The following is a 57,671-nucleotide window of genomic DNA, read 5'->3' on the forward strand; positions in this document are numbered from 1 at the left end:
ATCTAAGATTGAAGCTCTAAATTACAATATAAATTTTGAAGAAAGTGATACAACTGAAAAAGAGTCGTTTAATATTAAACATTTGATAGAAATTGAAAAAGGTTTTATTTTTGAAAAATATGCTACAATTCAAAAAGTAATTTCAAAAAAAATCGCCTATATTAATCTAGCAAAACAATTCTTTTCTAATACAAAAAATTCAAGATCGTTTCTACTCAATATCTATATTGAATATTTTAACTGCTTGTTAATGCTTGAAAAGATTATTGAAAATTATTCATTTGAAAAATATGAAATTTTAAAACAAAAATTAAATATTATTAAAGCAGAGATAAGCCCTAAAACTATCGAAAGCTATCCTGAAACAGAAAAATTGATATATTTTGTTAGCATACTTTCTTTATTTAACGAATGCAGTGAAGATTCTTTTCAAACTTTATTAGAGTACGTCAAAGAGTATTCTAACAATAAATCTAATGATTTGCTGAAAATAATCGCTAAAGTCACTTTATCAAATAATTTATTAGTTTCGGAATCAATTGAAAATAATGATTTCTCATGTAACAATTTAAAAAGAATTAATAAATACATTTCTGATGGAGTTTTTTCATTGATCGAAACTGAAGAAGATAAATTACAAAGGGAATTAAATGAAGAACGAAAGTATTGGACCGGACGTATAATGGAAGATGAGGGTGAAAATATCGAATTTAAAGCGACATTCAAAACGCCTGTACCTGACGAGCAAAAACAAAAACAAATAAGTTCTCTTGAAAATGAATTGCTGAAAAGCAACAACCCCGAAACGATAAAATCAAAAATTGCTGAAATTAAGGGTCTTAATATAGAAAAAACAATAATTCACAGTTCTTTAAAAACTATCGCCGCTTTTGCTAATACTATTGGTGGTCATCTTTTAATTGGTGTTTCAGATGATAAGACAGTTTTTGGTTTAGAACAAGATTACTCTTCTTTCAAAGCAAAAAAGGAACAAAATCGTGACGGCTTCGGAAAATTTTTTGACGCAAAATTAAAGGAATATTTTGGGGAAAGCTTTTCGTCAATATTACTAAAAAAGAAATTTTTAAAATTTAACGAAGGTGATATTTTGATTATAGAAGTCAAACCAAGTTCTGAAGAGGTTTTTTTACTTAAGGATGATAATGGTAAGGCATCAGAAGCACTATATATAAGAAACTTATCTTCTTCAGAAAAACTGAATGGTAAAGAGCTTGCGAAATTTGTAAGAGAAAAATTTAGAAATCAAATTAGTAATATAGAAGTACAATAAAAATTGGTAAAAAAGGCAGCAGCCATCTACTACCTTTTTTAAACGGATTTTTTTCTTGAAGATTAGTTCTCCCTAAACATCCCAAACAAATCTTCCGCCCCGCCGTCAAACTTCGTCCCATTTACAAAAAAGGAAGGCGTTCCGTTGACACCGCTGCGGATGCCGCTTTCGAAATCGGCTTCTACTTTATCTGAAAGCGTATCTTTCTGAATGTCGTTACTGAACTGTTCGATGTCGAGTCTGATTTTCTCTGCCATCCTGAACAACGCTTCGTTGCTTAAGCCACGTTGATTTTCAAAGATGATATCGTGCATTTCCCAGAATTTGCCCTGTAAAGCTGCTGCTTCGGTAGCGACTGCACAAGCGAAAGCCATGGGGTGCGATTCTGATAACGGAAAGTTGCGGTAAACAAACTTGATCTGATCAGGAAACGCTTCCTGGATCTTTTTGATCACCGGATAGGCCGCGCCACAGTGCGGGCATTGGTAATCGCCATATTCTACTAAGGTAATGGGTGCGTCGGCTTTGCCTTCGAAATGGTCTGTGTCGTTTATGGGGATGGTGAGCTGGCTCATGTTAGTTGGTTTTTGGGTTTAGTTTTTCTAGGGCTTCTAGAATTCCGTCGGCACCAGGATTCAGGGCTGTTGGCGATTTGTAGCTCCAGGCGATGTTTCCTTCTTTGTCGATGACGAAAAGTGCGCGGTCGCATTCGCCTTCTTCTTCGTTGTAGACACCGTAGGCTTTCGAGACTTCGCCTTTCGGTTCAAAATCGGCCAATAGGGGAAAATGCAATCCGCGGTCTTTGGAGAAAGCGAGGTGGCACCATTTGCTATCGACAGAGATGCCTAAGATGGTGGCGTCGTATTTTGAGAAATACTTTAGCATGTTGTTGTATAATCCCATCTGGTCAGAACATACCGGACTCCAATCGGCGGGATAAAAGGCTAATATGACGTTTTTGCCCTGAAGTTCGGCCAGTGAAAAACGCTGGTCTGGAGTGGCATATAATTTAAATTCGGGGGCTTTGTCTCCTGGTTGTAACATGTGTAATTTTTTTTATTGTTGTGATCTTTTAAAATTAGTGATTTTTTTTGAATTGATTGGCAGAGTTCAAAAGTGGCTGTATGGATAAGGTTAAAAATTGCATCTTAGTGGTAATAAGTGCAATGATGGATAAATAAAAAATCCGGACTTTTGGCCCGGATCTTTTGTGGTTGGTGGTTGTTTTTTTACATGTTCGTGTATTCGTATTTAATGTGGTTGACAAACAAGCCGCTGACAATGGTTTCGATTGGATAGCCGCTGTCGGAAAACGTATTGGTGCATTGTGATACGACAGCACCGTTTAGTATTACCGTATCCATTTGCTTGTGCCCGCCGATGAAATAAAACACCTGATCGAGGAATATTCCCAGCAGGTGGTAATTTGCCCCGGCGTTGTACATCGCGCCTTTTTTTTCGGCTACGAAGTTGAATAAGCCTTGCCCGTAACGATTAAGGTCGTTGTCCTGGTCGAACCCAAATTTAATGCTGCTGAACGTGTAAAGGTCGGTGTTGGCGTCATAGGTTACATTTCCACCCTGAAAATTAATCATGTACATTTTAAGGCGTTTGAATTCATCATATGTATAAGAATAAAAACTATCGTCGTCGCCTATTACAGATATCGTGCTGATTTGGTCATCGGGGTTGTAGGCAAACAGGTAGCTGCGGTTCTTTTCGCCTGTAACGGTGATCTTATCGATGCGTTTTTTGCTGTCGTAAGTAAAAGTATAAGTGTTGGCTACCACATTGTTTGTGTAAGTTGTGGCTTTGGTGAGCATTGGAATGCCGGTGGCTACGTCATCGGGCTTGTTGTCATCGTCATTGGAGCAGGAAATGGCAAAAAGGCCAATCGTAAATAATAAAATAAGTTTTTTCATTGTTGTTGATTTTGAGTTTTAAAGGTTTGGATTTGAATCCGATGCAAAAGTCAGCCAAACCTAAAAAAGCACAAACTACAAATAGACGAATGCGGAATTAAATAGACAGACAGCAGTCCATAAAAAAAGCCCTCAAAATAGAGAGCTTTAAAATTCAGCTAAGGTTGGTTTACTTTACTGTGATTTTTTTAGTTGCAGATTGTTTTCCGTCTTTAATCGTTACGATGTACACGCCGCTTTTTAAAAGTGTTTTTGGTGCGACCGTAATTTTGTTGCTGACTGCAATTTGTTTTTCATGATAAACCTCCTGCCCCAGCATGTTTGTAATTTGAACAGTGACATCTGAAGCATTTTGTGGAAGCGCAATCTCAAATTTGTTTTCGGTAACCGGATTCGGATAAATGCGGATGTCTTTTGAAAATTCATTTTCCGACATTGCAAGTGCCGTTGCTGCAAAAATAATGTCAAAACGGTTTTCGATGCTGCTTGCCGGAATGGTGGAATTTATTGTGAATACAACCGTTTTTTCCTGTCCGTTTGTCAACTCGGTCGTCGTTCCTGTATAATTGTCTTTTAAGTAAGGAACGGCGTTGTTGATTCCGCTTACAGCAATTTTGAATGTATAATTCGTATTTCTATACTGCGTGATCGAAATCGGCAATACATCTGCAGCCGTCGGCCAGAACCTGCTTTCGTAGCTGTAGATTTTGCTGTTTGCCATACGGCCCATATTTTCATCCTGGTTTACTGGTTTCGGTGCATCGAAAGTATCGATATCATTGCTGTAATTGTCGCCAAAACGAATCATAAGTCCATCGGCAGCGGCAGCATTTGCTGCAAGTGCGCTGCTTTCATATAAAGTAATGCGCATTTCCCCTTCAACTAAAGCAGATTGTTTGTAAACCGTGGTCGTTGCAGTTGATAAGTGTTTGTAATTTTCCTTAAATGTCAGCGATGGCATTCCCGCAGTTGCCGTTTTAATGAAACATGCCTGTCCCGGCTGCAAATACCTATCGGCAGAAGAACCTAAAACATTGTTGGTATTGTTTCCCAGATTTACCGTAACGTATGCGCCGCGCGTGTTGCTCGTTGCATCCCACATATAGTAGAAATTGCGTTCCAGAAGCGAACTGTCATTCAGCAACAAGCCCATATCTACCGGTGCCTGGTACGGATTTCCGATAAGACTGAAACCTCCTGCAACCGGATTTAAATCAGTTACAGCAACATTTCCCGTACGGATTGTTCCTGTCGTACGTAAGGTTGTAATGGTTGAAGGCGCACTGTTTACAGTTTGGTTTACCGTTCTGTCACCTCTTACGAGCATTCGGTAAGCCACGCCGGCAGTCATATTTAAATTTGTACTCGTTGCTGCTACCCAAGCGCTTCCGCCTGCGGTATTATTATTCAGATAAGTATATAATGACGGATTGTTGCTTCCCGAAATATCGAAGCCGTTTCCAGCACCACCAACACCTGTAATATCTGTTCCAATTCCGACCGGATCGATTGCCGGGCCGTTTTCCTGCCAGTTGCTGTGGATCGTTCCGCCATCTGTAGGAGATGAAAGAAAACGGAAAGCGCGGCGTGACGGAATGTATCGTTCCACAGTCATTGTTCCGCTAACCGAACCTGTAACCGGGGCGATCATCGCAGTCGTCGTTGCATTGCTTTTGAGTGTCAGTAAATTTCCTGTTGTAAAATTCCCTGTTTTTACATCAAGGATTCCGGTCAGGTTGTTTTCACCGAGCATGATTACGCCCGAAGCATTATTAATGGTAAGATTCTTAATAGTATTGAATGCAAAAACATTTGCCGGTATTTGCTGTTGGCTTGCGCCGATGAAATGCACTGTTCCGTCAACGGTGGTAAATGTACCCGAACTGCTGATTGTTCCTGCGATTTCGATTACTCCGAAATTGGTAATCAAAATATTTGCACCTGAAGCAATATTGATATTCCTGCAAATTCCTGTTCCCGATGCCAAAACCGGGTAACGTCCTGATCCTGTCACCGGAATATTCGCATCAATCACGGCATTCGGGATTTGGTTGCAGCTCCAGTTCCCTGTTGTATTCCAATCGGTGCTCAAAGAGCCAGTCCAGTTGTTGCTGTTGCTCACAGTTATTGTCGCTGTTGCCGATGTAGCTACAGTACAGCTTCCGCTGGTGGCCACTGCACGGTAATATGTTGTGGCAGCCAATGCTGGAGTGTTGTATGTATTTGTGGTTGCGCCGCTTCCACCGGCAACGTTTACCCAGCCGGAAGTTCCGTTTGGTGATTGCTGCCATTGGATGGTTCCGACAGTTCCGCTTACAGATACCGTTGAATTGCTGTTGTAGCAAACATTTTGGTTTGCCGAAATCGTTCCGGCATTCGGCAACAAACTGATGCCTATCATCACCGCATCAGAATAAACCGCAGAACAAATGCCATTGGTTGCCGCTGCACGGAAATATTTTGCCGTGGTTAAAGCGGCGGTGGTGTAAGAAGCCGTTGTTGCTCCACTTCCTGATGAAACATTGGTCCAGCCAGTCGTTCCGTTTGGAGATTCCTGCCATTGGATCGTTCCGACAGTTCCGCTAACAGCAACCATCGCAGTCGTATTGTAACAGATGGTTTGGTTGGCTGAAATTGTTCCTGCATTCGAAAGCGGCGTCACCGCAATGAGGATGCTGTTTGAATTAACAGATGAACATTCGCCGCTTGTCACTGCTGTACGGAAATACGTGTTCGTTGTCAAATTTGCCGTTGTATATGAAGCTGTTGCAGCGCCGCTTCCGCCAATGACATTTACCCAATTTGAAGTTCCATCAACAGATTGCTGCCACTGGACCGTTCCTGTTTGCCCAGAAAGTGTCAATCCGGTTGATGTTCCAGAACAAATCGTTTTTGCAACTGAAGCGGTTCCTCCAACCGATAATGGATTTACCGTTACGGCAACGGCATTGGTCGTGATTGCAGCGCACGTTAAATTGTTGGCTTTTGTAACCGCATAATAATATTTCACGCCCGCTATATTTGTTGGAGGCGAATAATAGGCGTTTGTCGCGCCTGAGATCAGCGTTCCGGTTGTATTGTTATTTACGGTATTGGAATACCATTGGTACGCTACATTCAAGCCTCCGGAAGAAGTTCCAATCACGGCCGTTGTATTGATACATGCCGCTAAAGGCTGAGGTTGCAAGATAATCGCAGTATTTAAGTAAGCTGGATCACTGGTTACAGATCCGGCAGTATTCGTAACTACAACAGTATAAATTCCAAAATTTACTGCAGTGACAACAGGAATATAATAAGTTGATGATGTTGCACCGGGAATATTCACGCCATTTTTCTTCCATTGGTAAGTCAGCCCTGAACCTGTCGCTGTAACCGAGAAAGTCGCATTATCTAAAAATTGTCCGGGACAAACCGTTAGAGAAGCAGGATGTGAGGTGATTACCGGGCTCGGAATTAAAAATGCCGATGCATTGTAAGCGATAAATGCCGGATCGCTGTCACCGCCGGGCATCAGTTTGAATTTGGTTACCGAAGCGGCATTTGCTGCAGTAATCCCAAAATCCGAAAGCTTAAAAGCAATCATCCTGATGTCACGCGTTCCCGGCGTTCCGTTGCCAATAGGCATTGCATCTGCGTAAGCGGCATTTGTTGGCAATGTAAAAAGATCCAGTTTTGAAGTCCCGATGGCGTCGATCGCACTTAAATTGGCCTGAACCGGATTTCCGACGATATTTCCGCTTGCATCGGTAAACGCATAAATATCGACAACGGTTGTTGGAGAAGCGATTTGTGTCACTAAAATATCGGGTTTTGCATCTGAAATGGCAGCGGTCACGATATTGCTGACGGCAAAATCAAGGATCATGCTGCTGCTGATGTTGGTCACGCCTGTTCCAAGGTCGAGTCCTTTGGTTCCGTCCGTTAGCACATCCCTTACTTTTAAAGTCGAAACCACTGGCGAAAGATAATTTGAAGCATTTGCATCACCGTCGATTTTAGTTCCCAAAGCCAGGTAATTTGCATTGCCTACGGTATTTCCAGTAATGGCGTTGATCGGCAGCGCCCTATAATCTCCGAAATTGGTTGGCTGTAATAGATTTGCAAGCGTAATTGCAAGGTCGTTAACACCAGTGGTATAAACCACGCCACCATTTGAAAACGCAAGCATGTTGTGGTGCGTATCGGGTTGCTCAGAAGCTATTGCCGATGTTGCTGTAGATGACCAGAAACCATTGAAATCGGAAATGAGGCGGCTCACGGCAGCTGTCGCCGGAGTTGCGGCAGACGTAATGTAGGTTGCATTTCCGCCAGTTCCTGTACCAGAAGCATTGGTTACTTTAACTGCTCCGGATGCGCCCATACCAACAATAGCGGTAATCTGCGTGCTGGAGTTGACTGTGAAGCCTGCTGCATTTGTCCCGCCGAAAGTTACGGCAGTTGCATTTGTAAAATTGGTTCCGGTAATTATGACCGGCGTTCGCATTGTCATGGATGCAGGCGAAAAAGAAGCCACTGTTGGCGCTTGTGCATACAGTCCAATCGGTAAGAAAAAAGCAAATAGTAAGAGGTGCAAAAGCAGTCGTTTTGCATGCCTTAAGAAAGGTAAAATTGCCATCATAAATTTGGGGTTTAGGAAATATAAAGATTGCTGTAACTATTACAGTTCTTGAGAAATAGTATGGATTTTATAGCGTTAAAAAATGTGTACCTTTGCCAAACCGACTGAATTTTGGGAAATTTCAGACGAAATGTAAAAGATTGATTATCAGGTTTTTTTGTTTCGGCAAATTAAACTCAATTATTTTTTTTGAAAGTATCAACAACTGTTAATTTGACGATGAAACACTGATAAAATCGATGAAATACATATTTAATACTGATAATACTACAAAAATGAATGGTTATTGTAGGTAAAAACTTAAAGAACTGAGAATGATTTTTTTACAGATTTTCATTTAAATTTTCTTTTGTAAGAATTATAACGCTAAAAAACTATATGAAGCTCGTATTTGCATCCAACAACAAGAACAAAATCACAGAAATCCAGTCGATGCTGCCACCGAAAATCCAAATTTTAAGCCTGGAAGAGATCGGGTGTTTTGAAGATATAGCCGAAAAAGCAGATACGATTGAAGGAAATGCCATCTTAAAGGCAAATTATGTGACTGAGAATTATGGCTATGATTGCTTTGCAGATGATTCGGGATTGGAAGTCAATGCGCTAAATGGCGAACCCGGAGTTTATTCGGCGCGTTATGCAGGCCCGCAGCGAAATTCCGATGATAATATGACTAAATTGCTATCCGAACTTTCGGGTAAAACCGACAGGAGTGCGAATTTCAAAACGGTGATCGCCCTAAATTTAAACGGAAATCAACAGCTTTTCACCGGAATCATCAACGGAAACATTACGTCGGAAAAAACCGGAAATCAAGGATTTGGATACGATCCAATTTTCCGCCCCGACGGGTATCAAAAAACTTTCGCCGAATTTTCACTTGAAGAAAAAGCAAAAATCAGCCACCGCGGCATTGCCGTCAAACAACTGATTGACTTCCTGAACGATAGTGAAAAATAATTTTTTCCATCAGCCAAAATCATCGATCAGCTGCCCAATTATCAATTGTCAATTATTCACTATCCATTACAATTCCATAACTTTCTGATTATCAATTCTAATTAAAAAATTAAATCTCCAAAACGCATTAGTATTTACAAGATATAAGGTGTACCTTTGCGCCCTATTTTAAATACATATATGAATAAATTTGAACAATTAGGATTGAGTGAGTCGCTACTGAGGGCGATTTTAGATCTAGGATTTGAGAATCCGACCGAAGTACAGGAGAAAGCGATTCCCCTATTATTGGAAAAAGACACAGACATGGTTGCGCTCGCCCAGACGGGGACAGGGAAAACAGCAGCGTTTGGTTTTCCGCTAATCCAGAAGATTGACGCCAACAACAGAAATACTCAGGCGTTAATTTTATCACCTACACGCGAACTTTGTTTGCAGATTACGAATGAAATCAAAAACTACTCTAAATACGAAAAAGGTATTAATGTAGTTGCGGTTTACGGCGGCGCCAGCATTACCGATCAGGCGCGCGACATCAAAAGAGGCGCACAGATCATTGTGGCGACTCCGGGAAGAATGCAGGATATGATCAATAGAGGTTTGGTGAACATTTCACAGATCAACTATTGCATCCTTGATGAGGCAGACGAAATGCTGAACATGGGTTTTTACGAAGACATTGTAAACATCCTTTCTACATCTCCGGACGAAAAAAGCACTTGGTTGTTCTCGGCTACGATGCCGCAGGAAGTGGCGCGAATTGCAAAACAATTCATGCACGATCCATTGGAAATTACTGTTGGTGCTAAAAATTCAGGTTCAGCAACCGTTTCTCACGAATTTTACCTCGTGAACGCACGCGACCGTTACGAAGCTTTGAAAAGATTGGCAGATGCGAATCCGGACATTTTCTCTGTAGTGTTTTGTCGTACGAAAAGAGACACGCAACAAGTGGCTGAAAAACTCATCGAAGACGGATATAGCGCAGCAGCGTTGCACGGCGATTTGTCGCAGGCACAGCGTGATTCAGTAATGAAATCATTCCGTGGAAGACAAATCCAGATGTTGGTTGCCACCGATGTTGCCGCACGTGGAATCGACGTAGACAACATTACACACGTTGTAAACTACCAGTTGCCAGACGAAATCGAAACCTACAACCACCGTTCAGGAAGAACCGGACGTGCAGGAAAATTGGGAACTTCGATCGTAATCGTAACGAAAAGTGAGATCAGGAAAATTTCTGCAATCGAAAGAATCATCAAACAGAAATTCGAAGAAAAAACAATCCCAAGCGGAATCGAAATCTGCGAAATCCAGTTGTTGCACCTGGCCAATAAAATTAAAGATACTGAAGTCGATCACGAGATCGATACGTATCTTCCGGCGATAACCAGCGTTCTCGAAGACCTTTCAAAAGAAGAACTGATCAAGAAAATGGTTTCTGTAGAATTCAACCGTTTCATCAATTATTACAAAAAGACACGTGATTTGTCTTCGCAATCAGCCGGTTCAGACCGCCGCGAATCTTCAGATCGTGAGCCACGAGAAAGCAACGGAAGCGCCGTGCGTTACTTCGTCAACATCGGTTCACGTGACAATTTCGACTGGATGTCTTTGAAAGATTTCTTAAAAGAAACGCTTGATTTAGGCCGCGATGATGTTTATAAAGTCGATGTGAAAGAAGGTTTCTCTTTCTTCAACACCGATCCTGAACATACCGATAAAGTAATGGACGTTCTAAACAACATCCAACTCGAAGGCAGAAGAATCAACGTCGAAATTTCTAAAAATGACGGTGGCGGAAGACGCGACCACAATGGAAGAAGTTCAGGCGGAAGCTTTGGTGGCGGAAGAAGTTCGGCTCCAAGAAGAGAAGGAAATTTTGCCCCGAGAAAAGAAGGCGGATTCAGAAGCGACCGTTCATCAGCTCCCAGAGAAGGTGGATTTGCGCCAAGAACTGGTTCTCCACGTCGTGAAGGCGGATTTTCATCCGATCGTCCGGCAAGAAGAGCAGACGCTCCTAGAACGGAAGGTTTCGCTGAAAGAGCACCAAGACGTTCAGAAAGTTTCGGCGATTCTAAACCAAAACGCCCAAGAAAGAGCTAAACGAAAGTCTTTTAGTTAATTTTCTTATAATTTACTGGAGACTGCAAAATATCTTAACGTGTTTTATTACTTTTAGACCTTTAAAACACCCCATGAGATATTTTGTAGTCTTCTTTTTTTTGTTCCTTACCACAACTTTAATGGCGCAGGACGTTACCTCGCAAAAGGTTTCGGGAGTCATTGTCAACGACAACGGACTTGCGGCAATCTCAAATGTGAATGTCATCAACCTGAATAAAGTACGCGGAACGATTTCCGATGCGAAAGGTTTTTTTGAAATTGAGGTTTCGGTGAATGATACACTGCATTTTTCCCTTATCGGATTCCAATCGATCAAAGTGCGTGTAACCAATGACTGGATCAAAAATAAAACGACCAAAATCCAGCTGACCGAAAAAGCGATCGCGCTAGAGGAAGTCAACATTATGCCCTACAATCTTACCGGATATCTCGAAATCGACTCTAAACTGATTCCGACACGCGAGAATTTCCGTTACAGCATTTCCGGCCTGACCGAAGGTTATGAAGCAGGTGAATATTCGCCAAATGCATTCGGGCGCGTTTTAGGATCGATCTTCAATCCTGCCGACATGCTCTATAATTTCTTCGGAAAGAAGCCTAAAGAACTCAAAAGGCTGAAGGAAATGAAGAAAGATGAAACCGTGCGAAATTTGCTTGAATCCAAATACGACCGCGAAACGATTGCCGTACTTTTAGGCATCAATAAAAATGAGATTGCAGAGATTTTACAGCGTTGCAACTACTCCGATTCATTTATACAGACTGCAAATGACCTTCAGATCATGGACGCGATCAGCGGCTGTTATGAGGAATATAAGATTTTGAAGAAAAAGTAGTTTTAATTGATCGACTCGAAATATCTCGCTTCAATCCGCTTAATGTCTTTAATCGAATTTTTTGCCCACTCGATTCTTTTTTCTAAAATTTGTTCTTCGGATAATTGCCAATGAAGATCGGATTTGTGCAACCGGCCCATTAAATTCTGAATGATGATTGCTGCCGAAACTGAAATATTCAGGCTTTCGGTAAAACCAACCATCGGGATTTTCAGAAAACCATCGGCTTGCTCTAAAACTTCTGGTGACAATCCGTTTCTCTCCGTTCCGAAAAATAAGGCAGAAGGTTGCGAAATATCAAAATCATCCAATAAACAATCATTTTCATGCGGCGTGGTCGCGATGATTTTATAGCCTTTGCTTTTAAGGTTTGAAATACAATCTGAAATACTTTCAAAACGGTTGACGTCGACCCACTTTTGCGCGCCCATTGCAATTTCCTTATCGATGCTTTTTCCGTATTTTTCCTCGATCACATTAAGTTCCTGAATCCCGAAAACTTCACAGCTTCGCATGACAGCGCTGGTGTTGTGCAGCTGGAAAATGTCTTCAATCGCAACCGTAAAATGATTGGTTCGCTTGGCAAGCACATCGGCAAAACGGATTTTGCGGTTGTCTGTTAAAAATCCTTCGAGGTAATTTAAGTAATCGAGATCGGCCATCGTAAAAATATTTCAGCAAAAATAACAAAACCAAACGAATCATTTTTTAGATAAAATTTATAAATCTGCGTAAATTCGCGTCATCCGGATCATCCGCGTTCAAAATTTACTGTTATGAAAAAGAAACTTATCGTATTGACAGGTGCCGGAATTTCCGCCGAAAGCGGCATCAAAACCTTCCGCGACAGCGACGGACTCTGGGAAGGCCACAATGTAATGGATGTTGCTACGCCCGAAGGCTGGAACAAAAACAAAGAATTGGTACTCGATTTCTACAACCAGCGCCGCCGCCAATTGCATGAAGTCAAACCCAATCGCGGACATGAGATTTTAGCCGAACTCGAAAATGATTTCGACGTTCATATTATTACTCAAAATGTAGACAACCTGCACGAAAAAGCCGGAAGTTCAAATGTTTTGCATCTGCACGGCGAATTGTTAAAAGTGCGCAGCACCAAAAATCAAGATTGCATTTTAAACTGGGCAGAAGACCTGAACATTGGTGATTTGGATGAAAACGGAAATCAATTGCGGCCACATATTGTTTGGTTTGGCGAAGAAGTCCCGAATTTGGAAGAAGCAATCCAATTGGCGCAGCAAGCCGATATTTTTGCCGTCATCGGAACATCATTGCAAGTATATCCTGCGGCCGGTTTGATGGATTTTACGAATCATCATGTGCCGGTTTTTTACATCGATCCGAAGCCTGCGGCGGTTCCAAACATTGGCAAACGACTCGAAATAATCGCCGAACCGGCGTCGGTCGGAATGGAAATTTTACAAAAAAAATTAAACCAAATTTTATAATTTTCTAATTCGAAAATCTGTAAACTTTAACAATTCACCAGCCAAATCCTTTCATTTTCAAAACCGAAAAGTTATATTTGCGCTTATCGCATAAACACACAACAAATGCACCAATTAACTGAACTCAATGCGGTTTCTCCAATCGATGGCAGATACCGCAGCAAGACCATTTCCCTTTCCAAATATTTTTCTGAAGAAGCGCTGATCAAATACCGCGTGCTGGTTGAAATTGAATATTTCATCGCACTTTGCGAAACGCCATTGCCGCAACTTACAAATATCGATCACAAGCTTTTTGAAAGTTTGCGCGACATTTACAGGAATTTTTCTGCTGAAGACGCGCAAGCGATCAAAGACATCGAAAAAACGACCAATCACGATGTAAAAGCGGTCGAATATTTTATCAAAACTGCTTTTGATAATTTGGAATTGGCCGAATATAAAGAGTTTATCCATTTTGGACTGACATCGCAGGACATTAACAATACTGCAATTCCGCTGTCGACTAAAGAAGCATTTCAAGAAGTTTATTTAAAATTGCTGATCGAACTCGTTGCCAAATTAAAAGATTTAAGCATTGAATGGAAGGACATTCCGATGCTCGCACGCACACACGGACAACCAGCTTCTCCTACCCGACTCGGCAAAGAAGTCGGTGTTTTTGTAGAGCGTTTAGAAGAACAGATGCGACTGCTTTTCAACATTCCGTTTGCCGCGAAATTCGGTGGGGCAACCGGGAATTACAATGCACATCATGTCGCTTATCCGCAAATTGACTGGCGTAAATTTGGAAATAATTTTGTAGAAGGAAATCTTGGTTTGCATCATTCTTTTCCGACCACACAAATTGAACATTACGATCATTTTGCCGCTTTTTTCGACGCTTTGAAACGAATCAACACAATTGTAATCGATTTGGACAGGGACATTTGGACGTATGTTTCTATGGAATATTTCAAACAGAAAATCAAAGCTGGGGAAATCGGATCTTCTGCGATGCCGCATAAAGTGAACCCGATCGATTTTGAAAATTCGGAAGGAAATCTCGGAATTGCGAATGCGGTTTTCGAACATTTATCAGCCAAATTGCCGTTGTCGAGATTGCAGCGCGATTTGACTGATAGCACGGTTCTAAGGAATATCGGCGTACCAATCGGACATACCCTGATCGGATTTGAAGCAACATTGAAAGGCTTGAATAAATTGCTTTTAAACGCTGACAAATTTGCTGAAGACCTCGAAAAAAACTGGGCGGTTGTTGCCGAAGCGATCCAAACGATTTTGCGACGTGAAGCCTATCCAAATCCGTATGAAGCGCTCAAAGGCTTGACAAGAACCAATACAACTATTGATAAAAATGCCATCCACAACTTCATCCACACATTAGAAGTTTCCGACGAAATTAAAGCAGAACTGCTTCGAATTACACCTGCAAATTATCTGGGAATCTAAAAAATTCTATTTCAATAAATGACAAAAGGCCGCCAAATTGAGCGGTCTTTTTTTATCTGAAAACATTAAAAAAATGTAAAAACTTGTCGCTCCATTTTTAAAAACCGACTTTTTTGAATATCTTACAACAATACACAAAATTCAGAAAAATAAAAGCCTATGCTCGCCGAAACCGTTACTGCAACCGCCGAAACCGCCACACATTTGTATCCGCTGATCAGCGATCTGGGTTTGATCCTGATGACTGCGGCTGTCGCTGTACTGATCTTTAAAAAAATCAAGCAGCCGTTGGTTTTGGGTTATCTTATTGCAGGTTTTTTGGCGGGAAACCATTTCGATTTTTTTCCTTCGGTAACAGATATTAAAAGCGTGGAAGTCTGGGCAGAGATTGGCGTGATCTTTTTACTGTTCAGCCTCGGCCTCGAATTCAGTTTTAAAAAGCTTGTAAAAGTCGGTGGAACGGCTTCAATAACAGCAGTCACTCAGATTGTCGCAATGCTTTTCATTGGCTATACCGTCGGTCATTTGATGGGCTGGAAACAAATGGATTGCATTTTCCTTGGCGTTATTTTATCAATTTCTTCCACTACGATCATTCTGAAAACATTTGATGAACTCGGTGTCAAGGCTCAGAAATTTGCCGGAAACGTCATTGGTTCGCTTATCGTTCAGGATATCGTTGCGATTTTAATGATGGTTTTGCTTTCAACAATTGCCGTGAGTTCGCAATTTTCTGGAAGTGAACTTATAAAATCCGTTTTAAAACTGGTATTTTTCCTTACGATTTGGTTTGTCGGCGGAATTTTCTTCATTCCGACATTACTCAAAAGAGCTAAGAGCTTACTGACCGATGAAATGCTGTTGATCGTTTCGATCGCGCTGTGTCTGATGATGGTGATTTTAGCCGCAAATGTTGGTTTTTCACCTGCTCTTGGCGCATTCATCATGGGTTCTATCATCGCTGAAACCACCCAGGCCGAACATATCGAGCATTTGGTAAAACCTGTAAAAGACTTATTCGGTGCCGTGTTTTTTGTATCGGTCGGCATGCTGATTAATCCGGGAACGCTGGCGCAATACTATATTCCGGTTATTATTTTGACCGTAGTCGTGATCTTTGGGCAATCGGTCAGTTCGATGATCGGAGCCTTGCTTTCGGGCCAACCGCTGAAACAATCGGTGCAAACGGGAATGAGCCTGTCGCAGATTGGGGAATTTTCGTTTATCATCGCGACTTTGGGAATGACGCTCGACGTTACCAGCAGTTTTTTATATCCGATTGTCGTGGCCGTTTCGGCCGTTACCACATTCACCACACCATTTATGGTAAAATTATCGATTCCGGTTTCTGAATTTTTATCAAAGAAATTACCGCGAAAATGGGTCAAAAGAATCGAGCGTTACAGTGCCAATGCCCAGGCGATCAAATCGGTCAGTACCTGGCAGATCGTGCTTCGCGCTTATTTGCTGCAGATCATAATTCATTCTATTATCATTGTTGCTGTCACGTTCCTTTCTGCAAAATTTCTGTTGCCGTTGGTTGAAGGTTCTAAATTCGGAAATGCGATTGCAGCATTGGTTACCTTAATCCTGCTTTCACCGTTTTTATGGGCATTGGCTTTACGCCGGGTTGCTGTAAAAGAAGTACTGATTTTAATGGCGGAACGAAAATACCGCGGTCCGATCATTATGATGATTTTGTTCCGGTTTATACTAACTTTAGTCTTCATCGGATTTTTGCTTGACAACTTTTTCTCGCGTGAAGTCGCATTTATCGCATTTGCTGTCGCACTCATTTTGTACATTATTTTTCCGAAAAAACTCAATGCCCAATACCATCGGATCGAAACGCATTTCATGAAAAACCTGAATGCACGCGAGATCATCAACAACAAAAGAAGACGCAGCGACCTGACGCCTTGGGAAGGCCATTTGAGTACGTTTGACATTGCAAAAGAATCAAACATTGCGGGTAAAACGCTACAGGAATTGCAGTTGCGTGAAGAAATTGGCGTCAATATCGCCTTTATCAAACGGGGCGACATTACGATTAAAATCCCCAGCCGCAATGAGCGTTTGTTTCCAGGCGATGAAGTGTGTGTCATCGGAACCGATAAACAGGTTGATGAATTTAAAGATTATCTGAACAAGCATGAAATCGATGTTTCGCCAAATGTAAAAGAGAACGAAATCGTGTTGCAGCAGCTCGAATTGAAGAATGAGGATTTTATTGGAAAAAGCATCCGACAATCGCAATTGCGCGAAAAAACCAACGGGCTTGTTGTTGGGATTGAGCGAAAAGGCGACCGCATCCTGAATCCCGATTCTCAAATGATACTTGAAAAAGACGATATTCTTTGGATCGTTGGAGATAAAAAACTGCTTACAAAACTTGTGCAACCCTGATTTTACTCAATTTATATCAGAAAAAACTTAACATTGGCGGATTGTTTTAAGACTTACCTTTGTTAACGTTAAGTTTACAATGCATTGTTGTTAAACTTACATTTCACTTTACTTAAAAAATTTATGAGAAGAACAACTGTAAGAAATCAGGAAAACACTGCCGAAAACCTGGAGCAAAATACTCCAGAAATTGTTGAACAAACACCAACTGAACCTACTGAAACACCAAATTCAGATGCCGAAGAAACATCTGAGACATCAGAAAATACATCCGAAGCGGAAACAACGGAAACCGAAAATGTAGAAGAAAACAACGAATCTGTAATGGAAATTCCTGTTGGAAAATCCCAATCGGATAAAACTAAAAAGAAAATGAAAAAAGACGATAAAGCAGCCCAGAAAGCCAAAGATAAGGCGAAAAAAGAAAAAGCAAAAAAGCAAAAAGCAAAAGAAAAAGCTAAGGAAAAAGCAAAAAAAACCAAAGCTAAAGAAAAAGCCAAGTCCAAAGCAAAGAAGGAAAAGGCCAAAGAAAAAGCTAAAAAAGCAAATGCTAAAAAGAAAACAGCTTCTAAGAAGAAAAAGTAGTTTTAGTAAAAAAGCATAAGGCAAAAGGCATAAGTTTAAAACCATCGCGGTAAAACTTATGCCTTTTTGTTTTACGCAGTCAGCGTCGTCCGACTTTCGTCATTAGACTTTTGACTATTATCTTGAATAATTCGGTGCTTCTTTCGTAATCGTTACATTATGCGGATGGCTTTCGGTAATTCCGCTTGATGTAATCCTGACAAACCTTCCGGTTTCCTGAAGCGTCGGAATGTCTTTCGCACCGCAATAACCCATTCCGGCACGCAATCCGCCAACAAACTGCTGCATGCTTTCGTTGAGTTCCCCTTTATAAGGAACGCGGCCTACAATTCCTTCGGGAACAAGTTTTTTAATATCGTCTTCAACATCCTGGAAATAACGGTCTTTCGAACCTTCTTTCATGGCTTCGACAGAACCCATTCCGCGATAAGATTTGAATTTTCTGCCTTCGAAAATAATGGTTTCTCCTGGCGATTCTTTGGTTCCAGCCAATAAGGATCCGAGCATCACACAATCGGCTCCAGCTGCTAAAGCTTTCGGAATGTCGCCCGTATATCGGATTCCACCATCGGCAATTACCGGAATTCCAGTGCCTTTTAAAGCCGCGGCGACTTCAAGAACCGCTGAAAATTGCGGGAAACCAACACCGGCAACGACTCTTGTCGTACAAATAGAACCTGGGCCAATGCCGACTTTTACGCCGTCGGCGCCATTTTCAACCAAATATAATGCAGCTTCTGGAGTAGCAATATTTCCAACAATGATGTCAACTCCGGGGAATTTATTCTTCACTTCTTTCAATACATCGACGACACCTTTCGTATGCCCGTGAGCAGTATCGATAATGATCGCGTCAACACCTGCATTGACTAGCGCTTCGGCTCTTTGCACGGCATCGCCGGTTACGCCGATCGCTGCTGCAACACGAAGTCTTCCATATGAATCCTTGTTAGCAATTGGTTTTTGAGTGAGTTTTGTAATGTCGCGGAACGTGATCAATCCAACGAGTTTATAATCGGCATTTACCACCGGAAGTTTTTCAATTTTATGGCCTTGTAAAATGACTTCAGCTTCTTCTAAAGACGTGCCTTCAGCAACTGTGACCAAATTTTCGCTGGTCATGATTTCGATAATCGGACGTTCATTATTTTTCTCGAAACGCAAATCCCGATTTGTAACTATTCCTTTTAATTTCTGATTTTCATCGACAATCGGAATTCCGCCAATGCCAAATTCTTTCATCGCATTTTTCGCATCGGCAACCGTAGAAATCAGTGGCAACGTTACCGGATCGATGATCATTCCGGATTCTGCACGTTTCACTTTACGCACTTTTGCAGCCTGCTGCTCGATTGTCATGTTTTTATGCAGAACGCCGATTCCGCCTTCCTGAGCCATTGCAATGGCCATGGCACTTTCGGTTACGGTGTCCATTGCGGCAGAAACCACAGGAACATTGAGCGTAATATTTTTAGAGAATTTTGATTTGATACTGACTTCGCGCGGAAGCACATTGGAATAATTGGGAACCAAAAGGACGTCATCGTATGTTAGTCCTTCGCCGATAATCTTGGAGTTGTGTGCGATCATTGCAATTTGTAGTTGTAGTTAAATTGCGTGCAAATGTAAGCAATTGATAATGAATAATGGATAATTGATAATGAATAATTAACGTTTGATGTTTCGACTTGCCGATTGGCTGTTACTGGAAGTCAAAAATTTAAGTTAAATGTTTTCACCTCCAAGTGAAATTCAAAATTTAAAATTACTTTTACCGACTGATTAGTCAATCTAAACATGGACAAACAAAAAGAAATATTGGCCGCTGCACTCAAATTATTTGTAGAATTTGGGTTTCATGGTACGCCAACAAGTAAAATCGCTAAAGAAGCAGGAGTTGCAAACGGAACTTTATTTCATTATTATCCAACAAAAGACGATTTGATCACATCCTTATATGTGTCGATTAAACTGGAAATGTCTGCTTTTGTCGAAACTCAATCGCCTAAAAATCATGATTACAAAGCACAGTTCAAAAATCAATTTGTGAATGCTTTACATTGGGCAATGGCGCATCCAAACGAATTTCAATATGTGCAGCAATTTTACAATTCGCCTTATGCCGCGCTTTTGCAATCGGAAATTTTACAGGAACAAATGCAAAAAACCTGTGGAGAAATCCAGTTGGCGATCGATTCGGGTATTGTAAAACGGTTGCCCGTCGATTACATTTTTACATTACTCAGCAGCCATCTTTTTGGTTTGAACCAATACTTAAAAAATGCAAACTTGCCCGTATCAAAACAAAAAGTAGTAATTACCGAAACATTCGAATTGCTCTGGGATATGCTGACTTAACCAATTACAATGAAAAATCCATCAAAAAATAAATTCCTTTCCATTTTAAAAAAAATCTTTATGTTTTTAGCTGTCCTAATTTTATTACTTGCTGTTGCAACATATTATTTCATTAACCGTCCTGAATTTGGAAAAATGCCATCGGGTGAACGCCTCGAAAGAATTGAAAAATCACCGAATTACCGCGACGGAAAATTCCAGAATTTAAGTTTTACGCCAGATTTGGCAGAAGGTGAAACCTTGTTCAAAGTCCTCAAAAAATTCTTTTTTGAAAAAGACAAACGCAGCAAACCCGGAAGTCGGCTTCCTTCACAAAAAACAGATTTATTTGCGTTGAAACCCGAAGAAAACATCATGGTCTGGTTTGGACATTCCTCTTATTTCATGCAAATAGATGGCAAGAAATTCCTTGTAGATCCAGTGTTCAGCGGCGCGGCTTCACCGATTCCAGCAACGACACGAAGTTTTCCGGGATCGGATGTTTACACTGCGGCAGATTTCCCGGAAATTGACTATTTGTTCATTTCACACGACCATTGGGATCATTTGGATTATCAAACCGTCATGCAATTGAAACCAAAAATTAAAACAATAATCACCGGACTCGGAACAGGCGAGCATCTCGAATATTGGGGGTTTGATCCAAAAATCATCATCGAAAAAGACTGGAATGAAACCGTAGATTTAGGAAATGGATTTATAGTTCACACCACTCCGGGCAGGCATTTTTCCGGAAGAAGTTTTACCAGAAACAAAGCGTTGTGGATGTCATTCGTATTGCAAACGCCTTCGCGGAAAATATTCATAGGTGGCGACAGTGGTTACGATACACATTTTGCAAAAATCGGTGCTGATTTCGGGCCGTTTGACTTGGCGATCGTCGAATGTGGTCAATACAATAAAAGTTGGAGAAACATTCATTTGCTTCCTGAAGAAATGATGACAGTCGCAAAAGATCTCAAAACCAAAGTGCTGATGCCGGTGCATTGGGGAAAGTTTGCGTTGGCATTACATGCCTGGGACGAACCGGTTTCTTTGGTAACTGAAGCCGCAAAAAAAGAAGATTTTCCATTAATTACGCCAATGATCGGGGAAAAAGTAAATCTGGATGCGCCGAAAGTTTACGAAAGCTGGTGGAAAAACGTTGATTAATAAAATAATGGATAATTAACTTGAAATTTCAAACCATTAAGAGCATTAAGTCCATTAAGGATTAATCAGTTATGTCTTAATGATCTTGATGGTAAATTCTTTAGCAAAAGATACTGGTTTACCCATCAATGAAATTCCCCGAATAATTTCGTCGCTTCATTGTAAGAACTTTCAAAGCCCATCGGACTTGTGCCTGTGGGTTCTTTTTTTGTAGTGAAATAAGACAGCAATTTTTCGGTGGGCATGTTTCCGGTCAGGTCATCTTTTGCCATCGGGCAGCCGCCAAATCCTTGGATCGCACCATCAAATCGGCGGCAGCCTGCGTTGTAAGCGGCGTCAATTTTCTCGAACCATTTTTCAGGAACGGTATGCAAATGTGCACCAAACTCGATTTTTGGATATTTCGGGATCAGGTTTGAAAATAAATACTCGATCACATCAGGCGTGGAACTTCCAACCGTATCGGAAAGCGACAAGATCTTCACGCCCATATTCGATAGTTTTTCGGTCCATTCGCCTACGATTTCCACATTCCACGGATCGCCATACGGATTTCCGAAACCCATCGATAAATACGCAACGACTTCTTTATTGCTTTGGTCGGCGATGTTTAAAATCTCCTGCAAAGTCACCAAAGATTCAGCAATCGTTTTGTGCGTATTGCGCATCTGGAAATTTTCTGAAATCGAAAACGGATAGCCCAAATATTTAATTTCAGGATGTTCAGAAGCGGAAACTGCGCCTTGCGTATTGGCAATAATCGCCAATAATTTGCTTTTGGTTTCCGACAAATCGAGCATCGACAATACTTCACGCGTATCGTGCATTTGAGGGATCGCTTTCGGGGAAACGAAACTTCCAAAATCGATCGTATCAAAACCCACGCGCAAAAGCGACTGGATATAATAGGCTTTTTTCGCAGCAGGAATCAGGGTTTTGATGCCTTGCATGGCGTCGCGCGGACATTCGATAATTTTGATTGGCTCCATAGAAGTGTCAAATATAAGAAAGCGATCCGACTTACGAAATCGTTTTTTCTTAATGTTTTATGGATGTGAAATTTTAAACATTTAGTTTCTTTTTATACTTCTTGTTTAAAATTTACCATTTAGAACATTAAGTTCATTAAGATTGGGACGGTTATGCCTTAATGAACTTAATACTCTTAATTTTTAAAATTTTAGCTATCAATGTTTCGATTGTAGAATTTTTTTATTAATTGATTTGACCAATGCCGGTCCTTCATAAATAAATCCTGTGTATAATTGAACCAGACTCGCTCCGGCTTCGAGCTTTTCAATCGCATCTTCAGCAGTATGGATGCCGCCAACGCCAATAATCGGAAACGCTTTATTGCTTTTTTCAGATAAAAACCGAATGACTTCCGTTGCTCTTTTTGTCAATGGTTTTCCGGACAATCCACCGGTTTCGGCCTTGTTTCCCGATTGTAAATTTTCTCTTGAAATCGTCGTATTTGTTGCAATGACTCCGGCGATTTTGGTTTCCTTTATAATGTCAATGATGTCGAGCAGTTGTTCGTCAGTCAAATCTGGAGCGATTTTAAGTAAGATCGGTTTTTGTTTGGGTTTGGCCAAATTCTTATTTTGCAAGGTTTGCAGCAATTGCGTCAACGGTTCTTTATCCTGCAATTCGCGTAAATTCGGCGTGTTTGGCGAACTCACATTCACTACAAAATAATCAACGACCTCATAAAGTGCGTCAAAACAGATTTCATAATCGGAAGTCGCATTTTCATTTGGCGTCAGTTTGTTTTTTCCGATGTTTCCTCCTATCAGCACATTTTTATTTTTCTTCAAACGTTCGGCTGCCAATTGAACGCCGCCGTTGTTAAAACCCATTCGGTTGATGATCGCAGAATCTGCTTTCAAGCGAAACAAGCGTTTTTTGGGATTGCCTTCCTGCGGTTTCGGTGTCAAGGTTCCGATTTCGATAAATCCGAAACCAAAATTTGATAATTCCTGGTACAATTTGGCATCTTTATCAAAACCTGCTGCAAGTCCGACCGGATTTTTAAATTTCAATCCGAAAACCTCAATTTCCAAACGTTTATCATTCACTTCATAAAGCGATCGGAACAAAGCCGAAAATCCCGGAATTTTTGAAAAAAAACGAATGAGAGAGAAAGTAAAGTGATGCACTTTTTCGGGATCAAACCAGAAAAGCAGCGGACGGAGCAGCAATTTGTACATAGTGTTGTGTTTGCACAAAAGTACGCATTGAAATGGTAAAGGCAAATTGTTTTTTAGGGTCTGAAATTGATGTTGTTCCTAGCAATTATCGATTGAAGATTTTTTATGGCAGCTGACGGTCGTTATAAAAACAGTCTTAGAAAATCCCGAAACCACCAATTTTATAATTTATTTTCTATATTTTTGGCGGCAATCAAAAGATTCCAGCACTTAAACCGCATGACGCATACCGAATTATGATTTTTAATTCCCTACAGTTTTTAGTTTTTTTTATCGTCATCACCATTTTATATTTTCAATTGCCGCATAAATTCCGCTGGCTTTTGCTACTATTGGGAAGCTGTTATTTTTACATGGCTTTTGTACCAATTTACATTGTCATTCTCGGATTTACGATTGTCATCGATTACTTTGCGGGCATTCTTTTAGAGGATTCGCAGGGCAAAAAGCGAAAAATGTACCTGATCATGAGTTTGGTCGCAAACATCAGTGTACTGGCCGTTTTCAAATACTACAACTTCATCAATTTCAATATTTCGGAGATTTATCATGCTTTTGGATCAGACACACCATTTCCGTATTTAAAGATTTTACTGCCAATCGGGTTGTCATTCCACACATTCCAGGCGATGAGTTATACGATTGAAGTATACCGCGGCAACCAGAAAGCCGAGCGGCATTTTGGGATTTATTCGTTGTATGTGATGTTTTACCCGCAACTCGTCGCCGGGCCAATCGAGCGCCCGCAAAACCTGATCCACCAATTCCACGAAAAACACGATTTTGATTACGGCAGGTTTAAAAGCGGCTTGATGCTGATGGCTTTCGGGCTGTTTAAAAAGGTTGTCATTGCCGACAGATTGGCGATGATGGTTGATTACAGCTATGAAAACAGTAGCACTCTTGGCGGATCGACTTTGCTGGTTGCGACTGTTTTTTATGCTTTTCAGATTTATTGCGACTTTTCCGGTTATTCTGAAATTGCGATCGGGGCTGCTAGAGTGATGGGGTTCGACCTGATGGAAAATTTCCGTGCACCGTATTTTTCAGCGTCGATATCCGAGTTCTGGAAACGCTGGCACATTTCACTTTCTACGTGGTTCAAAGATTATTTATACATTCCGCTAGGCGGAAACCGCACGTCCGTTTCGCGCTGGTATTTCAATTTAATGGTGATTTTCCTGGTCAGCGGACTTTGGCATGGCGCCAACTGGACGTTCATCATCTGGGGATTTCTTCATGGTTCGTACCTGATTTTTGCGATTTTAAAAGACAAGTTCCTGCAAAAAATAAACTGGAAATTTCCGAAAAGCCATCTGAATACTTTTATAGATATTGTCCTGACTTTTTCACTTGTCGTTTTTGCCTGGATCTTTTTCAGGGCCGAAAACGTGCAACAGGCTTTTACAGTCATCGGAAAAATATTTGACTTTAGCTCATACAACGCCATCACATTAGGGTTGAATGCTGGTGAAATCTGGTTTTCTGTTATGCTGATCGTACTTTTATCGTTAAAAGAAAAATACTACAGCCGGATTTTCACAAACACCAATGTTGCCTTTTATTCTCAACTGCTGCTGATTGTTGTCCTTTGTTATTTGTTTGGGGTTTACAGCGAAAAACAATTTATTTATTTTCAATTCTAGCTTATGAAAAAGACAATCGCCTGGTTTTTCGTGATCCTTTTTTCTGCTTTGTATGCGTTTGCCTCGTATGGCGATTTTGAAAAAACGATCGATTTCAGGAATAAAAGCAATTCGGTTTTTGGTTCTGACAAATATAAATTTGGAGATCTTTTCGGTATCAGTTATTATCCGATGATCAAGCAGGATCTCAGTAAAACGAAACGCACTTTCCCGGTTGAAAATCCAAAAACAAATAAAAAAATAAACCTGTGCCTCGCGCATGACAGTTATTTGGGAAAAGACTTTTTGGCTTCTAAAAAACAGATCAATAGTGTCGATACGATTTATGATCTGGAGTATCCGTGGTTTCGCGGCAGGGCAAATGCACCTGTGAATTTAGATACTTCAAAAACCAATGTGCTTGTATTTGAGATAGTAGAACGCAACTTATTTCGTTTGGATAAAAAAGCGGCATTGAATATTGTAAATATTGCTGCAGCGAATGAAATTCTGGCGCTAAATCCTGAAATAAAATTAAAACCGGTTAAGAAAAAATCAAAAATCAAGCAGTTCAAAGAAATCATATTCAATACGCGGATCAATAAAAACCTGGAATTCCTGTTGTTTGACCTGCGCCTTTTTACGCCTTTCAAAGAATTGAAATCCTACATCAACCATACTTTTTTTAACCGTTTGCCTCCCGAAGTCTTCATTTCAGAAAATCAAAAACAGGAATATATTTCTGATGTAAAAACGTCAATTGAAGACAAACTCACGGTTTCAGAAACTGAAAAAACGGTTGCACTTTTAAACGAAATCCACGATTTTTATAAAAGCAAAGGTTTTGATAAGGTCTATTTTTCGATCGTTCCAAATCCGGTTGCTATCATCAAGCCCGAAGCGTTGCGTTATAATGGCCTGATCCCGATGATCCAGAACAGCCCGAATTTAAGAATGCCGATGATCGATATTTATACCGATTTTAAAAAGTGTGATGCCGATTTGTATTTCTTTTCTGACACACATTGGAACTTTAATGGTTTCACGCTTTGGATCAATAAATTCAATGCGACCCTGAATGCAGACTTATCTTCCGATTAGCGGTTGGCTTTCTTAAGTTTCAAAACTTCCTGACACCTTACTGCCCTAGCCCTGATTGCGCCGATATCCTCGCAGCGCAGCGGAGAGATAAAGGCAAAAGCAGGATTAGCTCCTAAAAAAAACTTATAAAAACCAATCCGAAAAGCCCGAATTTGTACCTTTGAAAAAACTAAAATTTACCATGCAACATATCATAGACCGCTTTATCAGCTACGTGACGATCGATACCGAATCGGATGCAAATTCCCAAACCACGCCGAGTACGCCCAAACAGCTCGTGCTTGCAAAACTGCTTGTCAAAGAACTCACAGCCATTGGAATGACCGAAGTGACGATCGATAAAAATGGTTATGTCATGGGCACTTTGCCGTCGAATGTGGAACATAATGTGCCGACAATTGGGTTTGTGTCGCATTACGATACATCGCCGGATTTTAAGGGCGAAGGCGTGAAGCCGCAAATTATTGCCAACTATTCTGGAGGTGACATTTTGCTGAATGCCGAACAAAATATCATTTTATCCCCGAATTATTTTAAAGATTTACTGCAATATAAAGGTCAGACGTTAATTACCACAGATGGAACGACCTTGCTTGGCGCCGATGACAAAGCAGGGCTGACGGAAATTGTTTCGGCGATGGAATTCCTGCTTAAAAATCCGGAAATCGAGCATGGGAAAATCCGTGTGGGTTTTACACCCGATGAGGAAATTGGCCGTGGCGCAGATTTGTTTGATGTCGAAAAATTTGGCGCTGCCTGGGCATATACGATGGATGGAAGCCAGATTGGCGAACTCGAATATGAGAATTTCAACGCTGCCGGTGCGAAAATCACGTTCAAAGGAAAAAGTGTGCATCCGGGTTATGCGAAGGGAAAAATGATCAATTCGATGCTGATTGCAAGCGATTTTATCGATGCGCTCCCAAAAGGTGAAACACCGGAAGAAACGAAAGGTTATGAAGGATTTTTTCATGTGACGCAACTGTCAGGCAGCATCGAAGAATCGAAAGTCGAGCTAATTATTCGCGACCACGACATGAAGAAATTCCTGAAAAGAAAAGATTTGGTTCATAAGATCGTGCGAAAAATCAATGAGAAATTCGCGAAGCAATTCGGTGAAGACATTGCCGTTGTCGAGATCAAAGACCAATATTACAACATGAAAGAAAAGGTGGAACCGGTAAAATATATCGTTGACCTTGCGGAAAAAGCGATGCAGGATCTTGGCATCAAACCTTTAATCAAACCGATTCGCGGCGGAACTGACGGTTGTAGATTGTCTTACATGGGATTACCATGCCCGAATATTTTCGCCGGCGGGCATAATTTCCACGGAAAATACGAATATGTTCCGGTGGAAAGCATGCAGAAAGCGATTGATGTCATCGTGAAGATTGCGCAATTGACTGCCACGACTGATTTCTCTGATCCGGAAATTTTGAAACCATCGAAGAAAAAAGCGAAAAAGAAAAAGAAATAATGGATAATGGATAATGGATAATTATTCCAGGTTTGCGCATAAAAAAACGCTGTTGACTTTGTCAACAGCGTTTTTTTGTCGTTATTAATTGTTAATTAAGCCGTTTTTTTATTCAAAGCCGCGCTCAATTCCAATGAAATCGCTGAACGCTCCATTTTCAATTTTCCAGACATCGTTTCGATAATGACAGTCGTTTCAGCAAGTTCGGCAATTTTACCGTGAATGCCACTTTTGGTTACGATTCTGTCGCCTATTTTTAAAGACGTTTCAAATTCTTTTTCATTTTTTGCTTTTTTCTGTTGTGGACGGATCATAAAAAAATAGATCACGACGAACATAAGTAAAAAGGGCGCGAATTGTTGCAATTGTTCCATAATTATTGTGCTATGCCAGTAACTGGCGTTATTGATGCTTTGATAGTTAACATTTCTTTTCCTGCGGCCGTATTTGCTGTGATTGTGACGGTTTTTTGTTGTTGTCCATTTTTTCCGGCTGAATTAAAAGAGACTTTCATTTTTCCCGATTCTCCTGGTTTGATTGCTTCTTTCGGATATTCCGGAACCGTGCAGCCACAAGATCCGACTGCATTTGAAATAATCAGATCGGCTTCACCTGTATTTTTGAAATTGAAAGTATAAACTACTTTCGAACCGGCATTTATTTTCCCGAAGTCATGCTCCTTGGTTTCAAACTCCATTACCGGATATTTCCCGTCAGCTGGTGGCGTTGCAGTTTGCGGCATTGGTGCTTCGGTAATTTGAGCAGCTGGATTTATAGGAGTATTTTCCATCTTTGCCTCTTGTTTTTTACAAGAACTTGCTAGAACAAAAGTTCCGGCAGCAAATAAAAAGATGATTTTTTTCATAATTGTTTCGTATTGCTTTACATTAAACCTCTTCCGGTTTTTAATAATTTTTTATTGGATTCCAATTCTTTCACTAAATTATCGAGAATTCCGTTGATGAATATGCTGCTTTTTGGCGTAGAATATTCTTTTGCAATTTCCAAGTATTCGTTGATCGTTACTTTCACCGGAATCGATGGGAATTTCAAAAATTCGCAGATCGCCATTTTCAAAATGATCGTATCGATTTCTGCAATTCGCTCCACGTCCCAGTTTGGGGTTTTATCAGTGTATTCTTTTGCGAGTTCGGTTTCGTTTAAAACCGTTTTGCGGAATAAATTCGTTACAAATTCTTTGTCTTCTACATCTTTGTATAATTTCGGAACACGAAAAACATCATCGGCACCTGGCTTTATCGCTTTCAATTGCTTTAAAATTTCGGTGTTTACCAACGGAATGTCATCGATCCAGGTCAGTTTGTTGTCTTCGAGATATTCGTACAATTTCTCATTTGGAACAATCACTTCAGCGAAAATGTTAACGATAAATTCCTTGTCTTCGGCAAAATTATTTTCTCGGTTAGACATGTATTTTTCATACAAATCGCTTTCCTTGATCGCAGCAAGCAACAGCAAAATGTAATCATCATTCTGATGCCAGTTGTTGATCTTGCGGTTTTCAAGTCCGATGCTCAGCGAATTGTTTTCTTCGAGCAAGTCGAAAATCGCGTTGTTGACGAATTTTTTGTTTGGATCGCGTTCTTCTTTGGTAGCGAGGTGTTTTTCAAAAGATTTTTCAAGGAAAACGACTTCTTTTTTTCTGATTTCGATGAGTGCCGAAAGCATGATCAGATACAAATCCAGGATATTTTCGATACTGAAGAGCAAAAACTTCTCTTCTTTTTCAAGGCTGTCTGAACCATTTTGATGCATGGCGTAAATGGATTGCATCACTTTAACGCGGATATGTCGTCTGTTTAACACTTCGTAAGAACTTTTTAAAATTAAAGGGCGAAAGAAAATCTTTCGCCCTGCAAAAATAGTAATAATATTTAGAAGCCAAATTATTTAGCCGTCTCTTTTTTCTTGTCGGCGATGCGTTTTTCGGCAATGGCCAAAGCTGCCTGATAGGTTGTCAAACCGTTTGATTCGGCTAACGTAAAGATATCCAACGTCGTATTGTAGATATTTTCGGTTCTTCTCATCGCTTCCGCAGCGTCATAACCTACGATTTCAGCATATACATTGATGATTCCACCAGCGTTGATCAGGAAATCAGGCGCATATAAAATGCCTTTGTCTTTCAATATCTTTCCGTGAACCTGCTCGTTTGCCAATTGGTTGTTCGCAGCTCCGGCAATCACGCGTGCTTTCAAACGGTTGATCGTCTCGTCGTTAATCGTCGCCCCAAGTGCGCAAGGTGCATAAATATCCACATCGGCACTATATAAATCAGCACCTGTAAAAATTTGTGCGCCGTATTTTTTGCTCACATCGGCCACTTTATTTTCGTTGATATCAGTGATTTGCACCAATGCGCCTTCTTTCGTTAAATAATCAACCAAAGTTTCGCCCACGTGCCCAATTCCCTGAACAAGTATTTTTTTGCCTTCTAGTTTTTCAGAGCCAAACTGGTATTTTGCAGCCGCTTTCATTCCCATATAAACGCCGTAAGCGGTTACAGGAGAAGGATTTCCGGATCCGCCGCGCGATTCTGAAATTCCGGTTACGAATTTAGTTACGTCGTTAATGCGGTCCATGTCTTCTGTCGTAGTTCCAACATCTTCAGCGGTAATGTAACGTCCGCTAAGCGAATTCACATATTCCCCGAATTTGGTGATCATTTCAGGCGTTTTATCGATTTTAGAATCGCCGATAATGACTGCTTTTCCACCGCCAAGGTTTAAACCTGAGATCGCCGATTTGTAAGTCATTCCGCGTGAAAGGCGCAAAACATCGTTCAAGGCTTCCCATTCGTTCGTATATTTCCACATTCTCGTTCCACCAAGCGCTGGTCCTAAAACTGTGTTATGAATTCCGATTATTGCTTTTAAACCAGTATCTTTGTCGTTGCAAAAAACGATCTGCTCGTGGTTGTCGAAAGACACTTGCCCGAAAACAGGATCTATTTTGTGAAGTTCCTTGGCTGTTGTGATTTCTGTAGTCATAGTTTTAATTTTAGTTGTTGCGACTTTATCAAAAAGACTCTGCAAAATTATGATTTAAATCAAAATATCGCACTCTTTTTCGAATAAATTAGCAATTCATTAATGAAATCATTTTTAAGGCTGATTTTTAGAAATTACATTTAGCAGCCTTTTTTAACTAATTTCCCTTAAATAATTTTCAGTTTCTGATAATAAAATGAAAGAATTACAGTATTTAAATAAATATTTCGCCAAATACAAATACCATTTTTTATTTGGAATCCTTACTACAATCGCCGCCCAGATCTTTTCTTTGTTCACTCCGAAACTGATCAGCGAATCATTCACACTGATTGAAAACCACGTAAAAAACGGAAAGGTTAGCGAAGAAGTCATCAAAATGGAATTGATGCACAACATCTTACTGGTTATTATTACAACAATCATCGCCGGTTTCCTCACATTTTTGATGCGTCAGACGTTAATTGTCATGTCGCGCCATGTAGAATTCGATTTGAAAAATGAAGTTTTCCGCCAATATGAAAATCTTTCACAGAATTTCTACAAACAAAACCGCACCGGGGATTTGATGAATAGAATTAGTGAAGATGTTGGAAAAGTCCGCATGTATGTTGGCCCAGCGGTCATGTATGCGATCAACACGATCATTTCGTTCATCATTGTGATCACTTATATGTGCAATGTTTCGGTCGAATTGACGATTTACACCTTGCTTCCTTTGCCGCTTTTGTCGTACACGATTTTTAGGCTGAGCCAGGAAATCAATAAAAGGAGTACGATTTTCCAACAGTATTTATCGAAAGTTTCGAGTTTTACGCAGGAAATATTTTCGGGAATCCGTGTGATTAAAGCGTATTCATTAGAAGAACAGCACCAGAAAAACATGGCTGATCTATCGATCGAAAGCAAGCAAAAAAGCATGAGCCTCGCTAAAGTGCAGTCGCTTTTCGGGCCGTTGATGATTGCTTTGATCGGAATCAGCAACCTGGTTGTGATTTATGTTGGCGGCATGATGTACATCAACGGAAGCATCAAAAGCATCGGAACAATCGCCGAATTTATCTTATATGTAAACAAACTGACCTGGCCTGTAGCATCATTAGGCTGGATTTCTTCAATGATCCAGGAAGCTGAAGCGTCTCAAAAAAGGATCAATGAATTTTTAAAAATCGTTCCGGATATTGTCAATAAAAACCGGGAGCGAATTGACATTAAAGGTTCTATTGATTTCAGGAATGTCAATTTCACATACGACGATACGAACATTACAGCGCTCAAAAATGTTTCATTCACGGTAAACAAAGGTGAAACACTTGCGATTTTAGGAAAAACCGGATCTGGAAAATCGAGTATTTTGTCGTTGATCAGCCGATTGTATGATACGACTGGCGGTGAGATTTTAATCGACGGAAACCAGATCGACAAGATCAATTTGTACGACCTTCGAAACAGCATCGGAATTGTACCTCAGGATGCATTTTTATTTTCAGATTCGATCAAAAACAATATCAAATTCGGTAAGGAAAATGCAACTGAGGAAGAAGTCATTGATGCAGCGAAATTAGCTGTCGTTCATGATAATATTGTCAATTTCAACCTGCAATACGAAACGATTCTGGGCGAACGCGGCATTACGCTTTCCGGCGGACAAAAACAACGGGTTTCAATTGCGCGCGCCGTTGTTAAAGATCCGGAAATCTTATTATTAGACGATTGCCTTTCCGCAGTTGACACCGAAACTGAAGAAACGATCTTAAACAACCTGCTCGAATTCTGCCGCAACAAAACCACGATTATCGTGAGCCATAGGGTTTCATCAGCTAAAAATGCCGATAAGATCATCATTCTTGAAGGTGGCGAAATCATCCAGCAAGGTTCTCACAATCAGCTTGTAAATCAGGAAGGCTATTATAAGGAGCTGTACCTGAAACAACTTTCGGAAAAAGAATTGACCTAATTGTTGGATTTTATTCGTTTTTTTAGCACTTTTGGAAGGTAAATTAACTACCACTTAACGGACAGAAGGATTATGAGAGAAAACGATATGTTAGAGAAAGAAGAAATTTTTTCTAAAGTTTTGCGAGCCGGAAGAAGAACTTACTTCTTCGATGTTAGGGCAACAAAAGCCGATGATTACTACATTACGATCACTGAAAGTAAAAAGTTTACCGAAGAAGACGGATCATTTCATTTCAAAAAGCACAAAATTTACCTTTACAAAGAAGATTTTGCCGCATTTGCCGAAATTCTCGAAGACATGACTTCGTATGTATTAAACCACAAAGGCGAAGAAGTGATCTCAGAAAGACACCAAAAAGATTACAAAAAAGAGCCGTATTTTGACAAGACTGACGAAGAAACCGGCCCGGCGATTGCCGCTTTTACAGATATTAATTTTGATGATATTTAATTTGTCGAACGTCAAATGTCGAATGACAAACGAAAATCCGGAGCTGAAAAGTAGCCGGTTTTTTTGTGCCAATGTTAAAAAAATGACACTTGTCGTATTTTTAACGACAATTTGCATTATCTTTACAAGCAAATATTTCAGACATGGCAACCTTAGACATTCTCAGCGCAAGCGGCTACAATTCTGTTGACGACAAAGATGTTTTATCAATTATCGAAGCCGTGAGGCAAGGTATAAAATTCAATGCATTTTTCAATTTTGCAAACAAAGGCCCGTTCAGCATCAATGAATGGTCAGCTTTTTTGCATCTTTCAGAACGCACGATGCAACGCTACAAACGCGAAAAAAAAACCTTCGATTCCCTGCAATCCGAAAAAATATTTGAAATTGCCTTATTGTATAAAAAAGGGACTGATGTTTTTGGAACCGGGGAAAAATTCAACAACTGGCTTACCGCCGAAAACGTAGCGCTTGGAAGCGTAAAACCCAAAGACCTTTTTGACAGTACTTTCGGGATCAACCTGCTAAAAGACGAATTGGGTAGGATCGAATATGGCGTTTTGGCATGATCATTTTTCGCCTCAGCAAATCCAAACATTCTAAAGACCTCAGCGGAAAAGGCGCTGAAAAATTCGGCGGCCGCTGGAACAGCAAAGGCGTCGCGGTTTTATACACCAGCGATTCACGTGCATTATGTACTGCCGAAATTGCCGTGCATACGCCACTCGGAAACATTCCTGAAGACTACGAAGTGACACTCATAAAAATCCCTGAAAACACGATTATTCCAGCGCTTGAAATTTCTGAATTGCCAGATGACTGGAAGTCGATTCCGCATTCGCATTCGACGCAGGAAATTGGTGATCAATTCATCGATGAAGGAAAATTTGTAGCATTAAAAGTACCGTCAGCGGTTGTTCAGGGCGAATTCAATTACCTGATCAATCCCGATCATTCGGATTTCAAAACGATCACGATCGAAAAAACCGAGCCTTTTTCTTTTGATGCGCGTTTGTTTGTGAGATAATTATCCGATTCGCAAACCGTTATCAACCTTAAAATCCGGACGTAATAACACGACATCGCCTTCAATTCCAACAGCGCCTAAAACCAAACATTCGCTCATGAATTTGCCGATTTGCTTCTTCGGAAAATTCACCACCGCAACAATCTGGCGGTTCAGCAAATCTTCTTTCTGGTAGCGTTTTGTAATTTGTGCAGATGATTTTCGGATGCCAATTTCAGGCCCGAAATCAATCGTTAGCTGATACGCTGGTTTTCGGGCTTCAGGAAAATCATTCACACCAATGATTGTCCCGACATGCATTTCGGTTTTTTCAAAATCTTCCCAGCTTAAATCCATAGCCCTAATTTTTTATAAATCGTACAAAAATTCACAACAATCGTATAATGCATTTTTTTTTGAAGAAAGCCAACTTTGAAATGCTGGTTTTTATCCGATTCAAAGATACTGATGTCAGGCAAAAAACCGGCTGTCAATTCAACTAACAAAAGCAAAAATGGAAAATAATTTTACCTCCGGAAACCAATCCGCAAAACCAGAATACATTCAGACCGAACCAAATGTTTACCTCAGGATCCGCGATTACGGCGAAGGCCAACCAGTCATTTTAATTCACGGCTGGCCGCTTTCAAACGAAATGTGGGAATACCAGATCGAACATTTGGTTAAGAACAATTTCCGCGTCATTACGTATGACAGACGCGGTTTCGGAAAATCGGCACAGCCTTGGGACAGTTACGATTATGATGCTTTGACCGACGATTTAAAAGCCGTGATCGACCAGTTAGAACTGACAGATGTTGTGCTCGTAGGATTTTCAATGGGCGGCGGCGAAGTCGTTCGTTACTTTAGCCGACATGGCGGAACCAATGTTTCAAAAGCTGTTTTAATTTCATCGGTAACGCCGTTTTTATTGAAAACAGAAGACAATCCTGAAGGTATTCCGCAAGAGAAAAATGACGAAATGGCAAAACAGATCCGCGAAGACCGAATTGGGTTTTTAGATGGTTTTGGAAAAGATTTTTTCGGTGTTGGATTGCTAAATAAACCTTTGAGTACGCCACTTTTGGAATATTACAGAAACCTCGCTTCCTGCGCTTCGCCACGTGCGACTTTAGAATGCGCCAAAGCATTTTCAACCACCGATTTTCGCGAAGAAATGGTGACTGTAAAAGTGCCAACGCTAATCATTCACGGCGATACAGACAAAACCGTTCCGATCGATATTTCCTCGCACAAAGCAGCCAAATTAATTCCCGATGCGCGCTATGTCGTTTACGAAGGTTCGCCACACGGACTATTTTACACCGATAAAGAAAAATTAAACAAAGATTTAGTAGACTTCATCAATTCCTGAGACAATTGTTGTGGTACTATTAAAAAATCCGAAAGTTTGCAACTATCACGTTGTCGCTTTCGGATTTGTCAGTTTAATTTCATAAATTTAGATTTTAAACAGAATTGCTCCATGTCAAATACGCCGTCGAATATGTTGCCGCTTGGAACTTCCGCTCCGGATTTCCGATTAAAGGATACGAATTCGAATTATAATTATTCGTATTCCGATCTAAAAGGCAGCAAAGCGACGCTCGTCATGTTCATTTGCAACCACTGCCCTTTTGTGCATCATGTCTTGGATGAAGCGTTGAAAATCGCTAATGATTACCGCGTTCAGGGCTTGGGCGTGATGGCAATTTCGAGCAACGATATTGAAAAATATCCGCAGGACAGCCCTGAATTGATGACCGAATTCGCATTCAAGAATAAAATCAATTTTCCTTATCTGTATGATGAAAGTCAGGAAGTAGCACGCGCTTTTGACGCTGCCTGCACACCGGACTTTTATCTTTTCGATGCGCAGGACAAACTATTTTACCGTGGCCAGCTCGACGATTCGAGGCCGGGAAATAATATTCCGTTAAGTGGAAATGATTTGCGGAATGCGATCGATGCCGTGATTTACAACAGAACAATGGCAACACAGCAAAAGCCAAGTTTAGGCTGCAACATCAAATGGAAAACACAACTAATTTAAGTTTTATGGAATTATTTCACATCAGCGCCGAATGTTATCCAGTTGCCAAAGTGGGAGGACTTGCCGATGTCGTTGGCGCATTGCCAAAATACCAGAACCAGCTTGGACATCACGCAAAAGTGGTCGTTCCGGGTTATGATAATAAGTTTACGAATGAGAATGAATTCGATAACATACACAACGGAAAATTGCGGCTGGGGAATTTCATTTTTAACTATTCGGTTTTGCGGGAGAAGACAAGTAAATTGGGTTTTGAATTGTATTTAATTGCGATTCCCGAATTGTTTGACCGCCCAAATGTGTATTCTTATGACGACGATACCGAACGTTTTACCGCATTCCAGATTGCCTTTTTAAATTGGCTGGTTGAAACCGATCAACATCCGGACTTGATTCATTGCCACGACCATCACACCGGATTGATTCCGTTTATGGTGCAGTTTTGCTACAATTACGAAACGTTGAATCGAACACCGACCGTTTTAACGATCCACAATGGGCAATACCAAGGCTGGTTTGGCTTTGACAAATTGCATTACATTCCCGATTTTAATCGGATCGTAACCGGATTTTTAGACTGGGGCGGGACGATCAATCCTTTGGCAGCGGCGATTAAATGTGCGTGGAAAGTGACCACCGTTTCGCCTAGTTATCTCGACGAAATTAGCAACAATGCAAATGGTTTGGAAAGTTTGCTCAGATATGAAAGACCGAAATCTATCGGGATTTTAAACGGCATCGATACCGAAGTCTGGGATACCAATACCGATCCGATGCTTGAAACCAATTACAGCCTCGAAAATTTCAAAGCAGGAAAAGCTGCGAATAAAAGATTCCTGTGCGAGCAGTTTAATTTAGATCCGGAGAAACCGTTATTTACTTTCATCGGAAGATTGGTTGGAGAAAAAGGCGCCGATTTACTGCCTGAAATCTGCAGCGTCGCACTGAATTACAATCCGAAGGAAATCAATATCCTGATACTAGGTTCCGGTGATCCGATTGTCGAAAATGCATTGCAAAGCCTGCAACAGTATCATTCCGGAAATTACAACGCTTACATCGGTTACAACGAAAAACTCGCACACATTGTTTATGGCGGTGCCGATTTTTTACTGATGCCGTCACGCGTCGAACCTTGCGGATTAAATCAAATGTACGCGTTGCGTTATGGAACTGTTCCAATCGTCCGCAGAACCGGCGGATTGAAAGATACAGTCGTTGACATTGGCAACGGCGGCTTCGGGATTTGCCACGACAATGTCAGCGTGTATGATGTGAACCATTCGATCACGCGCGGCATCGACTTATACAACGACAAAACAAAATTTGACGCGGTGCGCACGACAGCCATGCAAATCGACCATTCCTGGGAAAAAGCGGCTGCCGAATACATCAGCGTCTACCAATCGATAAAAAATTAAATGATGAACAAGACAACATTAGCCATTATTCTTGGCGGCGGACAAGGTTCGAGATTAGCGCCATTAACGGAAAGCCGTTCGAAACCGGCCGTTCCGATTGCGGGAAAATACCGTTTGGTAGACATTCCGATCTCCAATTGCATCAATTCAGATATTAAAAGGATGTTTGTGTTGACGCAGTTCAATTCGGCTTCGCTGAACCAGCACATTAAAAATACGTATCATTTTAGCCACTTCAGTACGGCATTCGTAGATATTTTAGCGGCTGAGCAAACGCCCGAAAATCCAACGTGGTTTCAGGGAACAGCCGATGCAGTGCGCCAGTGCATGCAGCATTTTATGAACCATGATTTTGATTATGCTTTGATTTTGTCGGGTGACCAATTGTACCAGATGGATTTTAACCACATGATTGAAGCGCACCATAATAGCGGCGCCGATATTTCGATTGCAACATTGCCGGTTAATGCGAAAGACGCACCGGAATTCGGGATTTTGAAAACCAATTCAGAGAATTTCATTACGTCATTTATCGAAAAACCACACCAGAGTTTGCTTCAGGACTGGACATCGGAAGTGAGTGATGAAATGAAAGAAGACGGGAAAATTTACCTGGCTTCGATGGGAATTTACATTTTCAACCGCGATTTGTTGGTCGAATTGATGCAGAATCAGGAAACGAAAGATTTCGGGAAAGAAATTATTCCGCAAGCCATTGGAAACAAACGCATTTTGAGTTACCAATATGAAGGTTATTGGACTGATATCGGAAACATCGATTCGTTTTTTGAAGCCAATTTAGGATTGACAGACGAAATCCCGAAATTCAATTTATTTGACAATTCAAGTAAGATTTATACCAGGGCGCGGGTTTTGCCGCCGTCGAAAATTGCTGGAACTTCATCATTTGACCGTTCTGTAGTCGCGGAAGGCTGCATTATCGATTCGGCTAAAATCGAGCATTCGGTTGTTGGGATCAGAAGCAGAGTTGGAAAAGGCTCTTCTATTTCAAACTCATATTTAATGGGAAATGACTTTTATCAGAACCTTGAAGAAATTAGCAGCAATTATACAAATCACGTCATAAATATCGGGATTGGCGAACGCTGCAACATCAATTACACGATTGTTGACAAGAATTGCCGCATTGGAAACGACGTGCAGCTTTTGGGCGGAAAACATCTTGAAGATACCAACACACCTTTATATACGGTTAAAGACGGAATTATCGTGGTAAAAAAAGGCGCGGTTTTGCCTGATGGATTTACGGTGGGCTAATTTGCAATTTTAAGATTTACGACAAAGTTTGTGAAACACGGAGTTGAAATTTTAAACCATTAAAATTAAGGTCTTGCGCTTAATGGACTTAATGCCCTTAATGGTAAAAAAAAACACTCTTTTTATAGAGTGCTTTTTTTTTAATTTTAATATTCAGATTTTAGGTTCACATAAATCGTAAATAAAATTTATAATTCAGAAAGAATATAATTCTGGATCAGCGCGGTTTCATCATCTGTAATCCTGGCTTTTTTTTGCATGCGTTTGATGATCGAAGGCCATTGATCGGCACGGAAAGCATTTGACGGATACAGTTTATGACAACTCGCACAGTACTTTTCAGTCAGCGATTTTCCTTCTTCAAGCGCCGAAACTACGGCTTCATTTGGAGCATTGGTCTCAACGATTTTTGGCGGAACCTGCACCGGATCGGGCTGCATGGCTGTAACGGCAACTTTTGGAGAACACGAATAGATGACGGCAGCCAATACCAAAGTGCTCATGATTCTGAATTTCATATAAATTATTTTACGTCCATTAACTCTACATCGAAAATCAATGTGGCGTTTGGTGGAATTATGCCACCAGCGCCTTGTGCCCCGTAACCTAAATGCGATGGGATTACGAAACGCGCTTTATCGCCAACTTGCAATAAAGCAATTCCTTCGTCCCAGCCTTCGATTACATTTCCGCGTCCGAGTGGAAATTCGATTGGTTTTTTTCTGGTGTAAGACGAATCGAATACTTTTCCGTTTGGCAGCGAACCTGAATAATGTACGGAAACTGTTTTGCCATCTTCAGCTTTTTTACCATTTCCTTTTTGGATCATTTGGTAACGCAAACCGCTTTCAGTTCTTTCGAAACCGGCTGCAAGTTTGTCCATTTCTGCTTCAGCTAAAGCTTTTTGAGCCGCTTCACGTTTGGTACGTGAACCTTCGAATGTACGGAAGGCTTCAACGGCATTCCACTTTTCAGCTTCTTCGCCTACACGGATGATTTCTACGGTTTCCATAGTGTCACCTTGAGCGATTGCATCTACAACGTCTTGTCCTTCGACTACATTTCCGAAAACGGTATGTTTCTGATCGAGCCAAGGCGTTGCGATGTGCGTGATGAAAAATTGTGATCCGTTGCTTCCAGGACCGGAATTCGCCATTGACAAAACGCCAGGCGTATCGTGGTTTAGGTCTGGGTGAAATTCATCTTCGAATTTGTAACCCGGTCCACCGGTTCCTGTTCCTTGTGGATCGCCGCCCTGAATCATAAAATCGGGAATCACACGGTGAAATTTTAATCCGTTGAAGAATGGCTCTCCTTGTGGTTTTGCTTTGTTTTCGAGGTTTCCTTCGGCAAGTGCGACAAAGTTCCCTACGGTTCCCGGTGTTTTATCGTGGGTGAGTTTTACCAAAATCGCTCCTTTTGGAGTGTTGAATTTGGCGTATATTCCGTTTTCCATGGTTTTATTTTTTTAATTTGAGGAACAAAATTACGATTTTTTTTTGCCACGAATTGCACGAACAGGCACGAATTTTTAGCCCCGATTGCAGCGGAAATCCTTTTATGGAATGCAATGAAGTAAAAGATTGCAGTGGAAAGCGGGAAATAGCTCCTGAAAAAACTTAAGAACTTTGTAACTTTGCCGCTTTCAAAACCATCATGAGAATAGACATTATTACCATTTTACCTGAATTGCTGCGGAGTCCGTTTGAGGCTTCGATTATGAAACGCGCCATTGACAAGGGAATTGTTGAAGTGCATTTTCACAATTTGCGCGATTATACGACGAACAGGCAAAAAAGTGTGGATGATTATCAGTTTGGCGGCGGCGCAGGAATGGTGATGATGATTCAGCCGATTGACGATTGCATTGCAAAACTCAAAAGCGAGCGCGACTATGACGAGATCATTTATATGTCGCCCGACGGGGAAACTTTGAACCAGAAAATGGCCAATACGATGTCGATGCTCGAAAACATTATCATTTTGTGCGGACATTATAAAGGTGTAGACCAACGCGTGCGCGACCATTTTATTACGAAGGAAATTTCGATTGGCGATTATGTTTTGAGCGGCGGCGAACTCGGCGCTTTGGTGTTGTCTGATGCTTTGATTAGATTGATTCCGGGTGTTTTGAGCGATGAAACCTCTGCCCTGACCGACAGTTTCCAGGACAATTTATTATCCGGCCCAATTTATACGCGCCCGGCAGAATACAAAGGCTGGAAAGTTCCCGATGTTTTGACCAGCGGCCATGCGGCGAAAATTGAAAAATGGAGAGAAGATATGGCTTATGAGCATACGAAAAATCGCCGCCCAGATTTGCTTGAGTAACCTACAGTGGAAAGTCAAAAGTCAAAAGCTTAAAAAACAGCCGTTTAAATATTAAAAAACTTTCAACTTTCGACTTGTAACTTTCGACTTTTTATCTATCTTTGCGCCCACATTAGACCAACCTCTGGCGAAGTTCGCGAATGTTGCTCCGATTTAAAACCATAATTAAAAAAATTATCATGGCAGATTTAATGAAATTCGTTAACGACGAATTGGTTACAAGAAAAGATTTCCCTGTATTTGGAGCCGGAGACACGATCACTGTGTACTACGAAATTAAAGAGGGTGAAAAAACAAGAACACAGTTCTTCAAAGGAGTTGTCATCCAAAGAAGAGGTTCTGGTGCAACTGAAACTTTTACAATCCGTAAAATGTCTGGTGCAATTGGTGTTGAGCGTATCTTCCCAGTGCATTTGCCAGCTTTGCAGAAAGTGGAGATCAACAAAAAAGGTAGTGTTCGCAGAGCTCGTATTTTCTACTTCAGAGAACTTACCGGTAAAAAAGCGAAAATTAAAGATAAAAGACGATAATCAATTATCAACGATTTTTAAAATCCCGTTCTATTCATTTAGAGCGGGATTTTTTTTGATTTTGACAGATTTCGAATCGAATTTTACGAATTGCTCAGAAATTTGAATTCTAATTGCCATATTGCTAAATCAAACGATTTCGTTCTTATTTTAACGGAAAGAAACAACCTACTTTTATTATATTTGTAACCCTTACAACAAACAAGAATAACAAACTTCTACATAATGTCAAAAGCAAAGATTTTTTATACGATTACGGACGAAGCGCCGATGTTAGCCACGCATTCTTTTTTACCCATTGTCAAAGCCTTTACTGCACCTGCCGGAATTTCGGTCGAAACCCGCGACATTTCGCTCGCCGGAAGGATGATTTCAACTTTTGCAGAGTTTCTTACCGACGACCAGAAAATCAACGACGATTTGGCGGAACTCGGAAAACTCGCGACTACGCCTGAAGCGAATATTATTAAGTTGCCGAATATCTCCGCTTCGGTTCCGCAGTTGAAAGAAGCGATTGCCGAATTGCAGCGACTCGGTTACAAAATTCCTGAGTTCCAGGAAAATCCACAAACGGACGAAGAAAAAGCAATCAAAGCAAAATTTGCCAAAGTGTTGGGATCGGCTGTAAATCCTGTGCTTCGTGAAGGGAACTCCGACAGGCGTGCCCCGAAAGCGGTGAAAAACTACGCCAGAAAACATCCGCACAGCATGGGCGCATGGAGTGCCGATTCGAAAACCCACGTTTCAAGCATGAGCGAAGGCGATTTCTACGGAAGTGAAAAATCGATCGTGGTTCCCGAAGCAAATACCTTTAAAATCGAGTTTACGTCAAACGACGGAACTTCTAAAATATTAAAAGACAACGCGCCCTTATTGGCTGGCGAAGTAATTGACAGCGCGGTTTTAAGCGTGAATTCGTTAAAAAAATTCATTGCAGCCCAAATTTCAGATGCGAAATCCAAAGGCGTTTTATTTTCGGTGCATTTGAAAGCGACGATGATGAAAGTCTCCGATCCGATTATTTTCGGGGCCATCGTTGATGTTTTCTTTGCTGATGTTTTCGAAAAATATGCTGATTTGTTTAAAGAACTCGGCGTCAATACCAAAAACGGTTTCGGCGATGTGTATGCGAAAATTGCGGGCCATCCGAAACAAGGGGAAATTGAAACTGCGATCAATGAAGTCTACGCAAACAGCCCGGCCGTTGCGATGGTCAATTCTGATAAAGGAATTACGAATCTCCACGTGCCTTCTGATGTGATTGTGGATGCTTCTATGCCGGCAATGATACGTACTTCGGGCCAAATGTGGAATAAGGAAGGAAAAGGACAAGATACAAAAGCGATCATTCCGGACCGTTCTTATGCCGGCGTCTATGTTGCCACGATCGATTTTTGCAAAAAACACGGCGCATTCGACCCAACAACCATGGGAAGCGTTCCAAACGTTGGTTTGATGGCGCAAGCTGCTGAAGAATATGGTTCGCACGACAAAACTTTCCAGATGGATGCCGACGGAATCGTGAAAGTGATCGGTTCAAAAGGCGAAACTTTAATGGAGCAAAAAGTTCAAAAAGGCGATATTTTCAGGATGTGTCAAGTGAAAGACGGCCCGATCCGCGACTGGGTAAAATTGGCCGTAAACCGCGCCAGATTGTCTAATACGCCAGCGATTTTCTGGCTTGATGAAAACCGCGCGCATGACAGAAACCTGATCGAAAAAGTCAATTTATATTTGAAAGACTACGATACCAACGGACTCGATATCCGAATTATGAATCCGATCGAGGCTACGAATTTTTCTCTCGAAAGAATCAAAGACGGCAAAGACACCATCTCGGTCACAGGAAATGTTTTGCGTGATTATTTAACCGATTTGTTTCCGATCCTGGAACTCGGAACTTCTGCAAAAATGCTGTCGATCGTTCCGTTAATGAACGGCGGCGGATTGTTTGAAACCGGAGCCGGAGGTTCTGCGCCAAAACACGTCGAGCAGTTTATTGAAGAAGGTTATTTACGTTGGGATTCTTTGGGCGAATTCCTGGCTTTGGGTGTTTCATTGGAACATTTAGGACAGACTTTAAAAAATTCTAAAGCATTGGTATTGTCTGAAACGTTGGATGCCGCAACTGAAAAATTCCTCGAAACCGATAAATCCCCAGCGAGAAAAGTAGGCGAAATCGATAACCGCGGTTCGCATTTTTACTTGGCTTTATACTGGGCACAAGCTTTGGCCGCTCAGGATAAAGATGCCGAATTGAAAGCAACTTTTACAGAAATTGCAAAAGAGCTTACCGAAAATGAAGCTAAAATCAATGAAGAATTGATTGGTGCTCAAGGCAAAAAGCAGGGAATCGGCGGGTATTACAAACCAGATTTCAAAAAAACTGATGAAGCCATGCGCCCAAGCGCTACACTAAATGCGGCTTTAGCTAAATTGGCATAAGACCATAATGACTATTTAAAAAGACGGCTGTAATTGGTCGTCTTTTTTATTTCTGAATAAAATTTAAAAATTTCTGAATAAATCTGATTTGAAAACGAGATGCTTCCTTTTACTGCTTTTAATTACTTCGTATTCTTACGGGCAACTCGGGTTTTGCACCGGGAGTAAAGGCGATCCCATTTTCTTCGAGAATTTTGGAAGCGGGAATGCATTCGGCCCCGCCCTTCCAGCTACTTATACTTCATATACTTTTGTTTCAGGCCTGCCAAACGATGGCCAATATACAATTTCAAACCGTACGAATCTGAACGCTGCCTGGCACAATGCGCCCGATCACACGCCGGATACGGAAACCAACGGAGCAAATGGCCGGTCGCTTGTTGTCAACGCAAGTTTTACTGCCGGAGAATTTTACAAACGAAGCGTAACGGGTCTTTGCATTAACACAACTTTTGAGTTTTCTGCCTGGCTGATGAATGTCTACAGTCCGTCTTTAGGAAGCTGCGCTGGAACCGGAATTCCTGTTGATGTGACTTTTGAGATTTGGGATGCGACCGAAACCACGCTTTTAAAAACTGGCAGTACCGGCGCTATCAATGGCAGTCCTACAGCATTGTGGCAACAATTCGGGCTGACATTTACAACTTTTCCCGGACAAACTTCGGTCGTATTGAAAATGAAAAATAACGGCGTCGGTGGTTGCGGAAATGACCTCGCGATCGACGACATTTCTTTTCGTTCCTGCGGAGATCCGGCTACCATCGCTTCTTCACTGAGCACTTCTCCAATTTTCGAAGCCTGTCTCGGAAATGTCCCGGCTATGATTCCGCTGAGCGTGGCAATTTCAAATGCTACTCCGCACGTATTTCAATGGCAGCAAAGTACCGATGGTACAAACTGGACAGATATTCCAGGGGAAATTAGCAGCAGTTATAACCTTCCTGGTCCGGGTTCTTCGCAATATGTCAGAGTCAAGATCGCGCAGGATGCCTCCAATTTATCGAATCCATATTGCTATACACTTTCTGATTATTACCACATTTTGATTTACAGGATTCCACCTGCGCCTGCCAGCAACGGCGATCGGCAGGTTTGCAGCAATGACTCCTTTGAATTATCAGTGATCGGAGCGGCAAATTGGTATGATGCGCCAGCCGGCGGAAATTTGCTTTTGGCGAATTCAGACACGTTTACGCCAACTGTGGCCGGCAGCTATTATGCTGAAGCTTCCCTTCCAAACATTTCCTGTGTAAGTGCAACAAGAACTGAAGTCAAGCTCTCCGTTTTTCCACAACCCATCGTTGGTCTGGATGTCGAAACTTCTTTCTGTGAAAACAAAACCGTTGATCTTGATGCCGGGATCAGCGGAGTTGATTATGTTTGGTCAACTACTGAAATTTCAAAGATTATTACAGTTCGAACTGCCGGAATCTACACCGTTACTGTTACTAAAGACGGCTGTTCAAACGTTCGGACATTTAGCGTCGTGCAAAAAAACACGCCTGTTATTTCTAATATTGATACAACAAACGGCATCATTACAATCGAGGTTACCCAACCCGGTGATTATGAATATTCGCTTGACGAAATCATGTACCAGGATTCCAATTTTTTTCCCAATGAAATTTCAGGGATTAAAACAGCGCATGTCAGGGAAAGAACTGGTTGCGGATTTGATTCGGAAGTCTTCTCATTAATCCGAATGCCCGAATATTTCACGCCAAACGGTGATGGTTATAACGACACTTTCGATGTTGCCGGATTGTCGTATTTTCCAAAAGCAACGATCTCAATTTTTAACCAATATGGGAAATTCCTCAAAATGCTTACCTCTGGAAATCCCGAATGGAACGGCACTTTAAATGGCAAACTTTTAGCTGCTGATGATTATTGGTACCGCGTCGACTTGGGCAACGGAAAAATATTTATCGGCCATTTTGCTTTGAAAAGATAGGAATTTGGGACTGTCAGAAATATCGGATAATTTTTACAAAAAGATCACATACGTTTGTAACATATTTTCCGTTTTAACGTCTGACGAACCAATCAATAGCAATCAAAACAAACATCGGATGCATCCAAAATTATCATTTTCGTTCTTTCTCATTTTTGTGTTTTTTTCGGCATTTTCGCAGGAAAAGTACACCCTAAGCGGAACAATCTCTGCCGCAAACAGCAATGAAACCCTCATTGGCGTAAACATCTACATCCCCGAAATCAAAGCGGCAACCACCACAAACGAATACGGATTTTATTCGATCACCATCCCTAAAGGAACGTATAAAGTCCAGATCAGTTCCCTCAGTTTTCAAACGATCGAGCAGACCGTTTCACTCGACAAAAACACCAAAATCAATTTCCCGCTTTCCTCGAATGAAGAGCAGCTTCAGGAGGTCGTAATTACCGACAACCGCACCGCTACGAATACTCGAAAAGCCGAAATGAGCGTCAACAAACTTTCCATTGCCGCAATCAAGAAAATGCCGGTCGTCATGGGCGAAGTCGACGTCCTGAAATCGATTTTATTGCTTCCCGGGGTGACAAATGCCGGTGAAGGCGCCTCCGGATTTAACGTTCGCGGTGGCGGCGCCGACCAGAATCTGATCCTTTTGGACGAAGCGATGATTTATAATTCTTCACACGTTTTCGGATTTTTCTCGGTCTTCAATCCCGATGCCATTAAAGATTTGAAATTGTATAAAGGCGGAATTCCGGCACGCTTTGGCGGAAGATCGGCATCGGTGCTTGACATTTACCAGAAAGATGGAAACAGCAAAGATTTTCATGTCAACGGTGGCATCGGATTAATTTCGAGCAGGCTTTTGGCCGAAGGCCCGATCGTAAAAGACAAAGGGTCCTTTTTAATTGGCGGGCGCACTTCTTACGCGCATTTGTTCCTAAAACTTTCCGACAATGACAACGTAGCGTATTTTTATGACCTGAATGCAAAGCTGAATTACAAGCTTAACGCGAACAATACATTATACCTTTCCGGATATTTTGGCCGTGACGTGTTTAGCCTTTCGGATCAATTCGAAAACACTTACGGGAATTCGACTTTGAATTTACGCTGGAACCATTTGTTCTCTGATAAGCTTTTTTCAAATTTATCATTGATTTATAGTGATTATTATTACGGTTTGGATCTCGACATCGTTGGGTTCAAATGGGATTCGGGAATCAAAAACTACAACCTGAAATACGATTTCAAGAATTATGTGTCCGATAATTTTAAGCTGAATTATGGAATCAATGCCATTTATTACGATTTTAATCCCGGAAAAATCCGCCCTTCAGATGAAAAATCCGGAATCATCGCCGACCAGCTCGAAAAGAAAAAAGCATTCGAACCGGCGCTTTATATCGACGCCGAACAGGATCTTTCCAAAAGCATTTCGCTGACTTACGGCATCCGTTACAGCATGTTTTACCGTTTGGGTGAAACCAATGTGAACATTTATGAAAATGACCAGGCCGTTGTCTTCAACCCGGAATTGCAGATTTATGAAAAAGCAAAACCCATCGGAACAAAATATTACGGCAAAAACAAAACAGTCGCCGATTACAACAATTTAGAGCCGCGCGCTACCATTGCTTATAAATTCAACGACAACCAATCGGTGAAAGCGAGTTACAACCGCATGGTGCAATATTTACAATTGATCACGAACACGTCTTCGCCTACTCCGCTTGACGTTTGGACACCAAGCGATAATTTCATTAAGCCGCAATTAACCGATCAGGTTGCGCTGGGTTATTTCAGGAATTTTAAGAATGAAGCTTATTCGCTTGAGGTCGAAACCTTCTACAAAAAAACAAAAAACAGGCTTGATTATATTGACGGTGCCGATTTGATTGCCAACCGCGCTTTGGAACAAATCATCCTGAATGGCCAGCTGCGTTCTTACGGACTTGAAGTCATGTTCAGAAAAAATGAAGGCAGGCTCAACGGCTGGATTTCTTACACTTTATCAAAATCGCAACAGCAAACACCGGGCAGAAATGCGACAGAAAGCGGCATCAATAACGGCGAATGGTACAGTTCAGGCTACGACAAAACGCACAATTTTGCGGTGACGGGTTCTTATAAATTTACGGACAAATGGAGTTTCGGAGGTAATTTTGCATTGCAAAGCGGCCAGCCAGTAACGTATCCTGACGGACAATATCAGTACCAGGGCATTACAGTTCCGAGTTTCGGGTTGCGCAACGGAAACAGGCTTCCGGCTTATCATCATTTGGATTTATCTGCAACCTATGTTCCAAAACCAACTAAGAAAAAAGGCTGGCAAAGCGAATGGGTTTTCAGCATTTATAATATTTACAACCGAAGCAATGCGGCTTCGATCAGCTTCCGTCAGAATGACGAAACCGGCGTAAATGAAGCGGTGAGGTTATCGATTTTCGGAATTGTGCCCGGAGTGAGTTACAACTTTAAATTTTAATCCGATGAAAATAAAATCTGATACAAACGGAAAATTATTCCAATTCAAAATAATCATGAAAAAATCATTTGCCTTACTCCTGCTCCTTTTTACAGCCGCTTTTTTTACAGGCTGTGAAGATGTTGTAAACGTCGATCTGGATGAAGCAGCACCAAGACTGGTTGTTGATGCCGCAATCAATTGGCAAAAAGGAACCGCCGGAAACGAGCAAAAAATCAAGCTTTCGACCAGCACTGGATATTACGACAGCAACATTCCAACGGTTTCCGGAGCGGTCGTCAACATCAAAAACAGTCTCGGAACGACCTTTGATTTTATCGAAACAGTGCCAAATTCGGGAGAATATATTTGCAGTACTTTTGTCCCACAAATTAATGAAACCTATACGCTGACTGTCATTTCAAACGGCCAGACACTCACGGCTACAGAAACCTTAAAACCAGTACCGCCAATCGATAAAATCGAACAGGAAACCAAACCGGGCTTTGGCGATGAAGGCGATGCGATTGAAGTAAAAGTTTATTTTACCGATAACGGATTTGCAAGGGATTTTTACATGCTGCGTTTCAAATCAAGCCGCAAAGCGATTCCTGAATTCAATATTGAAGATGACGAATTTTTTCAGGGCAACCAGGTTTTCGGATTGTACCGCGACAGCGATCTTGAACCCGGTGACAACCTCGATATTACGCTTTACGGCATTTCAGAACGATACGGCAATTACATGAATATCCTGCTCGGAATTGCAGATGGCGGCGGGCCATTTTCTGTTCCACCGGCGACTTTACGAAGCAATCTGGTAAACCAGACGAATTTCGATAATTATGTTTTTGGCTATTTTACTTTGTCAGAAACCGATCACGTGAATTATGCGATCGAATAATCTACTCTTTAAATAAAATAATGGTCGCTTTAAATCCAGTTGCAAGATTCCATTGATTCGAAGAAATCAATTGTCCTTTGTCGTCATAAACGGCAAATTGCGCTGTATTTGGCCCTGAAAATCCCTGGTTCAACGCTTCAAAATCAATGCGGTTAAAGCCTTTATCAAGATCAAGTAACAACGTTTTGTAACTGCTGTCAAGGTAAATTTCAGAAACTTTTACATGGTCATTCACAAGCACTTTGATCTTATCGCCATCGACTTCGCCAAAATCGCGGTACATGATGGTTACCGAGTTCGCTTTTGTTTTAAAATCACCCAAATATTGGTTTTTCCTGAAAACTGTAAAATTTTCACCCGTTTCTTTTTTGTTGAGTTTGTCAACGTAACGGTCATTGGGGTTTGCAAATTCGGTTGTTGAAGTTGACATATCTATCGGCTTGTTGCCAATGGCAGTACCAGAAGAAGTAGATGTTTTTGGTGCCGGATTGTAAACATTTGGTGCATAAATCGACGGCGACGACGGATTCATAGTTGTCGTATTTGGATTCCGCACCGCCGGGATGGCAGTATTGCTATTGATGAATTCACCTTGGGCAAATGCAGGCGAAGCAACAAAAATCAGACCCAGACATACAATCAATTTCATAGCAGTTCATTTGGCTTTCAATAATAAACGATAAAATTAAAGTTTTTAATCAGACCGCAATCACTTCTAACAAATTTTTCTGATTTGCCGCCGATTTGTATCTGAATATAATCCGTAAATCATTATTTTTAACCATTCAATCCATATAAATGTCCGACAAAATCAAGATCACCCAAACCAAGCTGTTATCCGACAATTGGTACATTCTCAATAAAGTCACTTACGAACTCGAAAAACCTGACGGAACGACCGAAACCCAAAGCCGTGAAGTCTACGACCGTGGAAACGGCGCTACGATCCTGCTCTACAACAAAGAAAATAAAACCGTAATTCTGACACGCCAATTGCGGATTCCGACGTATCTAAACGGCAACGAAACCGGAATGATGATCGAAACCTGCGCCGGTTTACTCGACAAAGACAATCCCGAAGACTGCATCCGACGCGAAACCGAAGAAGAAACCGGTTACAAAGTTTCAGATGTCGAAAAGGTTTTTGAAGTCTATATGTCGCCGGGCTCCGTGACCGAAATCATTTACTTTTTTATCGCGGCTTACACGAAAGACATGAAGGTTGATGAAGGCGGCGGTCTTGAAGAAGAGCAGGAAAATATCGAAGTGCTCGAACTGCCGTTTGAAAAAGCGGTCCAGATGATCAAAACAGGCGAAATTAAAGACGCCAAAACGATCATGCTGCTGCAATATGCACAAATCAACAACATTTTTTCGAGCTGATTTCCCAAATTCCGATTGTGTATCTTTGCGGCTGAAAGCAACGACATGAAAAAGGAAATTTCTGAGAAAACCAATCTGCATCCGCGAAATCCACACCGTTTTGGTTATGATTTTGAACGGCTGATTTCGGCTTATCCCGATCTTAAAACATTCGTTGCTGTCAACGCACACCAAATTGAAACCATTGATTTCAGCGATCCAAATGCGGTAAAAGCGCTCAATAAAGCGTTGCTGATTTCTGAATACGGAATCAACAACTGGGACATTCCTGAAAATTACCTTTGCCCGCCAATTCCAGGACGCGCCGATTACATTCACCACATCGCCGATCTGTTGGCTGCAGCCAATGACAATCAGATTCCCAAAGGAACAGAAACCTGCGGGCTCGACATCGGAACCGGCGCAAACGGCATTTACCCGATCATCGGGAATTCTATTTATGGCTGGATTTTCGTCGCTACCGATATTGATGAAAATGCGTTGAATAATTTTGTAAAAATCATCGAAGCAAATCCGAAACTGAATGAAGCAATTAGTTTGCAACAGCAAGTAAACCCGAGGTTTATTTTCAAGGACATCATTCTTCCGGAAGACAGATTTGCGTTTACGATCTGCAATCCGCCGTTTCATGCTTCGGCAGAAGAAGCTGCAAAAAGTACGCTTCGCAAAAACCAAAACCTTCATGGAAAGAAAACCGCAGCATTAAACTTTGGTGGACAAAATACCGAATTGTGGTGCGAAGGCGGCGAACTCGCTTTCATCACGCAAATGATTTACGAAAGCGCCAAATATCCGATGCAGGTGTTGTGGTTTACGACTTTGGTCTCAAAAGAATCGAATTTATCGAACATTCATAAGAGCTTAAACAAGGTCAACGCCGCCGAAATTAAAACGATTGACATGTCGCAAGGCCAGAAATCGAGCCGTTTCGTAGCTTGGACGTTTTTATCTGAAAGCCAGCGCAAAAGCTGGAAATTTTAGGTTTCGTTTAACCTTTTTTATAGCGCTTTCCTTTGTAACTTTGTGTTCCAAAACTTTTAACTTTTCAAATGAAATTTCAGGTTGTATCAGATTATCAGCCGAAAGGCGACCAGCCGCAGGCGATTGAAAAACTAGCTCAGGGCATCTTTGACGGTGAAAAATTCCAAACTTTATTGGGCGTTACCGGTTCCGGAAAAACGTTTACTGCGGCAAATGTGATTGAAAAAGTGCAGCGCCCGACTTTGGTATTGGCACACAATAAAACACTTGCAGCCCAATTGTACTCAGAGTTCAAACAGTTTTTTCCGAACAATGCCGTAGAATATTTTGTTTCGTATTACGATTATTACCAGCCCGAGGCTTTCATGCCAGTAACCGGCGTGTATATAGAAAAAGATCTTTCGATCAATGAAGAACTGGAGAAAATGCGTTTGAGCACGACTTCTTCGTTGCTTTCAGGCCGTCGCGACGTTTTGGTCGTAGCTTCGGTGTCGTGTTTGTACGGAATTGGAAATCCGGTTGAATTCCAGAAAAATGTGATTTCGATCAAGAAAGGACAAGTGATTTCGCGGACGAAATTGTTGCATCAATTGGTTCAGAGTTTGTATTCGAGAACCGAAGCCGATTTTACAGCCGGAACTTTCAGGATTAAAGGCGACACGGTAGAAGTATTTCCAAGTTATGGCGACGAACCGTTCCGAATCCACTTTTTCGGCGATGAAATTGAGGACATTGAAGCGTTTGATATCAAGACTTCTCTGGTCGTTGAAAAATACAATATCTTGAATATTTATCCGGCGAATATGTTTGTGACATCGCCAGATGTGTTGCAAAATGCGATTTGGGACATCCAGCAGGATTTGGTGAAACAGGTCGATTATTTTACAAGCATAGGCAAGCATTTGGAAGCAAAACGTCTTGAAGAACGGACGAATTTCGATCTCGAAATGATCCGTGAACTCGGTTATTGCTCCGGAATTGAAAATTATTCGCGTTACTTAGACCGAAGATTGCCCGGAACGCGTCCATTCTGCCTGCTTGATTATTTCCCAAAAGATTATTTAATGGTGGTTGATGAAAGCCACGTGACCTTGTCACAAGTCAGCGCGATGTATGGCGGTGATAGAAGCAGAAAAGAAAATCTGGTTGAATATGGTTTTAGATTGCCGGCTGCGATGGACAACCGTCCGTTGAAATTCGAGGAATTTGAAGGCATGCAAAACCAGGTGATTTATGTTTCGGCGACCCCGGCGGATTATGAATTGCAGAAAACTGACGGTATTTTTATTGAACAGATCATTCGTCCGACCGGACTTTTGGATCCGGTGATTGAAGTGCGCCCAAGCTTAAACCAGATTGACGATTTAATTGAAGAAATTCAACTGCGCGCTGAAATTGATGAACGCGTTTTAGTGACGACTCTGACAAAAAGAATGGCTGAAGAACTGGCAAAATATCTGGCAAAAGTGGGCATTCGCTGCCGCTACATTCACTCGGAAGTGGACACATTGGAACGGATCGAGATCATGCAGGATCTGCGAAAAGGGATTTTTGATGTACTGATTGGGGTAAATTTACTGCGTGAAGGCCTGGATTTACCTGAAGTTTCTCTTGTTGCGATTTTAGATGCCGACAAAGAAGGATTTTTGAGAAGCAACCGTTCGCTAACACAGACAATTGGGCGTGCGGCGAGAAACCTCAACGGAAAAGCGATTTTGTATGCCGACAAAATGACCGACAGCATGCAGCGCACGATTGACGAAACGAATTACAGAAGGACGAAGCAAATCAACCACAATACCGAAAATAATATTGTTCCGACCGCTTTAAACAAAAGCATCGAAAGCGCGTTTACGAAATATAAACTCGTTGATGAAGAACTGGGCGCGGCTGCGCTTAAAGCCGCTGCTGAACCGGATACCACTTATATGCCTAAAGACAAGATTGAAAAAATGATCCGCGAAAAAAGAAAGTCGATGGAAAAAGCAGCGAAAGATCTTGATTTTATGCAGGCGGCGAAACTTCGGGACGAAATTAAGTCTTTGCAGGAAAAAGTGTAGGGATTTACGATTTAAGAAGTACTATATACGATTTCTCAGCGGTCTGTAAATTGTATATAGCCTGATGGCGCGGATTTGCAATCCGTGCCTGTATATTTTCAAATATGCTTTTAATAAATTATAATCTTTTTGTGGTCACGAAATACAATTCCGCGCTATCGTTGACGCAAAAGGGTTAAAGTATTTACAAATGCCTAGCCCTGATAGCAGCGGAAATCCTTTTTTGTTTGATCTGGAGCGCAGCGGAATGTCAAACAAAAAAGATTGCAGCGGATAGCAGGAACATGCTCCTCAAAAAAAATCAATTGTGCTGTTCGTGGAAAACCTGTAATAAAAATTCCTGCCCAACCATGCCAGTTGGTGAATCTTTCATTGCTTTGAGGACGCGTTTGAGCGCAAATGGATTGAGTCCCATATTGACACCGATTTCGTGGATCGCGGTTTTTTCTTTTTCATGGATTTCGCCGTCAACATGCATTAACAAAGCCAAACGATAAAATTGCTGGATGCGCTGGGCTTCAGATTTGATGACTTCGGATGGCAATTCGGTGTGGAAAAGCTGGCTGAATTCATCCTTGGAGATGTAGAGTTCTTTGGCGACAATTTTGAGGAATTCATATTCGAGCTCATGCAACCGCCCATCGACGATCGAGAATGCGATCATTTCACAAAGCAGGCTTATTTTTTGTTCACGGGTCGTCATGGATTGAATTTTTGCTAAAATAAAAAAAGCCCCTGATTTTTCAAGGGCTTTTGATTTATAAAATCAATTATTTTTTGATCACTTTGAATACTTCGGAATGGTTTTCAACCTCAACTTTTATTAGGTAAATTCCTGCTGCCAATTGGGAGAAATAGAGTTTTGCCTCAGGTGCGTTAATTGTTTGGCTTTTCATAACCTGCCCCATAAGGTTGCTGATCTCGATTTTTGAAATGTTTCCTTTGTAAGATATATAGAGGACATCTGTAATTGGATTTGGGTATAATTTGAACGCGTCAGCACTAAAACCTTCCGTTTTCAAACAACCTCCTAAACTTACCGTAACTGCAAGGCTCGGACTTTCGCAATTGCCAAAACTTTGTACCGCATAGTATGTAGTTCCGGATACCAGCGGCGTAAATGGATCCAATAATATCCCCGCACCTGAAGCTTCGCTATACCATGATATATTTTCCCCGGTTACACGAAGTTCATGCAACGTTTGTGCATTGCAAAAGGTTTGGTTTGCTTCTCCAGTTGGCGCAGGAGGCGTAGTTGAAACCATTACTGTAACCGCAGTTTCAGCAGTACAATTTCCATTGGTTGCAACGGCAAAAAAAGTAGTCGTTTGGTCGAGTATCGCAGTTTCATATTGGCTTCCTGTTGCGAGCACGCTTCCAACGCCGCCCGGAGCAGCATACCATTTAATCGTTCCGGCTGTGGCTGTAGCAGATAAAGTTGTTGCACTGGGACCACAAATGATCTGATCTGCCCCAGTGATATTCGGAACGGCATTGATTGCCGCAAAAACTGTGGTTCTTAGAGAAGTACAACTTCCATCGACAGCCTGTACATAATAAGTCCTGCTGATGCTTATTGATGGGGTGTTGAATGTATTTCCGGTTCCGATTGGCGTTCCTCCTGCTGAAACATCATACCAGTTTAAAGTTGGCGTGTTGGATGTTGCGCCAAGCGTGACACTTCCTGCCCCACAGCGATTGCCCGGTGTGATTCCTGTGATCAATGGCGCGCCTACCGTTGCAAGCACTTCAACCCTTTCAGAAGTACAGTTTCCATTTTTTGCTGAGACATAGAAAGTCGTGGTTTCGCTTAAAGCCCCGGTTGAGAATGTAGCTCCGGTTCCTAAGGAATTTCCGCCAGAAGCCGAATTGTACCAACTCAACGTTCCCGCGCTCGCCGTTGCACCGAGTAGAACTGCTCCAATGCCGCATCTGTTTCCAGGTGTGGTTGTTAGTATCGATGGCATGGTATTTACTGTTACTGTCACTGCCAAACGTGTAGTTGATTCACAAGTGACAGTTTGTGAGGCGTAATATATGGTTCCATTTGCCAATGCTGTTTCAGGAGCCAAAGCCGTTCCGCCAATTGCTCCTGCATACCATTTAATTTCGGTTCCGGTTGCAGTGAGGTTTGATACTGTTGCGCCCGTACAAAAGATTTGTGCCACATCGCCTGTAGGTGCTGTTGTGGTACATGGTTCTACCAATGTCATAAAATTTATGCTTGATGGCCAGATGCTTTGTGAATTGGGAATGGCATTTGTCCGGATCGCATCCGATGCATTGTAAAAATTTATTTTTAAACTGGCAGCAGACATGATATTGCTAGTCGCTACAACCGCCAATAAAATGATCTGTAGGGTAATTTTTTTTTTCATAAGTTGTGGTTTGTTTTTTGGCCGACAGAAATTCATTGGATGTAAATGACTGATTTTCAAAATTGTTTTGGTTTGAAGGTTTAAAAATAGCATTCTTTCTTTCATTCCTCACAAAAACATTATATTTTTTTAAACAACACCGTGTATTGGCATCTGGCAGGCTTAATAAAAATCCGATGAGCAAAATCAATACCTGATTCATTCAAACGTTTAAGATGCTTATATTTGAAGTGTTAAACTGAAACCGCGTTTTTATGACCCGATATTCCCTTTATTTATTGTTAGCTGTCTTTTGTATGAAAGCAAATGCACAGGAAAGTACCGCTTCTAAACAGGTGTCGACTTTTACGATTGATGCGCCACAACTCCACTCCACCAAAAAGATCTGGGTGTACCTGCCTAAAAACTACAAGGCTTCTGCCAAAAAATATCCGGTGATTTACATGCACGACGCGCAGAATTTATTCGATGCAAAAACGTCTTTCGTTGGCGAATGGAATGTAGACGAAAGCCTCGACAGCCTCAACGCACAGGTAATTGTTATCGGAATTGAACACGGAAACGACAAAAGGATTGACGAACTTACGCCTTACAAAAATGCCAAATACGGCGGCGGAAATGCAGACGCTTATCTTGAGTTTATTGTCAAAACACTGAAGCCTGAAGTCGATAAAAAATACCGTACGAAAACAAATGCAAATAACACTGCCATCATGGGAAGCTCGCTTGGCGGATTGGTTTCTTATTATGCCGCTTTAAAATATCCTGAAGTTTTCGGAAAAGCAGGCGTTTTCTCACCCTCTTTTTGGTTTAGTGACGAAATCTACAAACTCACAGAAAACACGAAGAAAATCAAAACCAAAATCTATTTCCTCTGCGGTGACAATGAAGATGCCGAAATGATTCCAGATATGAAAAAAACAGAAAAGCTTCTCGATGAAAAAAGATGCTACTGCCTGCACCTTACAAAAGAAACGATCGTAAAGGGCGGACAGCATAATGAGAAATTATGGCGCGAGCATTTTGTAAATGCGTACCTTTGCCTTTTTTAATTGACCATTCAACGATTTGCCTTTTGCCTAAAATATAAAAACATAAAAAATGGACAACAACGATATATTTAAAAAACTACGCGTCGCACTTCAGTTGCGTGACGAACAAATCCTTGAAATTCTGCAATTGGTCGATTTCAGGATTTCGCCAGCCGAGCTTGGCGCTTTTTTTAGAAAACAAGACCATCCAAATTATATGGAATGCGGCGACCAGGTGTTGCGTAATTTCCTGAATGGATTGGTCATTCACTTGCGTGGAACCAAAGAAAATCCGAAAAATGCCATGGACGTGATTTCCGAAAACAACAAGAACGTACAGGCTAGTGCGCCACGCTTCCCGAAAGACCAGCCTATCAAAAACACTTTTCCAAAACCCAAACCCGCAGGCACAAAACCTTTTAAGAAG

49 protein-coding genes and 1 pseudogene (2 of these 50 running past the window's edge) are annotated in these 57,671 nt (G+C 41.3%); 32 read left to right on the forward strand and 18 right to left on the reverse strand.

Features of this window, described 5'->3' with window-relative positions:
* On the forward strand, positions 1–1,291 hold the end of the coding sequence (locus tag BLS32_RS11330; protein WP_091395657.1) for an RNA-binding domain-containing protein. Its footprint begins 2,156 nt before the window's first position; the window shows 1,291 of its 3,447 coding nt (coding positions 2,157–3,447); the start codon falls outside the window, past its left edge; the stop codon is at positions 1,289–1,291.
* 62 nt (positions 1,292–1,353) lie between these two features.
* On the opposite strand, the gene BLS32_RS11335 is transcribed toward BLS32_RS11330, so the two are convergent.
* The 4 genes from BLS32_RS11335 to BLS32_RS11350 all read right to left on the reverse strand — a co-directional run bounded on the left by BLS32_RS11335 (position 1,354) and on the right by BLS32_RS11350 (position 7,834).
* Positions 1,354–1,866 carry a DsbA family protein gene (locus BLS32_RS11335; protein WP_091395660.1) on the reverse strand — a complete coding sequence of 171 codons (513 nt, stop codon included), beginning with the start codon at positions 1,864–1,866 and terminating at the stop codon, positions 1,354–1,356.
* A gap of 1 nt (position 1,867) precedes the next feature.
* Positions 1,868–2,335: a redoxin domain-containing protein gene (locus BLS32_RS11340; RefSeq protein ID WP_091395663.1), complete on the reverse strand. Its 468-nt coding sequence runs from the start codon at positions 2,333–2,335 to the stop codon at positions 1,868–1,870.
* A 185-nt stretch (positions 2,336–2,520) separates the two neighbouring features.
* On the reverse strand, positions 2,521–3,213 hold the full coding sequence (locus BLS32_RS11345; protein ID WP_091395665.1) for a hypothetical protein: 693 nt from the start codon (positions 3,211–3,213) through the stop codon (positions 2,521–2,523).
* Between the two features lie 169 nt (positions 3,214–3,382).
* Positions 3,383–7,834, reverse strand: coding sequence for a T9SS type A sorting domain-containing protein (locus tag BLS32_RS11350; RefSeq protein ID WP_091395668.1), 4,452 nt, complete (start codon positions 7,832–7,834; stop codon positions 3,383–3,385).
* A gap of 378 nt (positions 7,835–8,212) precedes the next feature.
* Between BLS32_RS11350 and BLS32_RS11355 the strand changes: the two genes are divergently transcribed.
* The 3 genes from BLS32_RS11355 (at position 8,213) to BLS32_RS11365 (ending at position 11,760) form a co-directional block, all read left to right on the forward strand.
* Positions 8,213–8,794 (forward strand): non-canonical purine NTP diphosphatase, encoded by a 582-nt coding sequence (locus BLS32_RS11355; RefSeq protein WP_091395669.1) that lies wholly within the window; start codon positions 8,213–8,215, stop codon positions 8,792–8,794.
* 180 nt (positions 8,795–8,974) lie between these two features.
* Complete coding sequence (locus BLS32_RS11360; protein ID WP_091395672.1) at positions 8,975–10,903, forward strand: DEAD/DEAH box helicase; 1,929 nt, start codon at positions 8,975–8,977, stop codon at positions 10,901–10,903.
* Positions 10,904–10,995: 92 nt separating this feature from the next.
* On the forward strand, positions 10,996–11,760 hold the full coding sequence (locus tag BLS32_RS11365; protein ID WP_091395675.1) for a carboxypeptidase-like regulatory domain-containing protein: 765 nt from the start codon (positions 10,996–10,998) through the stop codon (positions 11,758–11,760).
* 2 nt (positions 11,761–11,762) lie between these two features.
* On the opposite strand, the gene BLS32_RS11370 is transcribed toward BLS32_RS11365, so the two are convergent.
* Complete coding sequence (locus tag BLS32_RS11370) at positions 11,763–12,422, reverse strand: TrmH family RNA methyltransferase (protein WP_091395678.1); 660 nt, start codon at positions 12,420–12,422, stop codon at positions 11,763–11,765.
* Positions 12,423–12,536: 114 nt separating this feature from the next.
* On the opposite strand from BLS32_RS11370, the gene BLS32_RS11375 reads away from it, so the two are divergent.
* The 4 genes from BLS32_RS11375 (at position 12,537) to BLS32_RS11390 (ending at position 17,672) form a co-directional block, all read left to right on the forward strand.
* On the forward strand, positions 12,537–13,229 hold the full coding sequence (locus BLS32_RS11375) for an SIR2 family NAD-dependent protein deacylase (RefSeq protein WP_091395681.1): 693 nt from the start codon (positions 12,537–12,539) through the stop codon (positions 13,227–13,229).
* A gap of 105 nt (positions 13,230–13,334) precedes the next feature.
* The gene (gene purB / locus BLS32_RS11380) at positions 13,335–14,681 is read left to right on the forward strand and encodes an adenylosuccinate lyase (RefSeq protein WP_091395684.1); all 1,347 of its coding nucleotides are present in this window, start codon (positions 13,335–13,337) and stop codon (positions 14,679–14,681) included.
* A gap of 159 nt (positions 14,682–14,840) precedes the next feature.
* Positions 14,841–17,087, forward strand: a complete 2,247-nt coding sequence (locus tag BLS32_RS11385) for a cation:proton antiporter domain-containing protein (RefSeq protein WP_091395686.1) — start codon at positions 14,841–14,843, stop codon at positions 17,085–17,087.
* A gap of 123 nt (positions 17,088–17,210) precedes the next feature.
* On the forward strand, positions 17,211–17,672 hold the full coding sequence (locus tag BLS32_RS11390; protein WP_091395689.1) for a hypothetical protein: 462 nt from the start codon (positions 17,211–17,213) through the stop codon (positions 17,670–17,672).
* Between the two features lie 117 nt (positions 17,673–17,789).
* Here BLS32_RS11390 and guaB read toward each other — a convergent pair whose 3' ends face one another.
* The gene (gene guaB / locus BLS32_RS11395; protein ID WP_091395692.1) at positions 17,790–19,262 is read right to left on the reverse strand and encodes an IMP dehydrogenase; all 1,473 of its coding nucleotides are present in this window, start codon (positions 19,260–19,262) and stop codon (positions 17,790–17,792) included.
* A gap of 207 nt (positions 19,263–19,469) precedes the next feature.
* On the opposite strand from guaB, the gene BLS32_RS11400 reads away from it, so the two are divergent.
* Both BLS32_RS11400 and BLS32_RS11405 read left to right on the forward strand, forming a co-directional pair.
* Positions 19,470–20,030 (forward strand): TetR/AcrR family transcriptional regulator, encoded by a 561-nt coding sequence (locus BLS32_RS11400; RefSeq protein ID WP_091395694.1) that lies wholly within the window; start codon positions 19,470–19,472, stop codon positions 20,028–20,030.
* A 60-nt stretch (positions 20,031–20,090) separates the two neighbouring features.
* Entirely contained in the window at positions 20,091–21,182 is a 1,092-nt protein-coding gene (locus BLS32_RS11405) for an MBL fold metallo-hydrolase (protein WP_091396124.1), read from the forward strand.
* Between the two features lie 125 nt (positions 21,183–21,307).
* Here the strand turns inward: BLS32_RS11405 and BLS32_RS11410 are convergent, their stop codons facing one another.
* Entirely contained in the window at positions 21,308–22,171 is an 864-nt protein-coding gene (locus BLS32_RS11410) for a beta/alpha barrel domain-containing protein (RefSeq protein ID WP_091395697.1), read from the reverse strand.
* A 198-nt stretch (positions 22,172–22,369) separates the two neighbouring features.
* Complete coding sequence (locus BLS32_RS11415) at positions 22,370–23,392, reverse strand: quinone-dependent dihydroorotate dehydrogenase (RefSeq protein ID WP_091395699.1); 1,023 nt, start codon at positions 23,390–23,392, stop codon at positions 22,370–22,372.
* Between the two features lie 236 nt (positions 23,393–23,628).
* On the opposite strand from BLS32_RS11415, the gene BLS32_RS11420 reads away from it, so the two are divergent.
* The 3 genes from BLS32_RS11420 (at position 23,629) to pepT (ending at position 27,598) form a co-directional block, all read left to right on the forward strand.
* Positions 23,629–25,038, forward strand: a complete 1,410-nt coding sequence (locus BLS32_RS11420; RefSeq protein ID WP_091395702.1) for an MBOAT family O-acyltransferase — start codon at positions 23,629–23,631, stop codon at positions 25,036–25,038.
* A 3-nt stretch (positions 25,039–25,041) separates the two neighbouring features.
* Complete coding sequence (locus tag BLS32_RS11425; protein WP_091395705.1) at positions 25,042–26,118, forward strand: alginate O-acetyltransferase AlgX-related protein; 1,077 nt, start codon at positions 25,042–25,044, stop codon at positions 26,116–26,118.
* Positions 26,119–26,299: 181 nt separating this feature from the next.
* The gene (pepT, locus tag BLS32_RS11430; RefSeq protein WP_091395708.1) at positions 26,300–27,598 is read left to right on the forward strand and encodes a peptidase T; all 1,299 of its coding nucleotides are present in this window, start codon (positions 26,300–26,302) and stop codon (positions 27,596–27,598) included.
* Positions 27,599–27,693: 95 nt separating this feature from the next.
* On the opposite strand, the gene yajC is transcribed toward pepT, so the two are convergent.
* The 4 genes from yajC to BLS32_RS11450 form a co-directional block, all read right to left on the reverse strand.
* A complete protein-coding gene (gene yajC / locus BLS32_RS11435) occupies positions 27,694–27,972 on the reverse strand; it encodes a preprotein translocase subunit YajC (protein WP_091395711.1) in 279 nt (92 codons plus the stop codon).
* A 2-nt stretch (positions 27,973–27,974) separates the two neighbouring features.
* The gene (locus BLS32_RS11440) at positions 27,975–28,388 is read right to left on the reverse strand and encodes a DUF1573 domain-containing protein (RefSeq protein WP_245699422.1); all 414 of its coding nucleotides are present in this window, start codon (positions 28,386–28,388) and stop codon (positions 27,975–27,977) included.
* 92 nt (positions 28,389–28,480) lie between these two features.
* Positions 28,481–29,392 carry a transcription antitermination factor NusB gene (nusB, locus tag BLS32_RS11445; RefSeq protein WP_091395716.1) on the reverse strand — a complete coding sequence of 304 codons (912 nt, stop codon included), beginning with the start codon at positions 29,390–29,392 and terminating at the stop codon, positions 28,481–28,483.
* Between the two features lie 113 nt (positions 29,393–29,505).
* Entirely contained in the window at positions 29,506–30,609 is a 1,104-nt protein-coding gene (locus tag BLS32_RS11450; RefSeq protein ID WP_091395719.1) for a Glu/Leu/Phe/Val family dehydrogenase, read from the reverse strand.
* A gap of 196 nt (positions 30,610–30,805) precedes the next feature.
* Here BLS32_RS11450 and BLS32_RS11455 point away from each other — a divergent pair, with 196 nt between their 5' ends.
* The 4 genes from BLS32_RS11455 (at position 30,806) to BLS32_RS11470 (ending at position 34,046) form a co-directional block, all read left to right on the forward strand.
* Positions 30,806–32,566 carry an ABC transporter ATP-binding protein gene (locus BLS32_RS11455; RefSeq protein ID WP_091395722.1) on the forward strand — a complete coding sequence of 587 codons (1,761 nt, stop codon included), beginning with the start codon at positions 30,806–30,808 and terminating at the stop codon, positions 32,564–32,566.
* A gap of 72 nt (positions 32,567–32,638) precedes the next feature.
* On the forward strand, positions 32,639–33,019 hold the full coding sequence (locus tag BLS32_RS11460) for a PUR family DNA/RNA-binding protein (protein ID WP_091395724.1): 381 nt from the start codon (positions 32,639–32,641) through the stop codon (positions 33,017–33,019).
* 143 nt (positions 33,020–33,162) lie between these two features.
* Complete coding sequence (parS, locus tag BLS32_RS11465) at positions 33,163–33,588, forward strand: type II RES/Xre toxin-antitoxin system antitoxin (protein ID WP_091395727.1); 426 nt, start codon at positions 33,163–33,165, stop codon at positions 33,586–33,588.
* Positions 33,585–34,046 carry an RES family NAD+ phosphorylase gene (locus BLS32_RS11470; protein WP_091395729.1) on the forward strand — a complete coding sequence of 154 codons (462 nt, stop codon included), beginning with the start codon at positions 33,585–33,587 and terminating at the stop codon, positions 34,044–34,046. Before parS ends, BLS32_RS11470 begins: the two co-directional genes overlap by 4 nt.
* Here the strand turns inward: BLS32_RS11470 and BLS32_RS11475 are convergent, their stop codons facing one another.
* Positions 34,047–34,382, reverse strand: a complete 336-nt coding sequence (locus BLS32_RS11475; protein ID WP_091395732.1) for a tRNA-binding protein — start codon at positions 34,380–34,382, stop codon at positions 34,047–34,049.
* A gap of 157 nt (positions 34,383–34,539) precedes the next feature.
* Between BLS32_RS11475 and BLS32_RS11480 the strand changes: the two genes are divergently transcribed.
* The 4 genes from BLS32_RS11480 (at position 34,540) to BLS32_RS11495 (ending at position 38,777) form a co-directional block, all read left to right on the forward strand.
* A complete protein-coding gene (locus tag BLS32_RS11480; RefSeq protein WP_091395735.1) occupies positions 34,540–35,400 on the forward strand; it encodes an alpha/beta fold hydrolase in 861 nt (286 codons plus the stop codon).
* A gap of 111 nt (positions 35,401–35,511) precedes the next feature.
* Positions 35,512–36,078 carry a thioredoxin family protein gene (locus BLS32_RS11485; protein ID WP_091395738.1) on the forward strand — a complete coding sequence of 189 codons (567 nt, stop codon included), beginning with the start codon at positions 35,512–35,514 and terminating at the stop codon, positions 36,076–36,078.
* Between the two features lie 5 nt (positions 36,079–36,083).
* Entirely contained in the window at positions 36,084–37,499 is a 1,416-nt protein-coding gene (locus tag BLS32_RS11490) for a glycogen synthase (RefSeq protein WP_091396128.1), read from the forward strand.
* On the forward strand, positions 37,500–38,777 hold the full coding sequence (locus BLS32_RS11495; RefSeq protein ID WP_091395741.1) for a glucose-1-phosphate adenylyltransferase: 1,278 nt from the start codon (positions 37,500–37,502) through the stop codon (positions 38,775–38,777).
* 188 nt (positions 38,778–38,965) lie between these two features.
* On the opposite strand, the gene BLS32_RS11500 is transcribed toward BLS32_RS11495, so the two are convergent.
* Both BLS32_RS11500 and BLS32_RS11505 read right to left on the reverse strand, forming a co-directional pair.
* Positions 38,966–39,295, reverse strand: coding sequence for a hypothetical protein (locus BLS32_RS11500; RefSeq protein WP_091395744.1), 330 nt, complete (start codon positions 39,293–39,295; stop codon positions 38,966–38,968).
* A 5-nt stretch (positions 39,296–39,300) separates the two neighbouring features.
* The gene (locus tag BLS32_RS11505; protein WP_091395747.1) at positions 39,301–40,233 is read right to left on the reverse strand and encodes a peptidylprolyl isomerase; all 933 of its coding nucleotides are present in this window, start codon (positions 40,231–40,233) and stop codon (positions 39,301–39,303) included.
* A gap of 200 nt (positions 40,234–40,433) precedes the next feature.
* On the opposite strand from BLS32_RS11505, the gene trmD reads away from it, so the two are divergent.
* From trmD to BLS32_RS11535, 6 genes are all read left to right on the forward strand, one after another.
* Positions 40,434–41,108, forward strand: a complete 675-nt coding sequence (gene trmD, locus BLS32_RS11510; RefSeq protein ID WP_091395750.1) for a tRNA (guanosine(37)-N1)-methyltransferase TrmD — start codon at positions 40,434–40,436, stop codon at positions 41,106–41,108.
* A gap of 179 nt (positions 41,109–41,287) precedes the next feature.
* Positions 41,288–41,638, forward strand: a complete 351-nt coding sequence (gene rplS, locus BLS32_RS11515; protein WP_091396131.1) for a 50S ribosomal protein L19 — start codon at positions 41,288–41,290, stop codon at positions 41,636–41,638.
* A 222-nt stretch (positions 41,639–41,860) separates the two neighbouring features.
* Positions 41,861–44,083, forward strand: coding sequence for an NADP-dependent isocitrate dehydrogenase (locus BLS32_RS11520; RefSeq protein ID WP_091395753.1), 2,223 nt, complete (start codon positions 41,861–41,863; stop codon positions 44,081–44,083).
* Between the two features lie 88 nt (positions 44,084–44,171).
* Positions 44,172–46,037 (forward strand): T9SS type B sorting domain-containing protein, encoded by a 1,866-nt coding sequence (locus BLS32_RS11525; RefSeq protein WP_091395755.1) that lies wholly within the window; start codon positions 44,172–44,174, stop codon positions 46,035–46,037.
* Positions 46,038–46,155: 118 nt separating this feature from the next.
* Positions 46,156–48,528 carry a TonB-dependent receptor gene (locus tag BLS32_RS11530; protein ID WP_091396133.1) on the forward strand — a complete coding sequence of 791 codons (2,373 nt, stop codon included), beginning with the start codon at positions 46,156–46,158 and terminating at the stop codon, positions 48,526–48,528.
* A 4-nt stretch (positions 48,529–48,532) separates the two neighbouring features.
* Positions 48,533–49,411 carry a DUF4249 domain-containing protein gene (locus BLS32_RS11535; RefSeq protein WP_245699423.1) on the forward strand — a complete coding sequence of 293 codons (879 nt, stop codon included), beginning with the start codon at positions 48,533–48,535 and terminating at the stop codon, positions 49,409–49,411.
* 1 nt (position 49,412) lies between these two features.
* Here BLS32_RS11535 and BLS32_RS11540 read toward each other — a convergent pair whose 3' ends face one another.
* Positions 49,413–50,060 carry a hypothetical protein gene (locus BLS32_RS11540; protein ID WP_091395758.1) on the reverse strand — a complete coding sequence of 216 codons (648 nt, stop codon included), beginning with the start codon at positions 50,058–50,060 and terminating at the stop codon, positions 49,413–49,415.
* Between the two features lie 149 nt (positions 50,061–50,209).
* On the opposite strand from BLS32_RS11540, the gene nudK reads away from it, so the two are divergent.
* From nudK to uvrB, 3 genes are all read left to right on the forward strand, one after another.
* Entirely contained in the window at positions 50,210–50,794 is a 585-nt protein-coding gene (nudK, locus tag BLS32_RS11545; RefSeq protein WP_091395760.1) for a GDP-mannose pyrophosphatase NudK, read from the forward strand.
* A 45-nt stretch (positions 50,795–50,839) separates the two neighbouring features.
* Positions 50,840–51,775: a 23S rRNA (adenine(1618)-N(6))-methyltransferase RlmF gene (rlmF, locus tag BLS32_RS11550; protein ID WP_091395763.1), complete on the forward strand. Its 936-nt coding sequence runs from the start codon at positions 50,840–50,842 to the stop codon at positions 51,773–51,775.
* A 68-nt stretch (positions 51,776–51,843) separates the two neighbouring features.
* Positions 51,844–53,835 carry an excinuclease ABC subunit UvrB gene (gene uvrB / locus BLS32_RS11555; protein ID WP_091395766.1) on the forward strand — a complete coding sequence of 664 codons (1,992 nt, stop codon included), beginning with the start codon at positions 51,844–51,846 and terminating at the stop codon, positions 53,833–53,835.
* Positions 53,836–54,136: 301 nt separating this feature from the next.
* Here uvrB and BLS32_RS11560 read toward each other — a convergent pair.
* Positions 54,137–54,565: pseudogene (locus tag BLS32_RS11560) on the reverse strand (TerB family tellurite resistance protein); the annotation flags it as partial.
* A 40-nt stretch (positions 54,566–54,605) separates the two neighbouring features.
* Positions 54,606–56,213, reverse strand: coding sequence for an Ig-like domain-containing protein (locus BLS32_RS11565; protein ID WP_170227562.1), 1,608 nt, complete (start codon positions 56,211–56,213; stop codon positions 54,606–54,608).
* A 296-nt stretch (positions 56,214–56,509) separates the two neighbouring features.
* On the opposite strand from BLS32_RS11565, the gene BLS32_RS11575 reads away from it, so the two are divergent.
* Both BLS32_RS11575 and BLS32_RS11580 read left to right on the forward strand, forming a co-directional pair.
* Positions 56,510–57,265, forward strand: a complete 756-nt coding sequence (locus BLS32_RS11575; protein WP_245699424.1) for an alpha/beta hydrolase — start codon at positions 56,510–56,512, stop codon at positions 57,263–57,265.
* A 49-nt stretch (positions 57,266–57,314) separates the two neighbouring features.
* Positions 57,315–57,671, forward strand: the 5' portion of a protein-coding gene (locus BLS32_RS11580; protein ID WP_091395781.1) for a DUF1456 family protein. Its footprint extends 78 nt past the window's final position; only the first 357 of its 435 coding nucleotides appear in the window; it begins with the start codon at positions 57,315–57,317; its stop codon lies off the right edge, out of view.

Source organism: Flavobacterium noncentrifugens, assembly GCF_900100375.1.
GTDB classification, from domain to species: domain Bacteria; phylum Bacteroidota; class Bacteroidia; order Flavobacteriales; family Flavobacteriaceae; genus Flavobacterium; species Flavobacterium noncentrifugens.

What these genes read in the sequence shown, in the direction of transcription:
- BLS32_RS11350 (WP_091395668.1), bottom strand. Translation starts at nt 7,834, where the DNA reads ATGATGGCAATTTTACCTTTCTTAAGGCATGCAAAACGACTGCTTTTG.
- BLS32_RS11485 (WP_091395738.1), top strand. Translation starts at nt 35,512, where the DNA reads ATGTCAAATACGCCGTCGAATATGTTGCCGCTTGGAACTTCCGCTCCG.
- BLS32_RS11340 (WP_091395663.1), bottom strand. Translation starts at nt 2,335, where the DNA reads ATGTTACAACCAGGAGACAAAGCCCCCGAATTTAAATTATATGCCACT.
- BLS32_RS11425 (WP_091395705.1), top strand. Translation starts at nt 25,042, where the DNA reads ATGAAAAAGACAATCGCCTGGTTTTTCGTGATCCTTTTTTCTGCTTTG.
- BLS32_RS11360 (WP_091395672.1), top strand. Translation starts at nt 8,975, where the DNA reads ATGAATAAATTTGAACAATTAGGATTGAGTGAGTCGCTACTGAGGGCG.
- BLS32_RS11370 (WP_091395678.1), bottom strand. Translation starts at nt 12,422, where the DNA reads ATGGCCGATCTCGATTACTTAAATTACCTCGAAGGATTTTTAACAGAC.
- BLS32_RS11505 (WP_091395747.1), bottom strand. Translation starts at nt 40,233, where the DNA reads ATGGAAAACGGAATATACGCCAAATTCAACACTCCAAAAGGAGCGATT.
- guaB (WP_091395692.1), bottom strand. Translation starts at nt 19,262, where the DNA reads ATGATCGCACACAACTCCAAGATTATCGGCGAAGGACTAACATACGAT.
- BLS32_RS11355 (WP_091395669.1), top strand. Translation starts at nt 8,213, where the DNA reads ATGAAGCTCGTATTTGCATCCAACAACAAGAACAAAATCACAGAAATC.
- BLS32_RS11415 (WP_091395699.1), bottom strand. Translation starts at nt 23,392, where the DNA reads ATGTACAAATTGCTGCTCCGTCCGCTGCTTTTCTGGTTTGATCCCGAA.
- BLS32_RS11365 (WP_091395675.1), top strand. Translation starts at nt 10,996, where the DNA reads ATGAGATATTTTGTAGTCTTCTTTTTTTTGTTCCTTACCACAACTTTA.
- BLS32_RS11455 (WP_091395722.1), top strand. Translation starts at nt 30,806, where the DNA reads ATGAAAGAATTACAGTATTTAAATAAATATTTCGCCAAATACAAATAC.
- BLS32_RS11440 (WP_245699422.1), bottom strand. Translation starts at nt 28,388, where the DNA reads ATGGAAAATACTCCTATAAATCCAGCTGCTCAAATTACCGAAGCACCA.
- BLS32_RS11470 (WP_091395729.1), top strand. Translation starts at nt 33,585, where the DNA reads ATGATCATTTTTCGCCTCAGCAAATCCAAACATTCTAAAGACCTCAGC.
- BLS32_RS11335 (WP_091395660.1), bottom strand. Translation starts at nt 1,866, where the DNA reads ATGAGCCAGCTCACCATCCCCATAAACGACACAGACCATTTCGAAGGC.
- rlmF (WP_091395763.1), top strand. Translation starts at nt 50,840, where the DNA reads ATGAAAAAGGAAATTTCTGAGAAAACCAATCTGCATCCGCGAAATCCA.
- rplS (WP_091396131.1), top strand. Translation starts at nt 41,288, where the DNA reads ATGGCAGATTTAATGAAATTCGTTAACGACGAATTGGTTACAAGAAAA.
- BLS32_RS11475 (WP_091395732.1), bottom strand. Translation starts at nt 34,382, where the DNA reads ATGGATTTAAGCTGGGAAGATTTTGAAAAAACCGAAATGCATGTCGGG.
- BLS32_RS11565 (WP_170227562.1), bottom strand. Translation starts at nt 56,213, where the DNA reads ATGAAAAAAAAAATTACCCTACAGATCATTTTATTGGCGGTTGTAGCG.
- BLS32_RS11575 (WP_245699424.1), top strand. Translation starts at nt 56,510, where the DNA reads ATGAAAGCAAATGCACAGGAAAGTACCGCTTCTAAACAGGTGTCGACT.
- BLS32_RS11405 (WP_091396124.1), top strand. Translation starts at nt 20,091, where the DNA reads ATGTTTTTAGCTGTCCTAATTTTATTACTTGCTGTTGCAACATATTAT.
- BLS32_RS11490 (WP_091396128.1), top strand. Translation starts at nt 36,084, where the DNA reads ATGGAATTATTTCACATCAGCGCCGAATGTTATCCAGTTGCCAAAGTG.
- BLS32_RS11450 (WP_091395719.1), bottom strand. Translation starts at nt 30,609, where the DNA reads ATGACTACAGAAATCACAACAGCCAAGGAACTTCACAAAATAGATCCT.
- BLS32_RS11495 (WP_091395741.1), top strand. Translation starts at nt 37,500, where the DNA reads ATGATGAACAAGACAACATTAGCCATTATTCTTGGCGGCGGACAAGGT.
- BLS32_RS11540 (WP_091395758.1), bottom strand. Translation starts at nt 50,060, where the DNA reads ATGAAATTGATTGTATGTCTGGGTCTGATTTTTGTTGCTTCGCCTGCA.
- purB (WP_091395684.1), top strand. Translation starts at nt 13,335, where the DNA reads ATGCACCAATTAACTGAACTCAATGCGGTTTCTCCAATCGATGGCAGA.
- yajC (WP_091395711.1), bottom strand. Translation starts at nt 27,972, where the DNA reads ATGGAACAATTGCAACAATTCGCGCCCTTTTTACTTATGTTCGTCGTG.
- BLS32_RS11530 (WP_091396133.1), top strand. Translation starts at nt 46,156, where the DNA reads ATGCATCCAAAATTATCATTTTCGTTCTTTCTCATTTTTGTGTTTTTT.
- BLS32_RS11420 (WP_091395702.1), top strand. Translation starts at nt 23,629, where the DNA reads ATGATTTTTAATTCCCTACAGTTTTTAGTTTTTTTTATCGTCATCACC.
- BLS32_RS11410 (WP_091395697.1), bottom strand. Translation starts at nt 22,171, where the DNA reads ATGGAGCCAATCAAAATTATCGAATGTCCGCGCGACGCCATGCAAGGC.
- pepT (WP_091395708.1), top strand. Translation starts at nt 26,300, where the DNA reads ATGCAACATATCATAGACCGCTTTATCAGCTACGTGACGATCGATACC.
- BLS32_RS11385 (WP_091395686.1), top strand. Translation starts at nt 14,841, where the DNA reads ATGCTCGCCGAAACCGTTACTGCAACCGCCGAAACCGCCACACATTTG.
- trmD (WP_091395750.1), top strand. Translation starts at nt 40,434, where the DNA reads ATGAGAATAGACATTATTACCATTTTACCTGAATTGCTGCGGAGTCCG.
- nudK (WP_091395760.1), top strand. Translation starts at nt 50,210, where the DNA reads ATGTCCGACAAAATCAAGATCACCCAAACCAAGCTGTTATCCGACAAT.
- BLS32_RS11345 (WP_091395665.1), bottom strand. Translation starts at nt 3,213, where the DNA reads ATGAAAAAACTTATTTTATTATTTACGATTGGCCTTTTTGCCATTTCC.
- BLS32_RS11390 (WP_091395689.1), top strand. Translation starts at nt 17,211, where the DNA reads ATGAGAAGAACAACTGTAAGAAATCAGGAAAACACTGCCGAAAACCTG.
- BLS32_RS11535 (WP_245699423.1), top strand. Translation starts at nt 48,533, where the DNA reads ATGAAAATAAAATCTGATACAAACGGAAAATTATTCCAATTCAAAATA.
- nusB (WP_091395716.1), bottom strand. Translation starts at nt 29,392, where the DNA reads ATGCAATCCATTTACGCCATGCATCAAAATGGTTCAGACAGCCTTGAA.
- parS (WP_091395727.1), top strand. Translation starts at nt 33,163, where the DNA reads ATGGCAACCTTAGACATTCTCAGCGCAAGCGGCTACAATTCTGTTGAC.
- BLS32_RS11400 (WP_091395694.1), top strand. Translation starts at nt 19,470, where the DNA reads ATGGACAAACAAAAAGAAATATTGGCCGCTGCACTCAAATTATTTGTA.
- BLS32_RS11500 (WP_091395744.1), bottom strand. Translation starts at nt 39,295, where the DNA reads ATGAAATTCAGAATCATGAGCACTTTGGTATTGGCTGCCGTCATCTAT.
- BLS32_RS11375 (WP_091395681.1), top strand. Translation starts at nt 12,537, where the DNA reads ATGAAAAAGAAACTTATCGTATTGACAGGTGCCGGAATTTCCGCCGAA.
- uvrB (WP_091395766.1), top strand. Translation starts at nt 51,844, where the DNA reads ATGAAATTTCAGGTTGTATCAGATTATCAGCCGAAAGGCGACCAGCCG.
- BLS32_RS11480 (WP_091395735.1), top strand. Translation starts at nt 34,540, where the DNA reads ATGGAAAATAATTTTACCTCCGGAAACCAATCCGCAAAACCAGAATAC.
- BLS32_RS11460 (WP_091395724.1), top strand. Translation starts at nt 32,639, where the DNA reads ATGAGAGAAAACGATATGTTAGAGAAAGAAGAAATTTTTTCTAAAGTT.